This is a genomic window from Streptomyces sp. NPDC039423 (genome assembly GCF_055598725.1).
The window spans coordinates 90769-143298 of record NZ_JBVKAH010000006.1 but is presented as its reverse complement, the minus strand read 5'-3'; the positions used below and the strand labels follow the sequence as shown (position 1 = coordinate 143298).

The 52530-nt window shown below is 72.1% G+C and carries 36 protein-coding genes, 1 tRNA gene and 1 riboswitch; of the genes, 24 read left to right on the top strand and 13 right to left on the bottom strand.

Annotated elements, in window-relative coordinates; genetic code table 11:
• On the top strand, positions 1-1202 hold a 1202-nt coding region (locus ACZ7LK_RS20410; RefSeq protein WP_471142398.1), incomplete at its 5' end, for an SUKH-4 family immunity protein.
• Between the two features lie 78 nt (positions 1203-1280).
• Positions 1281-2144: a cellulose-binding protein gene (locus ACZ7LK_RS20405; RefSeq protein WP_471142396.1), complete on the top strand. Its 864-nt coding sequence runs from the start codon at positions 1281-1283 to the stop codon at positions 2142-2144.
• 85 nt (positions 2145-2229) lie between these two features.
• Here the strand turns inward: ACZ7LK_RS20405 and ACZ7LK_RS20400 are convergent, their stop codons facing one another.
• From ACZ7LK_RS20400 to ACZ7LK_RS20385, 4 genes are all read right to left on the bottom strand, one after another.
• Positions 2230-3780, bottom strand: a complete 1551-nt coding sequence (locus ACZ7LK_RS20400; RefSeq protein ID WP_469463425.1) for an MFS transporter — start codon at positions 3778-3780, stop codon at positions 2230-2232.
• 172 nt (positions 3781-3952) lie between these two features.
• Positions 3953-5398: a DUF2079 domain-containing protein gene (locus ACZ7LK_RS20395; RefSeq protein ID WP_392275202.1), complete on the bottom strand. Its 1446-nt coding sequence runs from the start codon at positions 5396-5398 to the stop codon at positions 3953-3955.
• Positions 5399-5422: 24 nt separating this feature from the next.
• A complete protein-coding gene (locus ACZ7LK_RS20390; RefSeq protein WP_471142393.1) occupies positions 5423-5833 on the bottom strand; it encodes a hypothetical protein in 411 nt (136 codons plus the stop codon).
• Positions 5817-6332 carry a SigE family RNA polymerase sigma factor gene (locus tag ACZ7LK_RS20385; protein ID WP_392275204.1) on the bottom strand — a complete coding sequence of 172 codons (516 nt, stop codon included), beginning with the start codon at positions 6330-6332 and terminating at the stop codon, positions 5817-5819. The genes ACZ7LK_RS20390 and ACZ7LK_RS20385 overlap by 17 nt, the downstream gene beginning before the upstream one ends.
• A 234-nt stretch (positions 6333-6566) precedes the next feature.
• Here ACZ7LK_RS20385 and mfd point away from each other — a divergent pair, with 234 nt between their 5' ends.
• Positions 6567-10118, top strand: a complete 3552-nt coding sequence (gene mfd, locus ACZ7LK_RS20380) for a transcription-repair coupling factor (protein WP_392275205.1) — start codon at positions 6567-6569, stop codon at positions 10116-10118.
• Positions 10119-10208: 90 nt separating this feature from the next.
• Here the strand turns inward: mfd and ACZ7LK_RS20375 are convergent, their stop codons facing one another.
• Positions 10209-10775, bottom strand: a complete 567-nt coding sequence (locus ACZ7LK_RS20375) for a TetR/AcrR family transcriptional regulator (RefSeq protein WP_471142388.1) — start codon at positions 10773-10775, stop codon at positions 10209-10211.
• Between the two features lie 88 nt (positions 10776-10863).
• Between ACZ7LK_RS20375 and ACZ7LK_RS20370 the strand changes: the two genes are divergently transcribed.
• A complete protein-coding gene (locus ACZ7LK_RS20370) occupies positions 10864-11724 on the top strand; it encodes an SCO6745 family protein (RefSeq protein WP_469463421.1) in 861 nt (286 codons plus the stop codon).
• Positions 11725-11840: 116 nt separating this feature from the next.
• Positions 11841-12641: an HNH endonuclease family protein gene (locus tag ACZ7LK_RS20365; protein ID WP_469463420.1), complete on the top strand. Its 801-nt coding sequence runs from the start codon at positions 11841-11843 to the stop codon at positions 12639-12641.
• Positions 12642-12804: 163 nt separating this feature from the next.
• Here the strand turns inward: ACZ7LK_RS20365 and ACZ7LK_RS20360 are convergent, their stop codons facing one another.
• Both ACZ7LK_RS20360 and ACZ7LK_RS20355 read right to left on the bottom strand, forming a co-directional pair.
• Positions 12805-13566: a hypothetical protein gene (locus ACZ7LK_RS20360; RefSeq protein ID WP_471142383.1), complete on the bottom strand. Its 762-nt coding sequence runs from the start codon at positions 13564-13566 to the stop codon at positions 12805-12807.
• A gap of 59 nt (positions 13567-13625) precedes the next feature.
• Complete coding sequence (locus ACZ7LK_RS20355) at positions 13626-14483, bottom strand: DUF4352 domain-containing protein (RefSeq protein WP_469463418.1); 858 nt, start codon at positions 14481-14483, stop codon at positions 13626-13628.
• Between the two features lie 200 nt (positions 14484-14683).
• Between ACZ7LK_RS20355 and ACZ7LK_RS20350 the strand changes: the two genes are divergently transcribed.
• The 3 genes from ACZ7LK_RS20350 (at position 14684) to ACZ7LK_RS20340 (ending at position 19061) form a co-directional block, all read left to right on the top strand.
• Positions 14684-16726, top strand: a complete 2043-nt coding sequence (locus tag ACZ7LK_RS20350; protein ID WP_392275211.1) for an N-6 DNA methylase — start codon at positions 14684-14686, stop codon at positions 16724-16726.
• Positions 16727-16836: 110 nt separating this feature from the next.
• Positions 16837-17538: a hypothetical protein gene (locus tag ACZ7LK_RS20345; protein ID WP_469463417.1), complete on the top strand. Its 702-nt coding sequence runs from the start codon at positions 16837-16839 to the stop codon at positions 17536-17538.
• Complete coding sequence (locus ACZ7LK_RS20340; protein WP_392275213.1) at positions 17535-19061, top strand: protein kinase domain-containing protein; 1527 nt, start codon at positions 17535-17537, stop codon at positions 19059-19061. Before ACZ7LK_RS20345 ends, ACZ7LK_RS20340 begins: the two co-directional genes overlap by 4 nt.
• Positions 19062-19077: 16 nt before the next feature.
• Here ACZ7LK_RS20340 and ACZ7LK_RS20335 read toward each other — a convergent pair whose 3' ends face one another.
• Together ACZ7LK_RS20335 and ACZ7LK_RS20330 are read right to left on the bottom strand one after the other, a co-directional pair.
• On the bottom strand, positions 19078-19884 hold the full coding sequence (locus ACZ7LK_RS20335) for a class I SAM-dependent methyltransferase (RefSeq protein ID WP_392275214.1): 807 nt from the start codon (positions 19882-19884) through the stop codon (positions 19078-19080).
• A gap of 159 nt (positions 19885-20043) precedes the next feature.
• A complete protein-coding gene (locus ACZ7LK_RS20330; protein ID WP_471142378.1) occupies positions 20044-21912 on the bottom strand; it encodes a tachylectin-related carbohydrate-binding protein in 1869 nt (622 codons plus the stop codon).
• 413 nt (positions 21913-22325) lie between these two features.
• On the opposite strand from ACZ7LK_RS20330, the gene ACZ7LK_RS20325 reads away from it, so the two are divergent.
• The 13 genes from ACZ7LK_RS20325 to ACZ7LK_RS20265 all read left to right on the top strand — a co-directional run bounded on the left by ACZ7LK_RS20325 (position 22326) and on the right by ACZ7LK_RS20265 (position 45462).
• Positions 22326-31904 (top strand): polymorphic toxin-type HINT domain-containing protein, encoded by a 9579-nt coding sequence (locus ACZ7LK_RS20325; RefSeq protein WP_471142376.1) that lies wholly within the window; start codon positions 22326-22328, stop codon positions 31902-31904.
• Positions 31905-31914: 10 nt separating this feature from the next.
• The gene (locus ACZ7LK_RS20320) at positions 31915-32664 is read left to right on the top strand and encodes a DUF6193 family natural product biosynthesis protein (RefSeq protein WP_471142374.1); all 750 of its coding nucleotides are present in this window, start codon (positions 31915-31917) and stop codon (positions 32662-32664) included.
• Between the two features lie 594 nt (positions 32665-33258).
• Positions 33259-33894: a SurA N-terminal domain-containing protein gene (locus ACZ7LK_RS20315; RefSeq protein ID WP_392275316.1), complete on the top strand. Its 636-nt coding sequence runs from the start codon at positions 33259-33261 to the stop codon at positions 33892-33894.
• Positions 33895-33903: 9 nt separating this feature from the next.
• A complete protein-coding gene (locus ACZ7LK_RS20310) occupies positions 33904-34896 on the top strand; it encodes a nucleoside triphosphate pyrophosphohydrolase (protein ID WP_471142372.1) in 993 nt (330 codons plus the stop codon).
• Between the two features lie 18 nt (positions 34897-34914).
• On the top strand, positions 34915-36168 hold the full coding sequence (locus ACZ7LK_RS20305; RefSeq protein WP_469463413.1) for a cytochrome P450 family protein: 1254 nt from the start codon (positions 34915-34917) through the stop codon (positions 36166-36168).
• 180 nt (positions 36169-36348) lie between these two features.
• On the top strand, positions 36349-37263 hold the full coding sequence (locus ACZ7LK_RS20300; RefSeq protein WP_392275217.1) for a transglycosylase family protein: 915 nt from the start codon (positions 36349-36351) through the stop codon (positions 37261-37263).
• A 260-nt stretch (positions 37264-37523) separates the two neighbouring features.
• A riboswitch (cyclic di-AMP (ydaO/yuaA leader) is annotated at positions 37524-37698 on the top strand.
• Between the two features lie 3 nt (positions 37699-37701).
• Positions 37702-38406 carry a transglycosylase family protein gene (locus ACZ7LK_RS20295; RefSeq protein WP_392275218.1) on the top strand — a complete coding sequence of 235 codons (705 nt, stop codon included), beginning with the start codon at positions 37702-37704 and terminating at the stop codon, positions 38404-38406.
• Positions 38407-38714: 308 nt separating this feature from the next.
• A complete protein-coding gene (eno, locus tag ACZ7LK_RS20290; protein ID WP_392275219.1) occupies positions 38715-40001 on the top strand; it encodes a phosphopyruvate hydratase in 1287 nt (428 codons plus the stop codon).
• 106 nt (positions 40002-40107) lie between these two features.
• The gene (locus ACZ7LK_RS20285; protein ID WP_392275220.1) at positions 40108-40578 is read left to right on the top strand and encodes an FtsB family cell division protein; all 471 of its coding nucleotides are present in this window, start codon (positions 40108-40110) and stop codon (positions 40576-40578) included.
• Between the two features lie 14 nt (positions 40579-40592).
• Positions 40593-41129, top strand: a complete 537-nt coding sequence (locus ACZ7LK_RS20280) for a DUF501 domain-containing protein (RefSeq protein WP_392275221.1) — start codon at positions 40593-40595, stop codon at positions 41127-41129.
• Positions 41126-42118: a Ppx/GppA phosphatase family protein gene (locus tag ACZ7LK_RS20275; protein WP_471142366.1), complete on the top strand. Its 993-nt coding sequence runs from the start codon at positions 41126-41128 to the stop codon at positions 42116-42118. Before ACZ7LK_RS20280 ends, ACZ7LK_RS20275 begins: the two co-directional genes overlap by 4 nt.
• Before the next feature lie 370 nt (positions 42119-42488).
• A complete protein-coding gene (locus tag ACZ7LK_RS20270; protein ID WP_392275223.1) occupies positions 42489-43871 on the top strand; it encodes an NAD(P)/FAD-dependent oxidoreductase in 1383 nt (460 codons plus the stop codon).
• A 286-nt stretch (positions 43872-44157) separates the two neighbouring features.
• Positions 44158-45462 (top strand): class I SAM-dependent methyltransferase, encoded by a 1305-nt coding sequence (locus ACZ7LK_RS20265; protein ID WP_471142362.1) that lies wholly within the window; start codon positions 44158-44160, stop codon positions 45460-45462.
• A 57-nt stretch (positions 45463-45519) separates the two neighbouring features.
• Here the strand turns inward: ACZ7LK_RS20265 and ACZ7LK_RS20260 are convergent, their stop codons facing one another.
• Both ACZ7LK_RS20260 and ACZ7LK_RS20255 read right to left on the bottom strand, forming a co-directional pair.
• Positions 45520-48048, bottom strand: coding sequence for an ABC transporter permease (locus ACZ7LK_RS20260; RefSeq protein ID WP_471142359.1), 2529 nt, complete (start codon positions 48046-48048; stop codon positions 45520-45522).
• A 125-nt stretch (positions 48049-48173) separates the two neighbouring features.
• Positions 48174-48941 carry an ABC transporter ATP-binding protein gene (locus ACZ7LK_RS20255; protein ID WP_392275226.1) on the bottom strand — a complete coding sequence of 256 codons (768 nt, stop codon included), beginning with the start codon at positions 48939-48941 and terminating at the stop codon, positions 48174-48176.
• 382 nt (positions 48942-49323) lie between these two features.
• On the opposite strand from ACZ7LK_RS20255, the gene ACZ7LK_RS20250 reads away from it, so the two are divergent.
• Both ACZ7LK_RS20250 and ACZ7LK_RS20245 read left to right on the top strand, forming a co-directional pair.
• A tRNA-Leu gene (locus ACZ7LK_RS20250) sits at positions 49324-49405 on the top strand.
• 171 nt (positions 49406-49576) lie between these two features.
• Positions 49577-50455, top strand: coding sequence for a Bax inhibitor-1/YccA family protein (locus ACZ7LK_RS20245; protein ID WP_392275227.1), 879 nt, complete (start codon positions 49577-49579; stop codon positions 50453-50455).
• Positions 50456-50529: 74 nt separating this feature from the next.
• On the opposite strand, the gene ACZ7LK_RS20240 is transcribed toward ACZ7LK_RS20245, so the two are convergent.
• A complete protein-coding gene (locus ACZ7LK_RS20240; protein ID WP_392275228.1) occupies positions 50530-50760 on the bottom strand; it encodes a DUF4287 domain-containing protein in 231 nt (76 codons plus the stop codon).
• Positions 50761-50859: 99 nt separating this feature from the next.
• On the opposite strand from ACZ7LK_RS20240, the gene ACZ7LK_RS20235 reads away from it, so the two are divergent.
• Complete coding sequence (locus ACZ7LK_RS20235; RefSeq protein ID WP_469463410.1) at positions 50860-51192, top strand: hypothetical protein; 333 nt, start codon at positions 50860-50862, stop codon at positions 51190-51192.
• Here ACZ7LK_RS20235 and ACZ7LK_RS20230 read toward each other — a convergent pair.
• On the bottom strand, positions 51176-52075 hold the full coding sequence (locus tag ACZ7LK_RS20230) for a hypothetical protein (protein WP_392275317.1): 900 nt from the start codon (positions 52073-52075) through the stop codon (positions 51176-51178). The two genes, ACZ7LK_RS20235 and ACZ7LK_RS20230, sit on opposite strands and share 17 nt — an antisense overlap.
• Positions 52076-52530: the final 455 nt, after the last annotated feature.

The following is a 52530-nucleotide window of genomic DNA, read 5'->3' as shown; positions in this document are numbered from 1 at the left end:
CCGGTACGCCGGCGCCGCCCGGTCCGCCCGGCGCTCCGGGTGCTCCCGGCACGCACGGAGGCCCCGGCACGCCTCCGCCCCCCGCGCCTCCGGGGCAGCCCGGCGGCGGGGTGCACCACGCGGCGACGATGCTGGCCCAGCCCGGTCCGGGCGGTGCGCCCGGTCCGGTGCCGCCCCCGGCTCCGGCGCCGCCCGCGTACGGCTACCCGCAAGCGCCGCCCACCGGTCTGCCGACCGTCGGCCCCGGCTACCAGGCGGTGCTGCGCTACCGCGCGCCCGACGGCTCCGAGGCCCAGCTCATCCGCCGCTCGGCGCCGGGCACGCCGCACCCCGAGTGGCAGATCCTGCACGAGCTGCGCGCCATGAACGTGCCGCCGCAGCAGGTGCTGGAGCTGCACACCGAGCTGGAGTCGTGCGAGCTGCCGGGCGGGTACTGCGCCCGGATGATCCGGGAGACCTGGCCGCAGGCGCGGATCACGTCGATCGCCCCGTACGGGCGGGACCACGCGAGCCGCCAGCAGGGCATGGGACAACTGATCGCCCACCAGGGCGAGTTGCACCAGGTCGCCGACGGACCGGCGCGTCCGGCGCCGCTGCGGGTGCCGCTGCCGCCCGTGCAGCCGGCGCCGCCGGTCCCGCCGGAGGGCATCGCGCAGGAGCTGGTGGGGGCGTTCGGACCGCAGGGCATCTGCCGGTTCGACCAGCGGGCCGTGTCACGGCAGGGCGTGCCGGAGCTGGTGGCGCGCACCCTGGTGTGGGCCGGTCTGCCGGCGGACTTCGGACCGTTCTTCTGGGCGCAGCCGGCCCAGCCGGTGGTGCCGACGCTGGCCGAACTGGCCGCGCAGCGGCAGGTGCAGCCGGCGTCCGACGCGGGTTCGTACCTGGTGATCGGGTCGGACTTCGGGCGGGCCGTCTGCGTCCAGTACGGCACGGCGCACATCGTGGCCGTGCCGGTGGAGGCGGGACCGGACGGGCGCCCGGCGGCACCGCAGTTCGTCAACAGCGGGCTGCCGGAGTTCACCCGGTGCCTGGCGCTGCTGGGCCGGATGTGGCGGCTGCGGTTCGGGCTGACGCCGGAGCAGGCGGGCCGCTGGACGGTCGATTTCCAGGCGCAGTTGGCGATGCTGGACCCGGCGGCCCTGTCGTCGCCGGAGAGCTGGTGGTCGGTCCTCCTCGAACAGATGTGGGACGGCCTGCTTTAAGCCGCGGCTTGGCGCACGGACGCCCCTTTCCACCGGTACGGGTTGTTGCATCCTGGACCGGGGAAAGGGGCGTCAGTCATGAGCGGTTTCGCTGTCGTATGGGGGCGTGGCTACCGGACCGAGCAGGTGGACCGGGCCGTCGCCGCACTGGAGTCGGACCGGGACGCCGCGCGGCGGCGGGCGGACCAACTGGAGGTACGGGCCGGGGAGGTGGCCGCCGAGGCGGCGCGGCTGCGGGCGTTCGTCGCGGAGTTGCCGCCCCAGCGGTACGAGACCCTGAGCCACCGGGCGCAGCGGATCCTGGCGCTCGCCGAGGAGGAGGCCGAGGCGCTGCGGGCGGACGCACTGGAGGAGGCGCGGCGCCTGGCGGACGAGGCGGAGGAGGCGGCCCGGTCGGTGCGGGACGCGGCGCGGGAGGCGGCCCGGGAGGTACGGGGCCGGGCCGAGGCGCTGGCGGAGGAGACCCTGGCGGCCGCCCGGCACACGGCCGGGGAGCTGCGGGCGGACGCCCTCGCCGAGGCGGAGGAGCGGCGCGGTGAGGGGCTGGCCGCGCTGCGGGAGGCCCGGGAGCGCGCGGAGCGGCTGGTGGCCGCGCAGGACGCCCGGCACGCCGAGCGGTGGGAGGCGGCGGAGCGTGCGGCGGCCGAGCGGGAGGCGGAGCTGACGGCGCGGCACGACGGGCTGACCGGGGCGGCCCGGGCGCGGCTCGCGGAGGCGGAGCGGGCGCTGGCGGCGGTGGCCGAACAGGCGCGGCACGACCAGGAGGAGGCGGACGCGCGGGCGGCGGCGCTCCTCGCGGAGGCGCGGCTGCGGGCCGAGCGGGTGGAGCGCGAGACCGGGCGGATCCTCCGGGAACACGACACGGCCCGCGACGAGGTGCGCGCCCACATGGCGCATGTCCGCAGCAGCCTGGCGGCCCTGACGGGCCGGGTGGCGGAGTAGCCCCGCGCCCGCCCCCGCGCCCCGCCGCCCCCGCGTCTCGCCCCGCCCCGCCGCGGACGCCGCCCCCGCGCCCCGCCGCCCGGGGTCACGCGGCGCGGTCGTCGTCCGGGAGGACCGGGAAGCGGCGCGGGGCCAGGGTCAGGAGCACCACGAGGGCCAGCGCGCCGGCGGCCGCCGCGCCCAGGTAGACGTACTCCACCGCGGCGTCCACCGCCGTGGGCGTGAGCGTGGCGGGGTCGTCGAGGTCGCCCCCGGCGAGCCGGCCGGCGAGGACGGCGTTGGCGACGGCGCCGAAGAGCGCCGCGCCCAGGCTCTGGCCGACCTGGCGGCAGAAGAGGACGGACGCGGTGGTGGTGCCGCGCTCCGACCAGGGGACGGTGGACTGGACGCCCACGATGAGGGGGAGCTGGAACAGGCCCAGGGCGGCGCCCAGCAGCAGCATGACGAGGGCGGGCTGCCACGGCTCGCCCGGGTAGGGCAGCAACGGGAAGGACAGCAGCACCAGGACGGCGAGCGTCATGCCGGTGACGGCGGTGAGCCGGAAGCCGATCCGGGTGTAGACGCGGTTGGAGAACGCCGCGCTGATCGGCCAGGACAGGGTCATCGCGGACAGGACGAAACCGGCGGCGACGGGGCCGAGGCCCAGCACGGACTGGGCGTAGGTGGGCAGGAAGACCGTCGGGGCGACCATCAGCAGGCCCAGGGCGCCCAGTGACAGGTTGACCGCCGCTATGGTGCGGCGGCGCCAGACCCAGCCCGGGATGATCGGCTCGGCGGCGCGGCGCTCGACGAGGACGGTGACGGCCGCGAGGACCGCCGCGCCCGCGAACAGCGCCAGGGAAGGCGCGGAGAGCCAGGGCCAGGCGACGCCGCCCTGGACGAGGGCCGTCAGCAGCAACGTACCGGTGCCGAAGACCGCCAGCGCGCCCGGCCAGTCGACCCGGGCCCCCGCCCGCGCGCGGTCACGGGCGGGTTCGGCGAGGTGGCGGACGACGAGCCAGAGGGCGGCGGCCCCGACGGGCAGGTTGACCAGGAAGATCCAGCGCCAGTCGGCGTACCCCGCGAGCAGCCCGCCCAGGGCCGGTCCGGCCACGGAGGACGTCGCCCACACCGTGGAGAGCCGGGCCTGGATCCTGGGGCGCTCCTTGAGCGGGTACAGGTCGGCGGCCAGGGTCTGCACGGTGCCCTGGAGCGCCCCGCCGCCGAGCCCCTGGACGACCCGGAAGGCGATCAGGGACGCCATGCTCCAGGCGACGGCGCACAGCAGGGAGCCCAGGAGGAACAGGACTATGCCGGCGATCAGGACCGGTTTGCGGCCGAAGGTGTCGGAGAGCTTCCCGTACACCGGCAGGGTGACGGTCACGGCGAGCAGGTAGCCGGAGAACAGCCAGGAGAAGACGGAGAGCCCGCCGAGGTCGCCGACGATCTGCGGCACGGCTGTGGAGACGACCGTGCCGTCGAGCGCGGCCAGGGCCATGCCCATCATCAGCGCGGCGACGACCGGGCCGCGCCCGCGGGCCGGGGCCGCGGGGCCCGGACGCTCCGGCTGCCCGGGGGTGGCACCGTCCTCGGTGCGGTCTGCTCGGCCGGCGGCGCCGCTCACGTTCCCCCCAGGACTTCGGACATCCGGATGCATGTATGGAGCAGCATTCCATGCGGGGGTGCGGCCGTCACGGGGTTGCGGGGCCCCGGAGGCCCCCGGTCGCGGTGGCCCCCGCCCCGGGTCGCGATGGCCCCCGGCCCCGGCGGCCCCGCCCCCGGTCGCGGTGGCCCCCGGCCCCGGAGGCCCCCCGGTCCCGGCGGCCTCTTCAGGCGCGGCGCTCCAGCAGCAGGTAGCCGCCGGCCTCCCCCACCAGGCGGTAGCGGGCGTCCGGGTGGAGCTGCCGGGCGTAGGCGTGCGGGTCGCGCAGCCAGCCGGAGGTGTTGTCGAGCGCGATCCAGCCGGGCGTCACCTCCCGGGTGTCGCCGACCCACAGCACCCGGCACCGGCCGGCGAGGCGGCTGACCGGCCCCACGTTGGCCTCGACCGTCGCGCCGTCCGGGATCCGGGCGAGGAGGTCCTCGGCGGCGGTGACCCGCGGGGCCTTGCGGTAGGGGGCGGACTCGGTGAGCGTCGCGAGCGGCAGCGACGTGGTGAGGGCGAGCGCGGCCGCGGCGGCGCAGGCGGGCAGCCGGTCGGCGTACGCCCGCAGCCAGGGGCGCGGGCTGCGGCGGGAGACGTCGACGGCGTCGGTGAGGGCGAGGAACAGCACGGGCATCAGGACGGCGCTGTAGTGCCAGTCGGTGGACCAGTAGTGGTCGTCCCCGGACAGGAACCGCCAGCCCAGGGTGGGTGCGCCCACCAGCAGCAGGGGGGAGCGGAGGGCGAGCAGGCCGGTCGTGGGAACCAGCAGCCACGCGAGGGTGCGCAGCTTGGTGTCGGCGCCGGAGAAGGGGGAGGGACCGCCCTCGACCTTGGTCCAGTAGTCGTAGCCGCCGGTGGTGCTGAAGGCCGGGATGACGGTGGTGAGGGTGAGGAGGGTGGCGGCCGCGCCGAGGACGGCGACGCCGATCGCGTACAGGGCGGTCCGGGGCGCCTGCCGGTGCGCCCGCCAGGCCACCACCAGGGCCGTCGCGGTGAGCGTGAGGCCCAGGTCCTCCTTGACCAGCACGAGGGGCGCCGCCAGCAGGAGTGCGGCGCGCCACCGGCGGGCGAGAACGGCTTCGAGGGAGAAGGCGATCAGCGGGACGGCGAAGCAGATCTCGTGGAAGTCGAAGTCGACCGCCTGCTGGATGCCCCACGACAGCCCGTACGCGATGCCGGTGGCCGTCCCGCCGCCCCGGCCCAGGAGCCGGGTCGCGGCGCGCGTGACCGGCACGGCGGCGAGGGCGAAGAGGGCGGCCTGGGCGACGAGGAGGGTGACGGGCGTGGGGAAGAGCCGGTAGGCGGGGGCGAGGAGGGCGGTGACGGGGCTGAAGTGGTCGCCCAGGACGTTGGCGCCCGGCCCCTTGAGGTCGGCGACGGGGGCCTGGAGGTGGGCGTAGCCGCGGATGGCCTGCTCGAAGATGCCCAGGTCCCAGGAGCGTGTCCCCAGGCGGCGGTACCGGAGGACGGAGAGGGTCGCGTACGCGGTGAACAGCGCCAGCGCCAGGAGGTACGGGGCGCGGTCCGCCCGGGGCCGCGGCCGGGTTCCGGGCGGCGAGGGGCGGCGCGCGCCGGGTATTCGGAACGGCCGGGTGCCGCCGGCGGGCGGGGCGAGGAGGGCTCCGCGCATGGGTGGGGGACTCCTTGGGGTCGCTTACGGGGTACGGGACCCGGTCGGGGTCGGGGTCGGGGAGGACGAGGGGAAGGCCGTACCGGTGGGCGTGACGGACGGGGACGGGGGGACGGCGGACGGGGAGACGGCGGACGGGGAAGGGGACGGGGCCGACGGCGGGGAAGGCGGGTCCGGGCGGAGCCCGAGCACCGCGAGCGCGCCCGTCGTGGCCAGGACGCAGACGGCGGTGGCGGCCGCGGCCGCCACGGTACGTCGCCGCCGGCGCCGCCCGCGTGCCGCCACCCGTGGGGCCGGCTCCGGCACCATCGCCCGGGCACCGGCCGAGGCGGCCGCCTTGAGGGCGGCGGCCAGAGCCCGGTCGACGCCCGGTGAGACAGGGCCGCCCGCCGGGTCGCCGGGGCGGGCGGGGGGTTCGTCACATGGCTCGGTCACCGTGCTGCTCCTCGGCTTCCTCGGTGGCGGAGAGGTGGGGTGCGAGGGCGGTCCTGGCCCGCGACAGGTGCGTCTTGACCGTGCCCGCCGAGATGCCGGTCTCGGCGGCCACCTGCTCCACGCTCAGGTCGCAGACGTAGTGCAGGACGGCCACCCGCCGCTGCCGGTCGGGCAGCCGGCGCAGCGCCGTGACCAGGGCGACCGTCCCCGGGCCCGGGGCGGGCACCGTGCCGGTGGCCCCGTGGCCGTGCCGGCGCCACGCCTCGGCGGCCCGCCGGCCGCGGCGCCACCGGCTGACGGCGAGCCGCCAGGCGACGGTTCGGATCCAGGCCTCCGGCCCGGCGTCCCGGGACAGCCGGGAGCGGCGCCCCCAGGCGCGGACGAACGCCTCCTGGACCACGTCCTGGGCCTCGTGGAGGTCGCCCGTCATCAGGTAGAGCTGGCCGACGAGCCGCGTGGTGGAGTGCGCGTACAGCTCCTGGAACTCCTCGTCGGTCAATGCGGCTCCCAGCGGATCGGACAGGTCTCATGGCGTATACGTCCGGGGGGACCGGTCCGGTTGACACGCCGCCGCACGAATTTCCGGCCGGTCCCCTCCCGGTCCGGGCGTGCCCGGTGGGGCGGGGGAGGTTTCGGGGGCGGGTGTCGTACCGACGTCGTACGCTGGGAAACCCCCGGCCCGTGCGACGTGTCGGGCCCTTCGCGTTGCCCTCACCCCCGGATGGAAGCCTTCATGAGCTTGCACGGTCTGCTCGACGCCGTCGTCAAGGACCCGGCCCTCACCGAAGCGGTGAAGGCCGCCGCCGACGGCCACCGGCCCCACGTCGACCTGGTCGGCCCGCCCGCCGCCCGCCCCTTCGCGCTCGCCGCGCTGGCCCGGGACGCCGGCCGGCCGGTCCTGGCAGTGACGGCGACCGGCCGGGAGGCGGAGGACCTGGCGGCGGCGCTGCGCACCCTGCTGGACCCGGACACCGTCGTGGAGTACCCGTCCTGGGAGACGCTGCCGCACGAGCGGCTCTCGCCCCGCTCCGACACCGTGGGCCGCCGCCTGGCCGTGCTGCGCCGGCTGGCCCACCCGGCGCCGGACGACCCGGCGACCGGGCCCGTCTCGGTGGTCGTCGCACCGGTGCGTTCCGTGCTCCAGCCGCAGGTCAAGGGGCTGGGCGACCTGGAGCCGGTGGCGCTGCGCACGGGGCAGCGGGCGGACCTGGACGAGGTGGTGGAGGGCCTCGCCGCCGCCGCGTACGCGCGCGTGGAGCTGGTCGAGAAGCGCGGCGAGTTCGCGGTGCGCGGCGGGATCCTGGACGTGTTCCCGCCGACCGAGGAGCACCCGCTGCGCGTCGAGTTCTGGGGCGACGACGTCGAGGAGATCCGGTACTTCAAGGTGGCCGACCAGCGGTCCCTGGAGGTCGCCGAGCACGGTCTGTGGGCGCCGCCGTGCCGGGAGCTGCTGCTGACGGACTCCGTGAGGCGACGGGCGGCGGCCCTGGCCGAGCAGCACCCGGAGCTGGCCGAACTGCTGGGGAAGATCGCCGAGGGCATCGCCGTCGAGGGCATGGAGTCCCTGGCGCCGGTGCTGGTCGACGACATGGAGCTGCTGCTGGATGTGCTGCCGAAGGGCTCCATGGCGGTGGTGTGCGACCCCGAGCGGGTGCGCACCCGGGCGGCCGACCTGGTGGCCACCTCCCAGGAGTTCCTCCAGGCTTCGTGGGCGGCGACCGCCGGTGGCGGCGAGGCGCCGATCGACGTGGGCGCGGCGTCGCTGTGGGGCATCGCGGACGTCCGGGACCGGGCCCGCGAGCTGGGCATGATGTGGTGGTCGGTGTCGCCGTTCGCGGCCGCGTTCACCTCGGCCGACGAGCCGGCGGGGTCGCTCGACGCGGACACCCTCAAGCTGGGCATGCGCGCCCCGGAGGCGTACCGCGGCGACACCGCCCGCGCGCTCGCCGACACCAAGGGCTGGCTGGCCGACGGCTGGCGGACGGTGTACGTCACCGAGGCCCACGGCCCGGCGGCCCGCACGGTCGAGGTGCTGGGCGGCGAAGGCATCGCGGCCCGCCTGGACGGCGACCTGACGGACATCTCGCCGTCCGTGGTGCACGTGGCGTGCGGGTCCATCGAGTACGGGTTCGTCGACCCGGCGCTCAAGCTCGCCGTCCTCACCGAGACCGACCTCACCGGCCAGAAGGCGGCCGGCAAGGACGGGCAGCGGATGCCGACGCGGCGCCGCAAGACGATCGACCCGCTGACCCTGGAGGCCGGCGACTACATCGTGCACGAGCAGCACGGCGTGGGCCGCTACATCGAGATGGTGCAGCGCACGGTCCAGGGCGCCACCCGCGAGTACCTGCTGGTCGAGTACGCCCCGGCCAAGCGCGGCCAGCCCGGCGACCGGCTGTACATCCCGACCGACCAACTGGAGCAGGTCACCAAGTACGTCGGCGGCGAGGCGCCCACCCTGCACCGGCTCGGCGGCGCCGACTGGACCAAGACCAAGGCGCGCGCCAAGAAGGCCGTCAAGGAGATCGCCGCCGACCTGATCAAGCTGTACAGCGCCCGGATGGCGGCCCCGGGCCACGCCTTCGGCCCCGACACGCCCTGGCAGCGGGAGCTGGAGGACGCCTTCCCGTACGCCGAGACCCCCGACCAGCTCTCCACCATCGCCGAGGTGAAGGAGGACATGGAGAAGACGGTCCCGATGGACCGGCTGATCTGCGGCGACGTCGGCTACGGCAAGACGGAGATCGCCGTGCGGGCGGCGTTCAAGGCGGTGCAGGACGGCAAGCAGGTGGCGGTCCTCGTCCCCACCACGCTCCTGGTGCAGCAGCACTTCGGCACGTTCTCCGAGCGGTACTCGCAGTTCCCGGTCGTCGTGCGCGCCCTGTCCCGCTTCCAGACCGACACCGAGGCGAAGGCCACCCTGGAGGGGCTGAAGGACGGCTCGGTCGACATCGTCATCGGTACGCACCGGCTGTTCTCGTCCGAGACGAAGTTCAAGGACCTGGGTCTGGTCGTCGTCGACGAGGAGCAGCGCTTCGGCGTCGAGCACAAGGAGCAGCTCAAGAAGCTGCGGGCCAACGTCGACGTGCTCACCATGTCCGCGACCCCGATCCCGCGCACCCTGGAGATGGCGGTGACCGGCATCCGCGAGATGTCGACCATCACCACGCCCCCGGAGGAGCGGCACCCGGTGCTGACCTTCGTCGGCCCGTACGAGGAGAAGCAGATCGGCGCGGCGATCCGCCGTGAGCTGCTGCGCGAGGGCCAGGTCTTCTACATCCACAACCGGGTGGAGTCGATCGACCGGGCGGCGGCCCGGCTGCGGGACATCGTCCCGGAGGCCCGCATCGCCACGGCGCACGGCCAGATGGGCGAGTCGGCGCTGGAGCAGGTGGTCGTCGACTTCTGGGAGAAGAAGTTCGACGTGCTGGTCTCCACCACCATCGTGGAGTCGGGCATCGACATCTCGAACGCCAACACCCTCATCGTGGAGCGGGGCGACAACTTCGGGCTGTCGCAGCTCCACCAGTTGCGCGGCCGGGTGGGCCGTGGCCGCGAGCGGGGGTACGCGTACTTCCTCTACCCGCCGGAGAAGCCGCTCACCGAGACCGCCCACGAGCGCCTCGCCACGATCGCCCAGCACACCGAGATGGGCGCCGGCATGTACGTGGCGATGAAGGACCTGGAGATCCGCGGCGCGGGCAACCTGCTGGGCGGTGAGCAGTCCGGTCACATCGCGGGCGTCGGCTTCGACCTGTACGTCCGCATGGTGGGCGAGGCGGTCGCCGACTACCGCGCCTCCCTGGAGGGCGGCGTGGAGGAGGAGCCGCCGCTGGAGGTCAAGATCGAGCTGCCGGTCGACGCGCACGTCCCGCACGACTACGCGCCGGGCGAGCGGCTGCGCCTCCAGGCGTACCGGGCGATCGCCTCCGCCAACTCGGAGGAGGACATCGCGGCGGTGCGGGAGGAGCTGACCGACCGTTACGGCAAGCTCCCCGAGCCGGTGGAGAACCTGCTGCTGGTGGCCGGGCTGCGGATGCTGGCCCGCGCGTGCGGTGTCGGCGAGATCGTCCTCCAGGGCCCGAACGTGCGCTTCGCCCCGGTGGAGCTGCGCGAGTCGCAGGAGCTGCGCCTGAAGCGGCTGCACCCGCGCACGGTGATCAAGCCGCAGGTCCAGCAGATCCTGGTGCCCCGCCCGACCACGGGCAAGATCGGCGGCAAGCCGGTGGTGGGCCGTGAACTGCTGGCCTGGACGGGCGAGTTCCTGACGACGATCCTCGGGTAGGGACGCCCTTCGCCGGCGCCCGGACGGTGTCCCGGCCGGTCGCCGGCGCCCGGCCGGCGGCCCGCCAGCGCGTCGGCGCCGGCCTCGGCGTCAGCGTCTGAAGAGCATCCCGGCCAGTGACCGGAAGACGTCCTCGGGCTCCCGGTCGCCCACCGGGCCGGTGAGGTTGTGCGTCAGCAGCAGGGTCGCGAAGCCATGGGCGAGGGACCAGGCCGCGACCCCGGCGAGCCGGGGGTCGTCCTGGCCGGCCACCTCGGACACGGCCTCCCGGAGGCGGTCGCCGGCCCGGGTCCGGGCCGCCAGCAGGTCCGGGTCCTCCGGGCGGTGGAGGCCCGGCTGGAACATGACCGCGAAGTGGGCCGGGTGGTCCCGCGCGAAGCGGACGTAACGCACGCCCGCGTCGGTGAGGTCGGCCGCGTCCGCCAGGGCCGCCGCCAGGAGGTCGAAGCCCTCGGCCGCGACGGCGGTCAGCAGGCCGGCGCGGTCCTTGAAGTGGTGGGCCGGGGCCGCGTGCGAGACCCCCGCGCGGCGGGCCAGGTCCCTCAGGCTCAGGGCGGCCGGGCCGTCGGACGCGATGACGTCCAGGGCGGCGGTCAGGACGGCCCGCCGCAGGTCGCCGTGGTGGTAGGCACGGCGGCCGCCGCTGCTCGTCGTCATGGCCCCAGCGTAATCCCTATCTAGGCATTGACAAGTTCGGATGCCGCGCGCACGCTGAATCTAGTCATCGCCTAGATGGGGGTCGGTCATGGAACTCGCCCGGGTACGTCAGCTCTGGCACCTGCTGGAACCGGTGCACGCCGTGCTCTACTACGCGCCGGAGGCGTCCGAGGAGGCCGCCGCCCTCGGCTACGGGACGGAGGAGCGCTGGCCGTCCTACTTCGCGTGGCGGGCGGCGCCGCTCGGCCCGGTGGGCGCCGGACAGGTCGCGTCCGCCTTCTACGGCTTCAGCCCCGCCATGGTGGAGCGGTACGTGCCGGCCGCCTGGGAGGTCGCCGCGCCGGCCGACGTCCTGGCCGCCCGGCTGCGGGCGGTGGACCGGTTCTACCGGCGCCTGCTGGGCGACGTGGTGGGCGGGGACGACCTCGCCGAGGCCGCCCGCCTCGCCCGGCGTGCCGCCGGGGCCGCGGTGACCGCCGGGCGGCCCCTCGCCGCCGCCAACGCTGCCCTGGAGTGGCCCGAGGAGCCGCACCTGGTGCTGTGGCAGGCCGCCACCGTGCTGCGCGAGCACCGCGGCGACGGCCATCTGGCCGCGCTGCTCACCGCCGGGCTCGACCCGGCCGAGTCCCTCGTCTCCTTCGCCGCGATCGGCGCTGCCTCCCCGGAGGTCTTCGCGAGCCGCGGCTGGAGCGGGGAGGCGTGGGCGGCCGCCGGGGAACGGCTCGTCGCGCGCGGGCTGCTGACCCCCGGCGGTACCGCGACGGCACGGGGCCGCGCCCTGCGCGAGGAGGTGGAGCGCCGCACCGACGAACTGGCGGCCGGCCCCTGGTCGGTGCTCGGCGAGCGGAAGACGGAGCGGCTCTCCGAGCTCCTCGGCGGGCTCTGGCTCGCCGTCATCGCCAGCGGCCTGCTGCCGGCCGAGAACACCCTGGGCATCGGCAAGGTCTAGGTCGTGTCCGCAAAGTCCCGCCCGGCCCGCGGTGTCCCGCACGCGCGCTCGCGGCGTTGTCGTCGGTCGCCGATACTTTGCGGACACTCCCTGGGCGCGGCGCCTACCATGCGGGAATGCCCATGACACGGAAGCCCCGGACGTCCCGGACGCCGCGGCCGTCGGTCCGTACCACCGCCGCCTTCACGCTCGCCGCGTCCCTGGTGGCGTCGCTCGTCACCGGGTGCGACGCGGCCGGCGTCGTGGGCGGCGACGGCTCGCCCGGCCCGGGGCCGGCCTCCGGGCGGCAGGCCGCCCCGCTGGACAACCCCGACGGTACGAAGCCGGGCCTGGCGCCCCTCGCCTCGGACGCCGACCGGGCCGAGGCGCGGCGGCTGATCCAGGGCCTGGCCGTGAAGGGCCGTGGGCCCCGCACCGGTTACGACCGGGACGAGTTCGGCCATGCGTGGACGGACACGGCCGACGGCGTGCCGCTGGCCCGCAACGGCTGCGACACCCGCAACGACCTGCTGCGCCGCGACGGCCGGGACCTGCGGTTCCGGGACGGCTCGGACTGCGTGGTCGTGGCGATGACGCTGGACGACCCGTACACCGGCGAGACCGTCCAGTGGCGCAAACAGCGGGCCGCCGAGGTGCAGATAGACCATGTCGTGCCGCTGTCGTACGGCTGGCAGATGGGCGCCTCCCGCTGGCCGGAGGACAAGCGCGAACGGCTGGCGAACGATCCGCTGAACCTGCTGCCGGTGGACGGCCCGACGAACGGCCGCAAGGGCGACTCCGGTCCGGCGTCCTGGCTGCCGCCCCACAAGGCCGTCCGCTGCGCCTACGCGGTGCGGTTCGCCCAGGTGGCGAAGAAGTACGCGCTGCCGGTCACCACCGCCGACAAGGACATGATGCTGGGCCAGTGCGGCGGTTGAGGCCGCACCGGCCGGGCGGCGCGCGACGGGGGGCCGGACCGGGGGGCGGGACGGGAGAGCGGGACGGGGGAGCCGGACGGGCCGCCCCCTCCGACGGTCCGTCCGGCTTCCCCCGTGTTCTTCGTGGTACCCCCGTGTCCCCTGTTGTCCCCTCCGAATTCGCTTACTGCTCGCCGAGTTCGTCGAGGTCGAGGATCTCCTTGGCGGCGGGCTTCTTCGCCGGGACCGGCTTGCCGTAGTCGGTGAAGGTCATCGTCCCGGGCTCCTCGCCGCCCTTCTGGTCGAGCTTCAGCAGGTACGGCTCGCCCTCCGTGGCGACGTAGATCCGGTACGTCGTGTCGCCGTCCTTCTCGGTGAGCACGAGCGCCTTCTTGCCGTTGACGGTGGTCTCCTCGCCGCGCTCGGCGGAGTTGGCGCCCGTCTCGAACTCGGAGAGCATCGTGTTCAGTTCGCACATCTCCAGGCTGTCCTTGGCCTCCGGGTCCGTGACGTCGGTCTTCAGCCAGCGGCCCTTGAGCATCTTCAGGACCGCCTCCGTCTCCTCCTTCGACCCGTCCTTGTTCTGGTCGCGCAGGAAGGCCTCGTCGAAGCGCAGGTAGGCGACCTTCCCGGACCGGATGACCTCCGCGGTGCCGGTGCCCATGGATATGGTCCCCGCGCACTGCCCCTTGGTGTCCAGGGCCATGAAGGCCTTCATCTGCCCGTCCGCCGTCTTGACGTTCATGTCGAGGGTCAGCGAGTCGGCCTGCTTGGTGGCCTTGATGGCCTTGTTGGCGATCTGCGGGCCGGACAGCCCGGCGAACGGGCCGGTCTCCTCGGCCGCGGAGGTGCCGGACGGGCCGCAGGCGGACAGGCCGAGGGCGGCGGCCGCGCAGAGGACGGCCAGGGCGGGGCGCTTGACGGTGCGGAGGGCGGTGGCAGGCATGGGGGTGTTCTCTCCGGATGGGTGGGAGCGGGGGAGGGTGGTGCGGGTGGGGGAGCGGGTCAGAGCTTGAGGTCCCACTGGGTGGCGTTGTAGTCGAAGCCGGGGGTGACCTCGACGGTCAGCGTCTTGGCGTCGGCGGGGGCGTCGAAGGCGTACGAGACGGTGGCCTTCTTGCCGGGCAGGACGGCGCCGGCGAAGCCCGCGCCGTAGGTGTCGCCGTCGAAGATCTCCTCTGCGGCCACCCCGTCCTCGCCCGCCCGGGCGCTCACGGTGAGGCTGTCGGTGGAGAACTTCGCCTTGCCGGCGTTCTCGACGGTGATCGTCACCTCGTAGGTCTTGTTGCCCTCGGTGTGGCCGATCGCGAACTCGCCCGGCTTGACGGGCTTGGTGGCGGAAACCGTCACCTGAAGGTCGTCGTCGTAGACGGAGGTGTCACCGGCGGCCAGGGCCTTGCCCTCGTCGGCCTTCCCCGCGCCGTCGGCGGCCGCCCCGGGGGAAGCGGCGCCCTTGGCCGGGGCGGGGTCCTTGGGGGCGGTGCTGCTCAGTGCCTTGTCGATCTCGTCCACCGCGTCGTCGACCGCCTTGAAGGTGATCACGGCGCCGACGACCGAGAGGACCAGGGCGACCAGGCCCAGCACCGCGCCCGACACCGTGACGCCTCTGTTCGCCGCCTCGCCCCGCCTGACCCGGCCGTTGCCCACCAGGCCCAGGACCAGGGCGAGCAGGCCCAGGACACCGGCCAGCCAGAACAGGAGCGGAATCATGCCGGACAGGGCGCCGATGATGCCGAGGACCAGGGCGGCGGTGCCGAGCCCGTTGCGGGCCGGCCGGTGCCCGGGGGCGGGGGCGCCGCCGTAACCGGGGCCCGGGTGGTGGTGCTCGGCGCCGTACTGGGGCTGCTGCGTGAAGTCGGACATGGGTGTCCTCCCGGACGGTGACAGGGTCTGTGTGCGGGGCCTTTGCGGCTGCCCCGTGTGGCGACGGGTCAATAAGACCAGAGGCTGTGAACCGAGTCAACACGGTTCACAGATTCCGGGTCCGGTCACACTGTGAAGCGGTCCCTCTTGTGCGCGCCTGTAGGATCGCGCCACAGCAGAAGACGGAAGGAGTCAGCCAAGTGCCGGACAACGCAGCAGAGGTGACCGCGGCCGGGATCGCCCGCCTCGCCGGGGTGGGGCGCGCCGCCGTCAGCAACTGGCGGCGCCGGCACGCCGACTTCCCCAAGCCCGTCGGGGGCACCGAGACCAGCCCCTCGTTCGCCCTGACCGACGTCGAGCACTGGCTGCGCGCCCAGGGCAAGCTGGCCGAGGTGCCGCTGCGCGAACGCGTCTGGCAGCAGATCGCCGCGCACCCCGCCGGAGCGGTCACCGCCCTCGTGCACGCGGGCTGCGCCCTCCTCCTCGTACGCGACCGGTCCAGCGGCTGGCTGGAGCTGTCGGCCGTTTCCGACGAGCGCATGACCGAACTGCTGCCCGCCGCCCTGGAGGAGGTCCTGACGCTGCGCCTCGGGGACCGGCGGGCCGTCCCCACCCCGAACCCCACCGAACTCGGCCCGTCCGTCCCGCTGTTGCGCGCCGCCACCGAACTGGCCGCCGAGACCGGCGCCCGCCAGGCCTTCGAATTCCTCCTCGGCCGCCACCTGGACGCCAACCCGCGCCAGTACACCCTCACGCCACCCGGCCCCGCCGCCCTCATGGCCGAGCTCGCCGGAGGGGCCCGGACCGTGCTCGACCCCGCCTGCGGCACCGGCGCCCTGCTGCGTGCCGTCACCGGGGCCACCGAGCTGTACGCCCAGGAGACCGACCCCGACCTGGCCGCGCTCACCGCCCTCCGCCTGGCCCTGCACTCCGGCGCCGCGGTCCGCGCCCGGCCCGGCGACTCCCTGCGCGCCGACGCCTTCCCCCGGCTCACCGCCGACGCGGTGCTGTGCCACCCGCCGTTCAACGAACGCAACTGGGGCCACGAGGAACTGGCCTACGACCCGCGCTGGGAGTACGGCTTCCCCGCCCGCACCGAGTCCGAACTGGCCTGGGTGCAGCACGCCCTGGCCCGGCTGCGCCCCGGCGGCACCGCCGTCCTGCTGATGCCCCCCGCCGCCGCCTCCCGCCGCTCCGGCCGCCGCATCCGCGCCGACCTGCTGCGCCGGGGCGCGCTGCGGGCGGTCGTCGCCCTCCCGGCCGGCGCCGCGCCCCCGTACGGCATCCCCCTCCACCTGTGGGTGCTGCGCAAGCCCGTCGCGGGCACCGCCGCCTCACCGGAACTGCTGGTCGTCGACACTGCCGAGCACACCGACACCGGCCGCGACAAGCTCGACTGGTCCGCCGTCCACACCGCCGTGCTCGACGCCTGGCTGCCCTTCGACAAGCACGGCACCGTCGACGCCGAGCCCGGCGCCCACCGCTCGGTGCCCGTCATCGAGCTCCTCGACGACGACGTCGACCTCGCACCCGCGCGCCACCTGCCGCCCCCGGCCGCCGCCGGCGGGGCCGAGGAACTGGCCGGGGTGCGCGACCGGTTGACCACCGTGCTGCGCCGCACCGCCGACCTCACCCCGCCCCCCGCCCGGCCCGCGCGCGACCCGCAGGCCGGGCCCGGCGCCCGCCCCCCCGGCGTCACCGTCGGCGAACTCGCCCGGACCGGCGCCCTGGAACTCCACGCGGGCGGCTCCGGCAACGCCACCGGCCCGGTGCCCGTCCTCACCGAACAGGACGTCCTGATCGGCCGGCCGCCCTCCGGGAACCTCCCCGAAGGCACCGGCGAGGACCCCGTGCTCGTACGCGCCGGTGACGTCGTCGTCCCGGTCCTCGGCGGCGGGTCCATCGCCCGGGTCGTCGACGAGGCCACCGCGGGCGCGGCCCTCGGGCGCAACCTCCAGCTCCTGCGCCCCGACCCGGCGGCGCTCGACCCCTGGTTCCTGGCCGGCTTCCTGCGCGGCACCGCCAACAACCGCCAGGCCAGCAGCTACGCCTCCACCGCGACCCGCCTCGACGTACGACGCCTCCAGCTCCCCCGCCTCCCGCTCGCCGACCAGCGGCGGTACGGCGAACGCTTCCGGGCGCTCGCCGAGTTCGAGGAGGCGCTGCGCCTCGCCGGCCGCCTCGGCGAGCGGCTGGTGCGCGGCATGTACGACGGGCTGACGGACGGCACGGTCGAGGCCTGACGCGGGGAGCGGTGATCGGTTCGACAACGGTTCCGTACACCCCGGGGCAGTTGTCGGTTTCCCTGTATACGCTCGACCCCGTACCGGCTCACCACCACTCAGGAGCAGCAATGCACGGCCCCGGCCACGCGCCGCCGCAGCCCCCCGGCGCGACCCCAGCGTCGGTGATCGCGCTGCGTGTGGTCTTCGCCATGCTCCCGCTGTGCAGTTGCGGACTGCTGGCGTGGGGGACGATGCTCCGGCTGGCCCTGGTGACCCGCCGGCGCGCGGACTGGGTGCTGTTCGGGATCGCGCTGGCCTGGAGCATGGTGGCGTTCGGCACGGTCATGACGGACCCGACCGAGGACCTCCGCATGCTCCGGTCGGACATCGCCATCGGCTCGCTGCTCCTCATGGCCGCGGCGGTCATGGGCTACTACCTGTTCGCGGAGATCCGGCACTTCTCCGCCGGCCAGGCACCGCCCGTGCCGTACTACCCGTCCCCGGCGGCCACCGCCTCGACGCACCCCGCGTACGGCTACCCGTCGCAGGCCGGTACCGCGCCGGTGTACCGGACGCCGCAGGCCGGCCCGCCGGCCGCGCCGCCGCACTCCTCGTACCCGCACACCGGCGCCCCCGCCCGGCCGCCCGTACCGCCGGCCCACCCGCACGCGGTCACCCCCTCCCCGCAGCCGCATCCGCAGCCTCAGCCCCAGCCCCAGCCGCAGGCCAAGCCGACGTCGCAGCGCATCGACCAGGTGCGCGCCGAGCTCGACGAGCTCAGCGACCTGCTCCGCCAGGACCCCCGGGGTCCCCGGGAAGAGGGCCGGTGAACGGGCGGGTCATCGCCGGCCGGTACGAGCTGTCCACGGTCATCGGGCAGGGCGGCATGGGCCAGGTCTGGACGGCCTACGACGGCCGGCTCGACCGCCGCGTCGCCGTGAAGCTGCTGCGCCCCGACCACATGGCCGCCGCCACCGCCGCCGGTGAGATGCGCCGCCGCTTCGTCCGTGAGTGCCGCGTCACCGCCCAGGTCTCCCACCCCGGACTGGTCACCGTGCACGACGCGGGCAACGACGGCGACGACCTGTTCCTCGTCATGCAGTACGTGGAGGGCGCCGACCTCGCCGACCACCTGGCCGAGCACGACCCCTACCCGTGGCAGTGGGCGGTGTCCGTCGCCGCGCAGCTCTGCGCCGTGCTCGCCGCGGTGCACGCCGTGCCGATCGTGCACCGCGACCTCAAGCCGCGGAACGTCATGGTGAAACCCGACGGCACGGTCACCGTCCTCGACCTGGGCGTGGCGTCCGTCATCGACACCGACACCACCCGCCTCACCCACACCGGCTCGCCCATCGGCAGCCCCGCCTACATGGCACCCGAGCAGGCCATGGGCGGCGCCGTCGGCCCGTACACCGACCTGTACGCGCTCGGCGCGCTCCTCCACGAACTCCTCAGCGGCAACGTGCCGTTCGCCGGCTCCACCGCCCTCGGCGTCCTGCACCGCCACCTCTACGAGCCGCCCCTGCCCGTCCGCCAACTGCGCCCGGAGGTCCCCGAGGCGCTCGAGGCGCTGGTGCTGCGGCTGCTCGCCAAGGACCCGCAGCACCGCCCGTCCGGAGCGCAGGAGGTGTACGAGGCGCTGGCCCCGCTGCTGCCCGCCCGCGGGATGCCGTCCGGCCCGCTGGATCCCACGCGCCCCTTCCTCCGCCCGCACGCCCCCTGGCCCGACCGGGCCACCACACCCGCCGCCGTGCCCCAGCCGCCCGTCCCGCCGCCCGCGGCCCGGCCCGACGTGGCGGCCGCCGTCGACGAGGTCAAGCGGCTGCTCGGCGAGGGCAGCATCACCCAGGCCGTCGACATCCTCGGCGGGATCCTCCCGGCCGCGGCCGCCGAGCACGGCGAGCACTCCCCGGTCGTCCGGATCCTGCGCAAGCAGTACGCCACGACCCTGATGGACGACGGCCAGTACCGGCGCGCCCTGCCCGAACTCCGGCGCCTGGCCGACGACCGGGAGGCCGAGGCGGGCCCGGCCGACCCGCAGACGCTCCAGTTCCGGTACGACGCGGCGCTGTGCCTGGAGCAACTGGGCGAGACGGCCGCCGCGCTGGCCGAGTACCGCGCGGTCCTGCCCCACTACGCGAACGGCAAGGCCGCCGGCGGGGACCCGTCCCGCGCCTTCGACATCCGGCACCGCATCGGACACCTGCTCCTGGCGATGGGCGACCACACGGCCGCCCACCAGCAGCTCCAGAACCTGCTCTACGACTCCGAGCGGGCGTACGGCCCCTACCACCCGCTCCCGGCGGAGCTGCGCCGCGCGCTGGAGCGCCAGCAGCGGATGCGCGGGATCTGAGCGCGCGCGGGGCCGGTCAGGCCGCCGTCCGGCAGTACACCGAGTCCGCGACCCGGCCGAGCCCGGTGAGCCCCGCCGGGCGCGGCCGGTCGCCGAGGACGAGGACCGCGCCGGGCGCCGCCAGGTCCCGCACGGCCGCCAGGTCGTGGTCGCCGTTCACCACGACCACCCCGTAGCGCCGGTCGGCGATCCGCTCCCGTACCTCCGCCTCGCCGAAGCCGCCGCGCACGAGCCGGGCCGCGTCCGCCGTGCCGGTGCCGCCGCCCAGCGTCAGGTTGCCGCGCACGACCTCCTCCCGGGTGGGCGGGCCGTCCAGCGGGTCGACGACCGTCAGCCGGGCCTCGACACCGCCGCGCCGCAGCATCCGGCGCAGCGCGGCCGCGAACAGCCCGTGCCGGGCGCCGATCTCCAGCACCTCGCCGTTCGGCGGGGCGAGCAGCGGGACGGTCGCGAGCCGCCCGCACACGTCGGAGACCGAGCCGGCCAGGTCCCCGGCCCCGAGGGCCTCCAGCGCCACCAGGTGGCGGTAGGCGACCGTGATGTCGTGCCGCGCCCGTTCGCCGTCGTCGCCGGTGACGGCGCGCACCTCGCGTACGAGGGTGTCGATCTGCGTGGCGGTGGGCATCCGGTGCCCGTCCCGTCCCGCCCGGTCGAGCAGCAGCCCGAGGCCGTAGCTCTGGCGCCGCAGGTCGGCGACCGCGTGGTGCAGGGCGTCGAGGTCGGACTGGAACGCGGTGGTCGCGCGCTCCATGCGCTGCTCGACCAGGGCGAACGCGGGCCGCAGGACCCGCTTCGCCAGCCGGTTGCTCAGAAGAGGGGACATGCGGCGCAAGCTACGCCGCCCGGATCGCCGTACGGGTCACGGAACGGTGCTGCCGGGGTGAAGTCTTGGTGGCGCGCGGACGACGTTCGCCGACTCCCGCCCCCCGGCGCCCCCGACACCGGGATGCCCCTGCCCTCACCTCCTTCTCTCCATGACCGATCACTGAGCCCGGTAGACCCGGACCTGATTGGCCGGCGTGCGGAACGTGTAGGCCCAGGTCAAGCCGGTCCCGTGCGTAAAGGTGAACGCGGTGGGTTCGGTGGCGGTGCTTTCGGCGCCCACCTTCTGCCAGGGGCGCCACACTCCACTGCCCTGGGCGGTCTCACCGGTGTTGTAGACGGATCCGTCGGTTCCGCGGACGACGATCTCGACCGTCTGGGCCGAGAGCACCGCGCTGGGGGAGCCGCTGACCACCAAGGGATCGACAGGGGTCCCGTTGTCCTGCGCCGCATCACCGACGTCGGTCCAAGCCCCGTAGGCGCCGCCCTCGGCCGGCTGAGCCGTGGTACGGATCTTGCCCTGGGGGTCGGTGACGAATATCCGCATCCGGTAGCCGGGGTAGACGATGACGGACGGGCTGCCGGTGACCGGTTGCGTGCCGACCTGGGTCCAGGCCGAGAGGGTGCCGTCCTGCTTGAACAGGGCGGTGCTGAGCGCGCCGGAGGCGGTCGTGCCGAACAGTTGGATGCCGTCCCGGACCTGGGCCGTGACCAGAGGGCCGGTGAAACCGGAGCCGGCCAGCGGCATCCAGCCCATCGTTTCCGCGTTGGAGGCGACTTGCAGGCGGTACCAGGGTCTGCCCTGGGCGTCCAGGGCGAACTGGACCAGCAGCCCGCCGGGCGTCCTGGCCGTGACGGCGTGCTGGGCCATGGCACCGCCGAGATCGGCCCAGCCGGCCCAGTCGACGCCGTTCGCTGTCGTCTGCTGCCGCTGCCAGACGTTGCCCGACACGTTGTGCGCGGTCACGATGACGCGTCCGTCCGCGTGCTGCGACAGCGACGGCTGTCCGCTGAAGGCGTCGTTCGCCGAGATGGGCGTCCACTGGACGTTGTCCAGCTCCGCCGGATCGGTCCGCCCGTGCATCAGACGTCCGAAGTTGTCGGTGTAGGCGAACTCGATCTTTCCCGACGCTCCCTGCATGACCGCTGTGCGCGAGAAGCTCTCCGACTGCTGGGGCTGTGCTGCCGGAGTGTGGTTGGTGGTCAGCCGGCAGTTGTCGGGCGCCGAGGTGACATTGGTGAAGTTCTGCCAGCCGCCCGCCGCCACTTCCTTGGCGGTGACCGGCCATGTGCCGGTCGCCTCGTCCCGGCGGTAGTAGAGCGCCTCCCCTGCCGTGTTGACCGTCACCAGCGTGTCACCGCCTCCACCGGTGATGGCCCCGAAATTCCCCCAGGCCGTCGATCCGACCAGAACGTGGCGTTCGAGCCAGCGCTGACTCGAGTGGTCGTAACGCGACCGGTACAACTTGCCATCGGAAGCGCGGCCGAAAATGACACCCGAGTCGCCCGCGGTGATGAGGTTGTAGCGGTCCCAGCCTTTGTCGAGCCTGCCCGCGGACCGGAGTCCGCCCGTCGTCCCGATGGTGGCGTCATAGCGGTACGCGTACAGCTGACCGAGATTATCGGACACCCACAACCAGCCATCGCGATCCACTGTGGCTTGATTTCGGTCGGCAGAATTGGCCAGCCATCCCAGATAGGTGCTGATTCTCTTCGGGCTGACGTCCCAGGTGCCCGTGGAGGTGCGGTGCGCGTAATAGGTGCCGTCCGACTTGAATGCATAGAACTGGCCACTGGGGCCGGCCAGTACCTTGCCGTAGCTGCCCCAGCCCGCTCCGACTTTGGCGTACGCGGAGAAGGTCGAGCCGGTGAGCGGTGTCGACATCGTGTACTGGAGCAGGTCACCGGCCGAGTTCGTGACGAAGGTGTGGCCGTTGGCGGTGCAGCTGGCAGTCTCCGCCGCCTGTGCGGTGTTCGGTACGGCAATGGCCAGGCAGATGGCCGATACTGCGGCCGTCGCCGTCGTCACCCGCCGGCGCATCCCCGCTTGTCTTGAGAATGTCACTGTCCCCCCTGAGACTGATCAGTTCCAGCAATGAACAGTACGTTGATGCATCGTTGCTTTGGTCACGAAACGATCACATTCGAATGGGTGTCACTCGCAAGTAATCGACAGAAGCCCCACAGTTGCGTGAGGATCGCTGTTTCTGACTTTCGTCCTGTGGGGGGACCGTGCCGGCGTACCGGAAAACTGTCCGAGACTTATACGTGCGCCGTCTGATAAGGAGCCGGTGGGGCGCGGCCATCGCATTGGCCGTCGCCGTGGTCATCGGCCTCGGATCGCTCGCCGTGGCCGGCGTGGGAGTGCCTCTGTTCCCGGAGGCACCCGCTGCCGCCCAGGGGCCCGGACAGCGCTGGGCGAGCGCCGAAGGCCTACCGCATATGGTCGGCGGGCGGGGCAACCGGGAGGTGCCGAAGACGCTGCGGGCCAAGTACCCCACCACACCGGCGCCGACGACGCGTCCCGCCGCCGCCCGCAACACCGTCTCGGTCGAGCGCCCCCCGAGCCGACGGCTCAAGGGATTCGACCGCGGGACGAGCAAGGAACTGGTCGGCGAGCGCGACGGTCGCAGCCGGACGTACGCGAACGCCGACGGCACGCAGACCACGGAGCTGTCGACCGCGCCGCTGAACTTCCGTGATGCGAAGGGCGACTGGCGCCCCATCGTCGCCGGCCTCGTCGAGCGGCCCGGGGGCTGGACCAACATCGATGACGCCGTCGACGTCCGTATCGCCGAACGGGCCGACGCCTCCGACCTGGCGTCCGTGACCCTGCCTTCGGGCGAGATCTTCGCCTACGGTCTCGACGGGGCCGCATCCAGCCGGGGCACCGCCGCCGGCAACAAGGTCACGTTCGCACATGTGCTGCCGCACACCGACGTCTGGCTGGAGTCGCAGGCGGGAGGCGTCAAGGAGACCTTGGTCCTCCAGTCCGCCGAAGCGTCCGCCGAGTACCTCTTCCCCCTGCGGCTGTCCGGCCTCACCGCCCGTACCCAGGACGGTGCCATCGCCCTGGTCGACGCCCGGGGTCGCACCAAGGCCGTCATCCCCGCCGGTTACATGGAGGACGCCAAGGGCGTTCTGTCGCACGCCGTACGCTACGACCTCGTCGAGCGCGACGGGACGCAAGCGCTTCGGCTGACCGTCGACCGGAGTTGGCTCACCGACTCCGCCCGGGCTTTCCCGGTGCGGGTCGACCCGTCCGTGGACACGACGGCCGCCACCACCTCCATGTACGTCAAGAGCGGTGGCTCCGTCGTCGGCTCCAACGAGCTCCAGGTGGGCAAGGGCCCCGAGGGTGCGACCGCCTCGTACCTCGGCTTCCCCGGCCTCGACGAGAAGCTCAAGCACCACAACATCTTCGGTGCCCAGCTCCAGGTCGTGAACTACGACTCCGCCTCCTGCCGCCCCCGTTCCGTCTCCGTACACCCGGTCACCCAGGCGTGGACCGCCGGTACGGGCACCGCCTACCCGGGGCCCTCGGTCGGTTCCGCGCTGGCGTCGAAGTCCTTCGCGTACGGCCACGTGGGGTTCGGCCAGTCACAGTCCGCCTGTCCGACCGCCGCCGAGCTCTTCGACCTCGGCAAGGCGGGCCGGGACCTCGTGCAGCGCTGGGCGGACGGCACCCAGGCCAACCACGGCCTGTCGCTCCGGGCCTCGGCCACCGATGCCCTGGCCTGGAAGCGCTTCACCGGTCACGCCACCGCCAACCCGCCGAAGCTGTACGTCACCCACAGCCCCTACAACGCCACGTACGCCTTCACCAAGCCCGTTCCCGACCCGCCGGTCATGCAGAACCAGAACGGCAAGGTCAAGATCGCCGTCACCAACAAGGGCGCCGAGACGTGGACGCCGAGCACGTACTACCTCGCCTACCGCGTCTACAACAGCAAGGGCAAACTGATCAGCCAGCAGCGGGCAGGCAACCTCGCCACCAACGTCGCGCACGGCGCCAAGGTGACGCTGGACGCCACCATCAAGGCGATGCGGCCCGGGGTGTACCTGCTCGACTTCACCATGGTGAGAACCGGCGGCAAGGTCTTCACCGACGAACAGGTCCCGCCGGGCCGGCTGACCATCCAGGTCTTCGACATCGCCCCGGTCGTCAAGGAGCAGTTCCCGCCCAACGGCTACCAGGCGCAGACCCTGACCCCGCAGCTGTGGGCGGCCGGCGTCGACATCGACGCGCCGGCGGGGTCCGCGCTCCAGTACAAGTTCGAGATCTGTGAGGCGGACAAGGACGGCAAGCCCACCGGATGCACCACATCGGCCTACCAGACGGCGTCCGCCCACCCCGTGCCGTCCGGACGCCTCAAGTGGGGCAAGACCTACTTGTGGCGCGGCTTCGTCAAGGACGCCACCAACGAAGTGCCGACCGCGCAGATCGCCTTGCTCGCCATGGTTCCCCAGCCGGAGATCACCTCGCGGCTCTCCCAGGGGCAGGGCAGGGAATTCGACCCGAACGTGGGCAATTACACCTCGACGGCCGTCGATGCCTCCTTCGCCGGGATCGGCCCCGACCTCACCCTCGTCCGGACGTACAACAGCCTCGACCCGCGGCGTGACCTCGCCTTCGGCGCGGGCTGGACGACTCGGTACGACGTCCGGCTGACCCCCGACGACGACGGCACCGGCAATGTCGTCATCCGCTATCCGGAGGGCCAGGACGTACGGTTCGGCAGGAACGCCGACGGCACCTTCGCCCCGCCACCCGGCCGCTTCGCCAAGCTCACCCAGGACGCCACGACCAGCACGTACAAGCTCCAGGACAAGTCCGGTACGACCTACGAGTTCAGCGCCTCCGGTCTGCTGACGAAGGTCACGGACGCCTACTCGACGTCCATCGGCTACACGTACTCGGCCGGACGGCTCGCCACCGCGGTCAACAGCCGTTCCGGACGCTCGCTGACCTTCACCTGGACCGGCGCCCACGTCACCAAGGTGTCGACGAACGCGGTCAACGGCGCGGCACTGAGCTGGAACTACACGTACACGGGTGACCTGCTGAACAAGGTGTGCGACCCGCAGGACGCCTGCACCCAGTACACCTACGGGTCCGGCAGCCACTACCGCACCACCGTCCTCGACTCGCGCCCCGAGTCCTACTGGCGTCTCGGCGAGGAAGAGGGCACCGCGGCGGAGAGCGCCAATGTGGGCAACCTCGGCAAGGACCGGGGTACGTACACCAACGTCACGCTCAAGGCGGCCGGCGCCATCACCGGCGACCCCGGGACCGCGGCGGGCTTCAACGGCAGCAACTCCCGGGTGGGCCTGCCCGCCGGCACGGTGAAGAAGAGCCGCGACGCCGCCGTCGAGGTCTGGTTCCGGACCGTGGCGACGGGGGTCGGCGGGCCGCTCGTGGGATACCAGAACAAGGCCTGGGGCACGGCTCCGACCACTGGTGTGCCGCTGTTGTACGTCGGTACGGACGGCAAGCTGCGCGGACAGTTCTGGACCGGCGCCGTCCAGCCGATCACCGACATCACGAAGAACGTGAATGACGGGCGCTGGCACCATGCCGTTCTGTCCGTTTCCGGATCGGCCCAGAGCCTTTACCTGGACGGCAAGCTCTCCGGCACCATCACCGGCAAGCAGCTCGTTCAGAACGACCTCACCCACAACCAGATCGGGGCCGCCCACGCCTCCACCCCTGCCTCCTGGCCGGGCTGGGGCTCCGCGGGGGCCAAGTCCTTCGACGGCGCCATCGACGACGTCGCCGTCTACCACCACCCCCTGGGCGCGTCGACCGTCGCCGGCCACTACCGCGAGGGCGGCCGGCCGGCCGACCTGATGACCGGCACGACGCTGCCGAGCGGGCGCATGGCGTCGGAGGTCGGCTACGACACCTCCCGCGACCGCGTCACCGAGTACACCGACCGCAACGGCGGCACCTGGCGGATCGGCGCACCGGCGGTCTACGGCGACGACAAGGACCTCCGGCGCACCGTCGAGGTCCGTGACCCCATGAACGCCCCGTACTTCTACGAGTACGACGGGCTCTCCGCCAACCTGCTCCGCTCCGGCGAGCCGACCGCCCTCGGTGCCCGCGAGCCGGTCACCGCGACCCCGTCCCCGTCCCCCACCGGGCCGACCGAGGTCTGTACCACCCCGGACCCGGGCGACCCGATGTTCTGCACCACGCCGCCCAGCGGCAGCGGCAGTGAGCCGGACTTCGTCCGCTACCCCGTCGACGGTGTGGCGATCCGGTCCTTCAGCTACGACGACAAGGGCTTCCAGACCGGCATCACCAGCGAGAACGGTGACACGGTCAAGCTGGGTTACGACGACCGTGGCAACGTCACCAGCCGCACGACGTGCCGGGCAGCCGGGGACTGCCAGACGAACTACACCACGTACCCGGCACCGCAGAGCGATCTGGACCCGAGGGCGGACCAGCCGACGGAGACCCGTGACGGCCGCTCTTCCGGGCCGGCGGACAACCGGTACGTCACCAAGTACACGTACAACACCAAGGCCGGTCTGCTGACCCAGACCTCGCCCGACGGCGGCTCGGTGGTGCACACGTACACCACGGGAGGTGAGCCGGCGGTCGACGGCGGCGGCCCCACCCCCTCCGGCCTCCCGATGACGGTGAGGGATCCCCGAGGCAAGATCACCCGCTTCCAGTACTTCAAGAACGGGGACCTCGCCAGGGTGACCGAGCCGTCCGGCAAGGTCTCCACCTTCACCTATGACGCCCTCGGCCGGAAGATCACCGAGACCGCCGTCACGACGGCCCAGCCGGCCGGTGTGACGCGGACGTACACCTACGACGAGCTGTCGCGGCTCACCTCGACGACGGACGCGGCGGCGACCAACGTCGTCACGCTGGGCAAACACCAGCAGAAGACGGTCACCGGGTACGACGCCGACGGCAACGTCGTCCGCACCGAGGTCAGCGACCTCCTGGGCGGTGACACCTCCCGTGTGATGACCTTCGACCTGGACGACCGCGGTCGCCCCGAGAGGATCACCGACGCCGAGGGCAACGAGACCTCGTACACGTACGACGTGTTCGGCAACAAGACCTCGATGGTCGACGCCAACGGCAACCGGTACGAGCACCTCTACACCGCGCGGAACAAGCTCGCCGAGACACGGTTGCACGACTGGGAGGACGACGGGGGCGACGACCGCTACACCGTCCTCAAGTCGTACGCGTACGACATGGGCGGCCGCGTCGCCCGTGAGACGGACAGCATGGGCCGCACCATGGTCTATGAGTACTACGGCGACGACCTGGTCAAATCGGTCAAACTGGCGGGCTTCCACAACCCGGACGGCAGCAGGCGCGACATCGTCATCGAGTCCAATACCTATGACGGTGCCGGCAACGTCCTGACGGAAACCGCCGCCAACGGCAAGCTCGTCACCCAGTACACCTATGACGCCGTGGGCAGGGTCAAGTCGGAGGTCACCGACCCGACCGGTCTGGCCCGCAGGACGACGTTCACCTACGACCTCGCGGGCAACGTGGAGACCACGGTCTCCGGCGGCTTCGGGTCCAACGTGCCGTGGCCGCTCGCCGTGTCCGCGTCGACGGTCCGCTACACCTACGACGACCAGGGCAACCGGCGCTCCGAAACCGTCGAGAACGGCACCGACCCCCGCACCACGACGTACGACTACGACCAGCGCGGCCTGCTGACGGCCACCACGGACCCGGCCGGCAACAAGACCGAGTACGTGTACGACGAGCTCGGCCGCCAGGTCTCCACGAAGGCGCCCGCCGTCGAGACGGAGAGCGGCGGTTCGGCGCCGGTCACCTCCCGTCCGACCACGTACACGGGTTACGACACCTTCGGTGCCGTCACCGAGTCGGTCGATGCCCTCGGCAACACCAACAGGACCGTCTACGACCGGCTCGGGCGTCCGGTGACGGCCACCGCCCCGGCGTACACCCCGCCGGGCTCGGCCGACGTCCTGACGCCGACGGTCACCACCAAGTACGACCCGCTCGGCAACGCCGTCGAGACGACCGACGCCCTGGGGCGGACCACCAAGCTCACGTACGACCGCCAGAACCGCGTCACCATCAAGGATGTCCCGGTCGGTACGGGCGAGGACCGGGCCCAGTGGAAGTACACCTACACCCGCACCAACCAGGTGCTCACGGTCACGGACCCGAACGGGGCACGGGCCGAGACCACCTACGACGACCTGGACCGCCCGGTCACCCAGACGTCGATCGAGCGCAAGCCCGTTCCCGGAGCCTTCACCACACGCAACGAGTACGACGACGCGGGTAACGTGATCGGGCGGACCGCTCCCGGCGGTGGCGTCACCCGGTTCACGTACGACGCCCTGAGCCAGGTCACCAAGGTCGTCGAGCCGAGCGGCGTGAGCACACAGTTCGGCTACGACGCCCTCGGCCGTGAGGTACGCACCACCGACGGCGAGGGCCGCACCTCGGCGAAGCTGTACGACCAGCTCGGCCGACTGGTCGAGGACTCCGACATGGACCCGACCAACAGCCAGCTCCGCAAGATGACGTTCGGTTACGACAAGGCCGGCAACGTCACGTCGTCGACCAATCCCATGAACCGCACGACGACGTACGCGTACGACGCGCTGGGCAGGCTGACGAGCCAGACGGAACCGGTGGCCGCGGACAAATCCCTGACCACATCCTTCGGATACGACGCGCTGGGCAACCGCACGAGGTACACCGACGGGCGCGGGAACAGGACGTTCTACACGACCAACACGCTCGGCCTGCCCGAATCCGTGATCGAACCCGTCACCGAGCGCGACCCGGCCGCCGCCGACCGGACGTGGACGACCGCCTACAACGCCGGCGGCCAGCCGGTGAGGATCACCGCTCCGGGCAATGTGGTGCGGGAGCGCGTCTACGACAAGGCCGGTGAGCTGGTCGGCGAGACCGGGACGGGTGCCGAGGCAGCCACACCGGAGAAGAAGTTCGACTACGACCCGGCGGGCCGCCTGGTGAAGGCGTCGTCCCCCAAGGGCGACAACACCTACGAGTACAACGACCGCGGCAACATGCTCAAGGCCGACGGCCCCTCGGGCACCGCCACCTACGAGTACAACGCCGATGGCCAGCTCTCCACCCGTACCGACGCCTCCGGCACCGCGACCTTCACCTACACCAACCAGTTGCTGAGCACGGCCAAGGACCCGCTCACCGGAGTCCAGCAGGGGTACGGCTACGACCGATCCGGCAAGCTGAAGAAGGTCGACTACGGCTCCGGCCAGACCCGCACGCTCACCTATGACGACCTGGGCCGGCTCGACACCGACACGGTCAAGAGCAGCGGCGGCACGGCCGTGGCGTCCACCGACTACGGCTACGACGTCCAGGACCGCCTGACCTCGAAGACCACGGCCGGCACCGCCAAGGCGGGCGGCAACACCTACGAGTACGACAACGCCGACCGCATGACCTCCTGGACCGCGGACGGCAAGAAGGTCGAGTACGCCTGGGACGACAGCGGTAACCGCGTCAAGAACGGCGACAAGAGCGCCACGTACGACGAGCGCAACCGGATGCTCTCGGACGGGGACTACACCTACGACCACACCGCGCGCGGAACGCTGAAGTCCCGCACGAGCTCCGGACTGACGGAGGAGTTCACGTTCGACGCCTTCGACCGCATGACCAAGGCGGGCGAGTCCGGCACCGAGTACACCTATGACTCCCTCGACCGGGTCGCCACGCGCAACGGTGTCGACTTCGTCTACGCGGGCTTGTCCCCGGACCCGGTGAAGGACAACACCTCCACCTACGGCCGGGGCGTGGGCGACGAGCTGATGTCGGTCATGGAGGGCGGTGTCGCACGGCTGACCCTCTCGGACAGCCACGGTGACGTCGTGGGCAACATGTCACCCACCGACGGCGCGGCCACCCGGCTCGCGCAGTCGGCGGCGTACGACCCCTTCGGCGTGCCGCTCAGTGCCGAGGGCGCCACCGACATGGCCGGCAACGTCGGCTACCAGGGCGACTACACCGACCCCGACACCGCTCAGATCAACATGGGCGCCCGCTGGTACGACCCGGTCTCGGCCGCCTTCGGCGCACGGGACTCGTACCAGTACAACGCGGGAGCGTCGATCCTCGCCAACCGGTACACCTATGGCGCCGGTGCCCCGATGAAGTACGCGGACCCGGACGGTCACTGGCCGTCCTGCGGTTGGTGCGAGGACGTCGGGAACGCGATAGTCGACGGCGCCAAGGCCGTGGGCAGCGCCTTCGTCTCGGGCGCCAAGTCCATCGGCTACGGAATGGTCAGGAGCGCCCGGTCCATCGCCAATGCCGTGGCATTCGCCTGGAACAACCCCAGGGCGGCGTGGAACTCCTTCCGGAGCTGGGTCGGCCGGGGCGCCTCGTACCTCTACGAGAAGTCCGGCCTCAAGACGGCCGTCAACAAGGCCAGGCAAGCCTGGAACGTCACCAAGAGGGAGGTCGGGAAGTGGGCGCTGAGGAAGGCCGCCGAGGTTCGGCGCCAGGTGTACGAGGCGAAGGCCGCGATCACCCGCCAGGCCAAGGCGGCGGCCGCCTTCGTCGCCAAGCACAATCCGCTCCCCGCCATCAGGGCGGCGGTCAAGCCGCTGATGGCCGTGGGCGTGGCCATCGTGACCGGCGACCCCAACCTGCCGGCCCTGATCGTCGCGGCGGCACCCGACGTCATCGTGGACATGGCCCGTGCGGCCAATGACCTGCGCAAGACGGTGGTCGACGGACTCGGCGCCGTGGTCGAGACGGTCAAGGAGACGGTCGACCTCGGCGCGGTATGGGAGGGCGTCAAGTCGGTCGGCAACGTCGTCGCCGAGGTCACAGGCTTCAACGACATCAAGCGCTGCGTGACCCAGGGCGACATGGAATCGTGCGCCTGGGCGGTCGCCACGGTCGCGGGCGCCGCCCTGGGCGGCGTCGGCGCGGGCTTCGTCCGCGCGGCGAAGGCCGGCCGGATGGCGTCGAAGGCGGCGAAGTACTCGGACAAGATCGCATCGGTTTCGAAGGGCATCGAGAAGACCGAAGAGGCCGTCGACAAGGTCGAAGCCGCCGTCGAATGTGCGACCACGGCTGCGGACGTCGCCTCGCTCGCCAGCGGCAACAGTTTCCTGCCCGGCACGGAAGTGGTGATGGCCGACGGCAGCCGCAAGCCGATCGAGGAGGTCGAGGAGGGCGACGAGGTCCTGGCGACCGACCCGACGACCGGCAGGACGTCCAAGCAGAAGGTCACCGACACGATCGTCGGCCGGGGTGAGAAGCACCTGGTCCGCCTGACGATCGACACCGACGGCGCGAAGGGCGACGCGACCGACACCATCACCGCCACCAAGGGCCACCCCTTCTGGATCCCCGATCTCCGCAAGTGGCTCACCGCCGGCGAACTGAAGCCCGGCCAATGGCTGGAGACGGGCAGCGGCACCTGGGTCCAGGTCGACGCGGTCCGCGCGTGGACGCAGCAGGCCGCGGTCTACAACCTGACGGTCGATACGGCGCACACGTACTACGTGCTGGCGGGCAACGCGCCGGTCCTGGTTCACAACTGTGGTAGCCACACAGACCACATCGTCATTGGTGTCGGTAAGCACTCCGACGCGTTGGCGAGGAAGGTCGGGGGGCGTACTTTCAACAAGGGTTTCAACCGCGACAACGACTATTCCAGGCCTGACCCGAACGGCGATGGCCGGCCCGAGTGGATGGCTGGCGTAGGTAATGGCATCAGAGACGACAAGGGGACGCATCTGTCCGTATCGCTCGACGGTATCGAGGGTGCCGAAACCGGTGACCAGGCGCTGGCGTCACTCGTCGAGAGAGGAATACCCACATTCAGAGCTGGATGGGAAGCGGGAGTGAAGCCGGGCTATCAGACAGCCTGGGAGATCGGTAACCTTAGAATGGCTGTTATTACCGGACAGCGCACGTACGACAACGTGGATTGGTACTGGCGAGGGGAAAAATTTACCCCTACCCGCCCCAATTGGGCAGATTGATGGGACGTGTATGATGTTGCCTGCACAGCCCGACGAGCCGAGCGGTCAGACCTCTGATGCTGTCAACCGCAACCTTTACCCGGATGTTGCGGCCGTCGGCGGACTTGTGCCGGCCTTGCGGCGGGTCGCCTCTGAAATGGGGTTCGACATCGGGCCCCTGTCGCAGGGGGAGGGGTCAGGAGGGTCGGCCCGAGCCAAGGCCGTGACGAAGCGGGGCACCTTCCTCGTTGCGGCCGACTCTCCGAGCGCCCGCCTGTTCCACATGACCGTCTGGGCGCCGGGTGCGGATCTCGGTACAGGCCGTACGGCAGATCTTTCGGCCGTGGCCAGTGCCGTACGGGCCTGGAACCGGGGCATGCCGTTGGGTGAGATGCGTGCCGCATGGCCGTTCATTGAATTTGAGGCGCTTGCCGAAGCCCACTTGGAGGGACATGCGGTGGTTACTGCCTGGCGCCTCATGCTAGAGAAGCACCCCGAGGTCGACCTGGTCGATGACGAACTGACCGAGGCTACCTATGCCGAGCGAAGGCTTCGCCAGTTGTTTCCGGTTGTCAGCCACGGGTGGCTCCACTTCAGCAGGACCACTCGCAAGCCCTTTTCGAATGACCTGCCGATGATTGGGCCCTTGGAGCAAGGATGGCGTGTGTATGGCAAAGATGGTTCCACTCTGGGTGATGCGGCATCGGCGGCTGACGCGGCCGCATTGGTGGTGGAGAATCTTCCCCGTGATTGCGGTCCAGCTTTTGAGGGACAGGCGTAGCGGTAATGGTTTGCCCCTCTTTCACACATCCGAATTGTCCTCCTTCCCGGGCAGTGCCCGGCCAGCGTGACCGCCGGGTGAGTGCGGCGTCTATGACGGCCAAGAGGCGTTGCGCAGACGTTGATTCTTCGACTGGTGGCGTATGTGCGGTCAGCGGCAGGGGTCAGCGCTCCATCGGGATGAGCCGATGCTCTCGGGGAAGCGGTGCCGCTGCTGGAGTGCGAGTCTCCATGCGAGATGATCAATAACGCTACTGGCGTTGGGTTTGGGGAGGCCGCCGCTCGACGAGTCCCCTCAGCGCGGCAAGGTGACCCGGTTGTGAGAAAGGATGATCACAGCCAAGTGAACGGCGCGGTGGGTGCGGTTATGTCATCGACGACCGCCGCACGGCAGGTGGAGGATTTCCGAACCGGAATGAACAGCACCTGTGGTGTGGGACGCCTGGAAGTCCGCATCCAGTGCAGCCCCCGCCGCGTTGGTTGACAGGAACCACGTCGAAGTAGTGGCCTACGCCACTGCGACTGCCTACCATCGATCACCGCAAGGTCGTTCACACTGACGCACGACCCACGCCGGGAGGCTCCTTTGCACCGCCTGCATCGCCGCCGTCGCACCGCGCTCTCCGTCTCCGCCGCGCTCCTGGCAGCGGCTCCGCTGCTGGCGGGCTGCGGGAGTGACACGCATCCCGGGGCGGCCGCCGTCGTCGACGGGGACCGGATCGAGGTGGCCGCCCTCCAGGCCCAGGTCAGGGACGTGCGCAGCGCCCAGGAGGCGTCGCCGCAGGCGAAGCAGCTCATCGAGGCCACCGGGGACCTGAACCGGGAGAAGCTGAACGGCATGATCTTCGACCGGGTGGTGGACAAGGTCGCCGCCGACAACGGGATCACCGCCAGCCGCAAGGAGGTCCAGGAGACCCGGCGGGCCGCCGCGGCGCAGAGCGGGGGCGAGGAGCAGCTCGCCGCGATGCTGCTCCAGCAGCAGGGCGTCGCGCCCGACGAGATCGACGCGGTGGTGCGGCGCAATGTGCTCATGAACAAGATCGCCGCCAAGCTGGGCGCCGGGAACACCCCGGAGGGGCAGCAGAAGCTGACCGAGGTGTTCGCCACCGCCTCCAAGGCGCTCGACATCGACGTGAACCCGCGGTACGGGACGTGGGACAACGACAAGATCCAGCTCGGCGAGTACAGCGCCCCCTGGCTCCGTCAGCCGGGCGGTCAGCGGCAGATGTAGGTTCGAGGGGTGAACGCCGACACCCCCGACACCCCCGGTACCGCCGACGACCCCGGACGGATCGTCCTCCTCACCGCCAGCCACCGCGTCGCCCCCGGGCTGCTGTCCTGGCCCGCGTGGCGGACGCTGCGCGGCGCCGGCCGGGTGCTGTGCGCCGACGAGGCGCACCCGCAGCTGCCGTACCTGCGCGAGGCGGGCGTCACCGTGGAGATCGCCGCGCCCACCGCGCGGGAGCTGGTGGACGCCTGCGCGGGCGGGAACACGGTGGTGGTCCTGGCGGCCGGCGAGGGTGACGGCGCCCTGACGGACGGGCTGGCCCGGATGGCGGGCTCCGGTCGGGTCGCGATGCCCGACCTGGAGCTGCTGCCCGGCTCGTACGACCTGCCGGGCGCCCGGCTGCTGGACCTGGTCGAGGTGATGGACCGGATCCGCCGCGAGTGTCCCTGGTCGTCGCGGCAGACGCACGAGGGCCTGGCCAAGTACGGCATCGAGGAGGCGTACGAACTCGTCGAGGCCATCGAGGACGGCGACCGCGACGAGCTGCGGGAGGAGCTCGGGGACGTCCTGCTCCAGGTGGTCTTCCACGCGCGGATCGCCGAGGAGCACGAGGAGGAGCCGTTCTCCGTCGACGACGTGGCGGGCACGATCGTCGAGAAGCTCATCCACCGCCACCCCCATGTCTTCGGCGACGAGCGCGCCGAGACGCCGGAGGAGGTCAAGGAGCACTGGCTGCGGACGAAGGCGATCGAGAAGCGGCGCGCGTCGGTGACGGACGGCGTCCCGCTCGGCCAGCCGGGCCTCGCCCTGGCGGCCAAGCTCGCGAGCCGGGTCCGCAACGCCGGTCTGGACGTCGCCCTCCCGTCCGGTGACGGCATCGGCTACGAGCTGCTGGCCCTCGCCGTACGGGCGGAGGCCGAGGGCGTCGACCCGGAGGCGGCCCTGCGCGCCGCGGGCCGCGCCTACCGGGACGCCATCCGCGCGGCGGAGGGGCAGGGCTCCTGACGGGTTAACGTCGGGGGCGTGACCGACCCGAACACCCCGCCCGAACTCTTCACCTGGGAGTTCGCCACCGACCCGTACCCCGCGTACGCCTGGCTCCGGGAGCACGCGCCCGTCCACCGCACCAGGCTGCCCAGCGGGGTGGAGGCGTGGCTGGTGACGCGGTACGCGGACGCGCGGCAGGCGCTGGCCGACCAGCGGCTGAGCAAGAACCCCGCGCACCACGACGAGCCCGAGCACGCCAAGGGCAAGACCGGCATCCCGGGCGAGCGCAAGGCCGAGCTGATGACGCATCTGCTCAACATCGACCCGCCGGACCACACCCGGCTGCGCCGGCTGGTGTCGAAGGCCTTCACGCCCCGGCGCGTGGCGGAGTTCGCGCCGCGTGTGCAGGAGCTCACGGACCGGTTGATCGACAATTTCGCTACAAAGGGGAGCGCGGACCTCATCCATGAGTTCGCCTTCCCGCTCCCCATCTATGCCATTTGCGACATGCTGGGCGTGCCCCGCGAGGACCAGGACGACTTCCGCGACTGGGCCGGGATGATGATCCGGCACGGCGGCGGGCCGCGCGGCGGGGTCGCCCGGTCGGTGAAGAAGATGCGCGGGTACCTCGCGGAGCTGATCCACCGCAAGCGCGAGAACCCGGGGGACGACCTGATCTCGGGGCTCATCAAGGCCTCCGACCACGGCGAGCACCTCACCGAGAACGAGGCCGCCGCGATGGCGTTCATCCTCCTCTTCGCGGGCTTCGAGACCACCGTGAACCTCATCGGCAACGGGGTCCACTCGCTGCTCCGCAACCCCGTCCAGCGCGAGCGCCTCCAGGCGTCCCTCGCCGCAGGTGAGCGGGGGCTGCTGGAGACCGGCGTCGAGGAACTGCTGCGCCACGACGGGCCGGTGGAGCTGGCCACCTGGCGGTTCGCGACCGAGCCGCTGACCATCGGCGGGGAGCGGATCGGCGCGGGCGACCCGGTGCTCGTCGTCCTCGCCGCGGCGGACCGGGACCCGGAGCGGTTCGCCGAGCCGGACACGCTCGACCTGGCGCGGCGGGACAACCAGCACCTCGGGTACGGGCACGGCATCCACTACTGCCTCGGCGCGCCGCTCGCGCGGCTGGAGGGGCAGACCGCGCTGGCGACGCTGCTGACCCGGTTGCCCGACCTCCGGCTTGCGGTGGATCCGGCCGATTTGCGGTGGCGGGGCGGGCTCATCATGCGTGGACTGCGCACGCTTCCGGTGGAGTTCACCCCGTTCGTCCCGTCCCGCGGCTGACGGTCCGTCATTTCTGTGATCTTCGCGTAATCTCCGGTGCATCGACTTGTGACTGACGTTCGAATGCCGCTACGTTCACCGTCACCTCAGCAGTCACGCGAAAGGCAGCACCGCATGCGCTCCGGGAACGGCCGGCACCGACGACCCCGTCAAGCCCCCGCCATCGTCGTCGCGGCAGGGGTGACCGGATCCGCCATCGCGCTCCCGCTGCTCGGCGCGGGTTCCGCGTCGGCGGCCGACGCCGCCACCTGGGACCGGGTGGCCGAGTGCGAGTCCGGCGGCATGTGGAGCGCCGACCTCGGCAACGGTTTCTACGGCGGCCTCCAGATGTCGCAGGAGACCTGGGAGTCGTACGGCGGCCTCGCCCACGCCGCCCGCCCCGACCTCGCCAGCCGCAGCGAGCAGATCCTGGTCGCCGAAAAGGTCTACGCCGCGACCGGAGTGAGGGCGTGGGAGACCTGCGCCCCCATCGCGGGCCTGGGCGGCGCCGCCGAGGCGACCGCCACCGACCCCACGACGGCCGCCCCGGCGGCCCCCGGGACGACGGACGCGCCCGACCCGGCCGAGACGCTGGAGGATCCGGCCGCGCCCGCGAAGCCCACGCCGTCGAAGCCGGCCGGGACCCCGCTGCCCGCCGAGCCCGCCCCGTCGGCGCCCGGCGCGCCGGCGAGCCCGGCCCCGGGCACCGGCAAGCACCGGGGCGAGGCCGCCAAGGAGGAGACTCCGGTGACGGAGCCGGCCGCTCCGGCCGACCCCACCGCCCCGGCCGACCCCACCGCCCCGCCCGTCCCGGGTGCCACGGCGGGTGACGGCGGCCTGGAGGCCACCGGCCCCGACGGGACCGGCGATTCGGCCACGGGGCGCGAAACGGACGGGCATCCCTCGCGCGGTGACGGGGCGACACGCGACCCGGGCAGCGTCGCGCCCGGCGCGTACACCGTCCGCCCCGGGGACAACCTCTCCGACATCGCGGAGGAGCAGAAGGTCCCCGGCGGCTGGCCGGCCCTCTACGAGGCCAACCAGGACACCGTCGGTGCCGACCCGGACCTCATCGTCCCCGGTCAGAGCCTGGAGCTGACGGCCGATCAGCCGTAGGTATCCGCCCCTATGTCCGCTTCTGTGTAAGTGAGACATGAATCTCTTCACACCGATCGGCGTTCCGGGAGCGACGGAACCGCACAATCCGCCCTTCACCTGCGTAAACGCCCGTCAAGGGCCGTCGCATAAGGGCGGATTGACCCCGATGTCCGTCTTTGAACTTCGGGAAGGTCTGTGTCTACGGTCGTGACCGCTCGCCACCGCGGGCCCCATCGACCGGAACGCCGAATCCTGCCGCCGGCCGTTGGGAACAGTCGTCGCTTCACGCGCCGGAGGCAGGAGCGGGGGACCCAAGGTACGTGCCGGGCCCGGCCATGGAGACATGGCACGGGGACGGCTTGGGGTGAAGCCGCGCGCACCACGGTGCCGCGCGGCCGGGCAGCTCACGCCCGAACCCGACAGCTCACCTCGCAGGCGTCGGTGAGGAGATGTCCCATGCTGTTCTCCGGCAAGGCCAAGCACCGTCGCCCCTCCAAGGCCGCCCGATTCGCCGCGTTCGCCGGCATCACCGGCGTCGCCGTCGCCGCCCCGCTGCTGGGCGCCACCTCCGCCTCGGCGGCCACCTCCGCCGAGTGGGACAAGGTCGCCCAGTGCGAGTCCGGCGGCGACTGGTCCATCAACACCGGCAACGGCTACTACGGCGGCCTCCAGTTCTCGGCGTCCACCTGGGCCGCGTACGGCGGCACCGCCTACGCCTCGACCGCCGACCAGGCCTCGAAGTCCCAGCAGATCGAGATCGCCGAGAAGGTCCTCGCCAGCCAGGGCAAGGGTGCCTGGCCGAGCTGCGGCGTCGGTCTGTCCGGCGCCTCCTACGACGGCGGCGCCGAGCAGGCCCAGCCGCAGCAGGAGCGCGAGGCCGAGCAGCCCACCACGCGCAGCGAGAAGCGCACCGCGCCGAAGGCCGCGCCCAAGGCCGAGGCCGCGCCGAAGGCCGAGTCCAAGAAGACCGTCACCACCCCGACCGGCAAGAAGGTCGAGAAGGGTGACGGCGAGTACAAGGTGAAGGCCGGCGACACCCTCAGCACCATCGCCGCCGAGAAGAAGGTCTCCGGTGGCTGGGAGAAGCTCTTCGAGCTGAACAAGGACATCGTCGACGACGCCGACCTGATCTACCCGGGTCAGCAGCTCCACCTGAGCTGACCCCGCACACCACCCCGGTCCGGCGCGCCCCTTCCCCCGTGCGTGCCGGGCCGGGGTCTTCCCGTTCGCGCGCCTGAGCGGCTCCGCGCACACGTGCGGTCGCGCGCTTGAGCGACCCCCCGCACACGCGAACTACTCGTCGGTAAGTTTCGTGGCGTTATGTCCGTGAAGCGGCCTCGTGAGCCCTTTTTCGTCCCAGGAGGCGGGCGTCGGCTGGTCACGGCTCCCGGGCCGGTTAGGCTCTTGCCGCAAGGCCGAAGAGACCCTGCACCGCATGCGTCACATTTTGCGTCACATCCCAGAAGGAGATGCTCGTGCCGTCCATCGACGTCGTCGTAGCCCGGGAAATCCTGGACTCCCGAGGCAACCCCACGGTCGAGGTCGAGGTCGGCCTCGACGACGGCAGCACCGGCCGTGCTGCCGTCCCGTCCGGTGCCTCCACCGGAGCGTTCGAGGCCCTCGAGCTCCGCGACGGTGACAAGGACCGCTACCTCGGCAAGGGTGTCGAGAAGGCCGTCCTCGCCGTCATCGAGCAGATCGGCCCGGAGCTCGTCGGCTACGACGCCACCGAGCAGCGGCTGATCGACCAGGCGATGTTCGACCTGGACGCCACCCCGGACAAGTCCTCGCTCGGCGCCAACGCCATCCTCGGCGTCTCCCTCGCCGTGGCGCACGCCGCCTCCGAGGCGTCCGACCTCCCGCTGTTCCGCTACCTGGGCGGCCCGAACGCGCACCTGCTGCCCGTTCCGATGATGAACATCCTGAACGGCGGCTCGCACGCCGACTCCAACGTGGACATCCAGGAGTTCATGATCGCCCCCATCGGCGCGGAGTCCTTCTCCGAGGCCCTGCGCTGGGGCGCCGAGGTCTACCACACCCTGAAGAAGGTCCTGAAGGAGAAGGGCCTCTCCACGGGTCTGGGCGACGAGGGCGGCTTCGCCCCGAACCTCGACTCCAACCGCGCCGCCCTCGACCTCATCCTCGAGGCCATCAAGCAGGCCGGCTACGCCCCGGGCAAGGACATCGCCCTGGCGCTCGACGTCGCCGCCTCCGAGTTCTACAAGGACGGCTCGTACGAGTTCGAGGGCAAGTCCCGCTCGGCCGCCGAGATGACGGACTACTACGCCGAGCTCGTGGACGCGTACCCGCTGGTCTCCATCGAGGACCCGCTGTTCGAGGACGACTGGGAGGGCTGGAAGGTCATCACCGAGAAGCTCGGCGCCCGCGTCCAGCTCGTCGGTGACGACCTGTTCGTCACCAACCCCGAGCGCCTGGCGCGCGGCATCGAGGAGGGCGCCGCCAACGCCCTGCTGGTCAAGGTCAACCAGATCGGCTCGCTGACCGAGACCCTGGACGCCGTCGAGATGGCCCAGCGCAACGGCTTCAAGTGCATGATGTCGCACCGCTCCGGCGAGACCGAGGACGTCACCATCGCCGACCTGGCCGTCGCCACCAACTGCGGCCAGATCAAGACCGGCGCCCCGGCCCGCTCCGAGCGCGTCGCCAAGTACAACCAGCTCCTGCGCATCGAGGAGATCCTCGACGACGCCGCCGTGTACGCGGGCCGCAGCGCCTTCCCGCGCTTCAAGGGCTGAGCCCACGGGCCGGCCACCAGCTCGGCCTCCGTACGTCCCCGGCCACGGTCCCGTACCGTGTCCGGGGACGTACGTACGTAACGGGCAAGGGGAGGCGGGTAGACAGATGGCCCGGGACCGGTTCTCCACCGCGACCAGGCTGCGGCTGCTCGGCGAGCAGACCGCCGCCCGTGTCTACCGCTCCCAGACCCGGCGCCAGGCCCGCCGCTCCCGGCTCACCGGCCGCGCGGCCTTCCTGGCGCTGGTCGTCTGCTCCCTGGTGGTGGCGCTGGCCTACCCGATGCGCCAGTGGGTCTCGCAGCGCGCCGAGATCGCCGACCAGGAACGGCTGGCGGCCGAGGCGAGCGAGCGCGTCGAACGGCTCCGCGACGAGAAGGCGCGGCTCCAGGACGACGCGTACGTCAGGCGCCTCGCGCGCGAGCACCTGCACTACGTACTCCCGGGGGAGACCGGCTACACGGTCATCGACCCCGACGCGGTGCGCCAGCGCCGCGACGACCAGGGCGCGGCCGACCGCCCCTGGTACTCCAATCTCTGGGACGGCGTGGACACCGCCGACCGCACCGACCGCGAGTAGAACCCAAGGCAGGCATGGAAACGCCCCCTCCGCAGACCGAACGCACCGAGCCCACCGAGGCGGACGTCGCGGCGTTCGAGGAACAGCTCGGCCGCCCGCCGCGCGGCCTGCGCGCCATCGCGCACCGCTGCCCGTGCGGCAACCCCGACGTGGTGGAGACCGCGCCCCGGCTCCCCGACGGCACGCCGTTCCCGACGACGTACTACCTCACCTGCCCGCGCGCGGCCTCCGCGATCGGCACGCTGGAGGCGAACGGCGTCATGAAGGAGATGACCGAACGGCTCCAGTCCGACCCGGAGCTGGCCGCCGCCTACCGCGCCGCGCACGAGGACTACATCGCCCGCCGTGACGCCATCGAGGTCCTGGAGGGCTTCCCCAGCGCCGGCGGCATGCCGGACCGGGTGAAGTGCCTGCACGTGCTCGTCGGCCACTCGCTGGCCGCCGGACCGGGCGTGAACCCGCTGGGTGACGAGGCCCTGGCGATGCTGCCGGAGTGGTGGGCCAAGGGGCCGTGCGTGACGGGCCGCCAGGACGAGGAGGCCGGCGCATGACCCGCGTCGCCGCCATCGACTGCGGGACGAACTCCATCCGCCTCCTGGTGGCCGACGTGGACCCCGCGACCGGCGAGGTTACCGACCTGGACCGCCGGATGACGATCGTCCGGCTCGGCCAGGGCGTGGACCGGACGGGCCGGCTCGCGCCCGAGGCGCTGGAGCGGACCTTCGCCGCCTGCCGCGAGTACGCCGCCGTCATCAAGGAGTACGGGGCGGAGCGGCTGCGGTTCGTGGCGACCTCGGCCTCGCGCGACGCCGAGAACCGCGACGACTTCGTGCGGGGCGTGCTGGACGTCCTCGGGGTGGAGCCGGAGGTCATCACCGGTGACCAGGAGGCGGAGTTCTCCTTCACCGGGGCGACCAGGGAGCTGACCCGGGATACGGCGGGCACGGGCGCCGGTGCCGGCACGGGCTCCGGCTCGGGCACGGGCGCCGGCTCGGGCACGGGCTCCGGCTCGGGTGAGTACCTGGTCGTCGACATCGGCGGTGGCTCGACCGAGTTCGTGGTCGGCACCTCGCACGCCCGCGCGGCGCGCTCGGTCGACATCGGCTGCGTCCGCCTGACCGAGCGTCATGTGCAGGGCGATCCGGTCTCCGAGGCCGAGGTGGCGGCGATCCGGGCGGACGTCGAGGCGGCCCTGGACCTGGCCGAGGAGACCGTCCCGCTGCGGGAGGCGGACACGCTCGTCGGGCTGGCCGGTTCGGTCACGACGGTCGCGGCCGTCGCGCTGGGGCTGACCGCGTACGACTCGGCGGCGATCCACCGGTCGCGCATCTCCTACGAGCAGGTCGCCGAGGTCACGGCGCGGCTGCTGGCCGCGACGCACGACGAGCGGGCCGCGATCCCGGTGATCCACCCCGGCCGGGTGGACGTCATCGCCTCCGGGGCACTGGTCCTGCTGGCCGTCATGGAGCGCACCGGGGCGCGCGAGGTGGTCGTCTCCGAACACGACATCCTGGACGGAATCGCCCTCTCGCTCGTCTGATCCACGGGTGATCCGGGCGTCCCGGAAGGGGCCGCGGAGAAAGTTCGTGAAGTTCTTCACAAGGAAAAGGGCCCTGAGGGGGGTCGCGGAGCCGTTCACGGGCCGTCCGGACCCCGCTCGGGGCCCTTTCGCAGGTCCGTACCGCACCCTCAGCTATGTTTCGCAGGTGTGAACTCCGGTGGCGGTCCACGGTTAAAAGGTGCTCGCTGTCCCAGTTCAACGGGGGTGAACAACGACGTGCGATACACCCTGGTTCCCCTGTGGCGCCATGACCTCGGTCACGTGGGCGGCGCAGTGTAGCAGAGGTCTCCCAGGACCTTGTGAAGGGGCGCACGAGCGACCCCCCTCGACCGGGTGGATACTCGATGGCATGAGCACCACGGAGCGTCCCAGGATCCTCGTAGTAGGCGGTGGGTACGTAGGCCTGTACGCAGCTCGGCGCATCCTCAAGAAGATGCGCTACGGCGAGGCGACCGTCACGGTCGTCGACCCCCGGTCGTACATGACCTACCAGCCCTTCCTGCCCGAAGCCGCCGCCGGCAGCATCTCGCCGCGGCACGTCGTCGTCCCGCTGCGACGCGTGCTGCCCAAGGCCGAGGTACTCACCGGCCGGGTCACCACCATCGATCAGGACCGCAAGGTCGCCACGATCGCGCCGCTCGTCGGCGAGTCGTACGAGCTGCCCTTCGACTACCTGGTCATCGCGCTCGGCGCGGTCTCCCGCACCTTCCCGATCCCCGGCCTCGCCGAGCAGGGCATCGGCATGAAGGGCATCGAGGAGGCCATCGGCCTGCGCAACCACGTCCTCGAGCAGCTCGACAAGGCCGACTCGACGACCGATGAGGAGGTCCGCCGCAAGGCGCTGACCTTCGTCTTCGTGGGCGGCGGCTTCGCCGGCGCGGAGACCATCGGCGAGGTCGAGGACCTGGCCCGCGACGCCGCGAAGTACTACAAGAACGTGAAGCGCGAGGACATGCGCTTCATCCTGGTGGACGCCGCGGACAAGATCCTCCCCGAGGTCGGCCCCAAGCTCGGCAAGTACGGCAAGGAGCACCTGGAGGGCCGTGGGGTCGAGGTCTACCTCTCGACGTCCATGGACTCCTGCGTCGACGGCCACGTGGTGCTGAAGAACGGCCTGGAGGTCGACTCCAACACCATCGTGTGGACCGCCGGTGTGAAGCCCAACCCGGCGCTGGCCCGCTTCGGCCTGCCGCTGGGCCCGCGCGGCCACGTCGACTGCGCCCCCACGCTCCAGGTCAACGGCACCGACTACATCTGGGCCGCCGGCGACAACGCCCAGGTCCCGGACCTCGTCGGCCGCAAGGCCGGCAACGAGAACGCCTGGTGCCCGCCGAACGCCCAGCACGCGCTGCGCCAGGCCCGGGTCCTCGGCGACAACGTGATCTCCGGCATGCGGGGCTTCCCGCAGAAGGAATACAGCCACGCCAACAAGGGTGCGGTCGCCGGTCTCGGCCTGCACAAGGGCGTCGCGATGATCGTCATGGGCAAGGTGAAGATCAAGCTCAAGGGCCGTCTCGCCTGGTACATGCACCGCGGCTACCACGGCATGGCCATGCCGACCTGGAACCGCAAGATCCGCGTCTTCGCGGACTGGACGCTCGCGATGTTCCTCAAGCGCGAGGTCGTCTCCCTCGGCGCCATCGAGTCGCCGCGCGAGGAGTTTTACGAGGCCGCCAAGCCGGCCCCCGCCGCTCCCGCCGCGTCGAAGCAGGAGAAGGCCAAGGCCTCCTGACCGGTCGCCCCGGTCCACCGCGCCCCTGAGGGGCCGCCCGCCATCCGTGGTGCGGGCGGCCCCTCTTCGCGTACCCCGGGTCCCCGGGACCGCGTACGGGGTCCCGGGGCCGCGCGGGGCCCGGGAGGGCGCGGCGGCGGACTGAGGGGGCGTCACGGCGCACGAGCGGCGCGAACCGACCGTATTTTGCCGTCGCATTGCTTCGTTTCGGGACTGCGCCCGCGCGCCCCGGGTGTTTTCGTGGTGTTGAGCATTTCTGGGACTCCTCATCACGGAGGTGTGCACCATGGCCGACGCCGCGTCGCGGCTCACCACGCTCGCCGAGGACCTGTTGGGCGTTCCGCTCCCGGTCGGCATCCGCGCCTGGGACGGCAGTGAGGCGGGACCTCCCGGTGCGCCCGTCGTCGTCCTGCGGCACCGCCGGGCGCTGCGGCGGTTGCTGTGGCGGCCGGGCGAGCTGGGCCTCGCCCGGGCCTGGGTGGCCGGGGAGCTGGACGTGGAGGGCGATCTGTACGAGGCCCTCGACCGGCTCTCGGGTTTCATCTGGGAGCGGGGCGGCGCCACCGGGGGCGGCCCGCACCCGCTGCGGGACCCCGCCAAGAGGGCCGCCGCGCGCACCCTGCTGGAGCTGGCCGGTCCCTGGCCGCCGCCCGGCCCGCCGCCCGAGGAGGTCAGACGCCGCACCGGGCCCCTGCACACCAAGCGGCGCGACAAGGAGGCCATCAGCCACCACTACGACGTCGGCAACGACTTCTACGCGCTGGTCCTCGGCCCGTCCATGGTCTACTCGTGCGCCTACTGGTCCGAGGGCGGCACGCTGGAGGAGGCGCAGGCCGCCAAGCTCGACCTGGTCTGCCGCAAGCTCGCCCTCACCGAGGGGGACCGGCTGCTGGACGTGGGCTGCGGCTGGGGCTCGATGGCCATCCACGCCGCCCGCGAGTACGGCGCCCGTGTCGTCGGCGTCACCCTCTCCACCGAGCAGGCCGCCTACGCCCGCAAGCGCGTCGCCGACGAGGGCCTGACCGACCTGGTCGAGATCCGCGTCCAGGACTACCGGGACGTCAGGGACGGGCCGTACGACGCCATTTCGTCCATCGGGATGGCCGAGCACGTCGGCCGGGTCCGCTACCGCGAGTACGCCGGCGACCTGTACGCCCTGCTCAAGCCCGGCGGCCGGCTGCTCAACCACCAGATCTCCCGCCGCCCCGAACCGGACGAGGCGGCCTACCGCGTCGACGACTTCATCGACCGGTACGTCTTCCCCGACGGCGAACTCGCGCCCGTCGGCCGTACCACCACCGCCCTGGAGGAGGCCGGCTTCGAGGTCCGGGACCTGGAGGCCCTCCGCGAGCACTACGCCCTCACCCTGCGGCAGTGGGTGACCAACCTGGAGGAGCGCCTGCCCGAGGCCGAACGCCTCACCTCACCCGGCCGGGCCCGCGTCTGGCGCCTGTACATGGCGGCCTCCGCGGTCTCCTTCGAACGCAACCGCATCGGCGTCAACCAGATCCTCGCCGTCCGGACGCCCGACGGCGGCGCCTCGGGCCTGCCGCTGCGCCCGAGGGTGTGGAACGAGCGCGCGGACGGCTGACACGACGAAGGGCCGGGCCCCCGCGACGGGGAGCCCGGCCCTGCCCTCACGGGCGGGTCACTCGGCCTTGATGGCGTTCAGCATGTTGAGCCGGGCGGCGCTGCGCGCCGGCCACATCGCGGCCAGGACGCCCACCAGGGCGGCCAGGCCCAGGAAGAGGCCGATCCGGTCCCAGGGGATGACCAGCGCGTAGCCCGGCAGGCTCGACTTGATGGTCTGGCCGATCGCCCAGCCCAGGAACGAGCCGAGGCCGATGCCGACCACCGCGCCGAAGACCGAGATCACCACGGCCTCCAGCCGCACCATGCGCTTCACCCGGCGCCGGTCCAGGCCGATCGCCCGCAGCATGCCGATCTCCTGCTGCCGCTCGAACACCGACATGGCGAGCGTGTTGACGACACCGAGCACCGCGATGATCAGGGCCATCGCCAGCAGGCCGTACATGATGTTCAGCAGCATGTTGATCATGCCGCCGAACTCGTCGCGGATGTCCTGCTTGTCCATGACGTTGATCGCCGGGTTCTCACCCAGGGCGCTGACCAGCGCCTTCTCGTTCGCCGGGGTCTGACCGCCGTCCATCTTCACGAAGATCTGCGGGATGAACGGGCGCACCTCGTGCGGGGCGACGACCTTGGTGTCCACCAGGACCGGGGAGAGGAACTCGGTGTCCTTGTAGACGGCGCCGACCGTCAGCCGGCCCTTCTTCTTGTCGCCGAAGGTGACCGGCAGGGTGTCGCCGACCTTCCAGCCCTGCTTGGTGGCCGTCTTCTCGGCGACCGCCATCCGGCCCTGGCCGAGGGAGGCGAGGGAGCCGTCGACCAGCTCCACGTTGAGGACCCGCTCGACGTCGCCGGGCGTGATGGCCGACGCCGACACCCACTCGTCGCCGATGTCGAAGTACGCGGCCTGCTGCGGGGAGACCGCCGAGACACCCGGCGCCTTCTCCAGCGCGGCCAGCGCGGACCGGTCGAGGTCGCCGCCGCCGGCCATGACGACCATGTAGTCGGCCTTGATCTGGTCCGTGGTCATCTTGTCCAGCGCCGTGCCGACGGTCACGCCCAGCACCGACAGACCGGTCACCAGGGTCAGGCCGATCGCCAGCGCGGAGGCGGTGGCACCGGTACGGCGGGGGTTGCGGACGGCGTTCTGGCTCGCCAGCTTGCCGGACACCCCGAAGGCCTTGATCATCAGCGGTCGCACCAGGGCGATGACCGGCCGCGACAGCAGCGGGATCAGCACGATCACGCCCACCAGCGCCAGGAACGCGCCGCCGGCGATGGTCCACCGGCCGTCGGAGCCGGCCGCGGCGCCCAGCACGATCAGCGCGGCACCCGCGGCGGTGAGGAAGCCGCCGATGGAGTTCCGTACCACCAGCGACTTGGTCGTGGCGATCGCGTGGACGCTGCTCATCGCGGCGACCGGCGGGATCTTCGCGGCCCGGCGGCCGGGCAGCCAGGCGGCGAACATGGTGATCAGCACACCGACGGCCAGCGCGGAGAGCAGCGGCGTCGTACCGATGACCAGCGGCCCGTCGGGCACCTTCATGCCGAACGCGGCCATCCCGGACCGCAGCCCGGCCGCCAGGGCGATGCCCAGGCCGAAGCCGACCACGGAGGCGACCAGGCCGACCACACCGGCCTCGGCCAGCACCGAGCGGGTGATCTGCTTGCGGGAGGCGCCGACGGCGCGCATCAGCGCCAGTTCCTTGGTGCGCTGGGCGACCAGCATGGTGAAGGTGTTGGAGATCAGGAAGACGCCGACGAAGAGCGCGATGCCGGCGAAGCCCAGCAGCATCTGGTTGAGGCCGCTCAGCCCCTCCTCGATCGACTTCGCCTGCTCGTCGGCGAGCGCGGCGCCCGTCTGGGCCTCGGCGCTCTCCGGGACCAGCGGCTTCACCGCGGCCAGGATGCGGGCGTCGTCGGCGCCGGGAGCGGCGGTGACGGTCAGGTTGGTGTAGTAGCCGGGCTTGAGGTAGAGCGTCTGGGCGACGGAGGTGTCGAACAGCACCAGGCTGCCGCCCGCGTTGACGGCACCGTCGTCGGTGGTGAAGACACCGGCGAGGGTGTACTCCTTGACCGGGCCGTTGGTGGCGACGCGCACCCGGTCGCCGACCCGGTACTCGCCGGTGGCGGCGGTGTCCATGTCGAGCGCGATCTGGTCGTCCCGCACCGGGCCCGAGCCCTCGGTGAAGTCGTAGGCGGGGTCCTTGCCGTCCTTGCCGGGGGCGAAGTTGGAGCCCTTGTTGGACCAGCCGACGCCGATCAGCTTGCCCTCGGGGTCGGCGACCCCGGCGAAGCCGTCCACCCGTCCGGCGACGGCGGCGACCCCGTCGAGACCGGCGATCCGGTCGACGGTCTTCTGGGAGAGGCCGGGCTCCTGCTTGGCGTCGTCCCGGTCGGCGTAGGAGGTGACGGCCACCGCGACGTCGTCGTAGCTCTTGGCCGACTGGTTGCGGAAGGCGTTGGAGAGGGTGTCGGTGAAGACCAGGGTGCCGGAGACGAACGCGACGCCGAGCATGACGGCGAGCACGGTCATCAGCAGCCTGGCCTTGTGCGCGAGCACATTGCGCAAGGCGGTACGGAACATGAGGTGTGAGTCCTGGGGTGAAGAGGGATCGGCGGGGTCGCCCGGGGGGCCGGGACCGTCGGGCCCGGGGCGGCCGCCCCGGCGGTGCGTCAGCTCGTGCGGCAGCGTCGGCCGGAGCGGCTGCGTCAGCTCGTGCGGCCCTTGGCGTCGAACTCCTTCATGCGGTCGAGCACGCCGTCCGCCGTGGGCCGCAGCATCTCGTCGACGATCCGGCCGTCCGCGAGGAAGATGACGCGGTCGGCGTAGGAGGCGGCCACCGGGTCGTGGGTGACCATCACGACGGTCTGCCCCAGTTCGCGCACGGAGTTGCGCAGGAAGCCCAGCACTTCGGCGCCGGAGCGGGAGTCCAGGTTTCCGGTCGGCTCGTCACCGAAGATGATCTCGGGGCGGGAGGCCAGCGCGCGGGCCACGGCGACGCGCTGCTGCTGGCCGCCGGAGAGCTGCGCGGGCCGGTGGCTCAGCCGGTCGGACAGGCCCACCATGTCGATGACCTTGCGCACCCAGTCCTTGTCGGGCTTGCGGCCCGCGATGTCCATGGGGAGCGTGATGTTCTCCAGCGCGGTCAGCGTCGGCAGCAGGTTGAACGCCTGGAAGATGAAGCCGATCTTGTCCCGGCGGAGCTGGGTGAGCTGCTTGTCCTTCAGGGAGCCCAGCTCGGTGTCGCCGATGCGCACCGAACCGCCGCTGAAGGTGTCCAGCCCGGCCACGCAGTGCATCAGCGTCGACTTGCCGGAGCCGGAGGGACCCATGATCGCGGTGAACTCGCCCTGGTGGAAGTCCACCGTGACCTGGTCCAGCGCGACCACCTGGGTCTCGCCGTGTCCGTAGACCTTGGACAGATCCGTGGCGCGGGCGGCTACCGCGGTGGAGCGGTAAGCGGTGGTGGTGGTCACGAGGGGACTCCTGTCGGGGACTGTTCTTCGAGGACCCCTCCATCGTCGGCGCCGACCACCCCGCCGGGCGTCCGTCCGGGTGCCCGTATCGGGGGCAGCCTGGAGTCGGACCGGGGAGCGCACCCCTCCTCCTGAGGTATGACGGGATCCCTGAGACGCGGACCGGGTTCACCGACCGGGTGACACCGGGCGGCGACTTTCCGTCATTCCTTTGCGTACGTTTTTGCCTGCGGGAACCCCCGGAGTCTGCCGGGGACCGCCGTCCACCAGCACTGACGCACCCTCAGACGTCAATAAAATAAGACAACATCGGGCCACCGTTCCGCTGTTCGGGGGACGGGCCCCGATAGGCTCGTGCGCGAACGCGGAGCCGCGGGGTAACGCCCGGATGGTGGAATGCAGACACGGCGAGCTTAAACCTCGCTGGCCTTCGGGCCGTACCGGTTCGAGTCCGGTTCCGGGCACTCCCGATCCCCATCACGGGAGCGGTCCCACAAAAAACCGGACGACCGGCAGGATTCAGCCACGGACCAGTGTGACAGGAGGGAAAGATCCTCCCCGAGCACTAGGGTGTTTCTTTTGCTTGCCCATTACTCTTGTTCCAAGGCCGCGCACGGCGGCCATGGAGGAGTGAGATGAGGAGCAGCAACCCGGTCTTCTCGCGACGGGGGTTCAGCCGCGACAACGGCTATGCGGGCTTCAACGCGCAGCAGCCGCAGGCCGGGGGCCCCGCCGCTGGAACCAGCCCGTACGCGACGAACCCGTACGCGACCAACCCCTACGCGCAGGACGCCCAGCTCGGCGCCCCTGTCCAGGCCCCGGCCCGCCCGGGCGCGATGACCATCGACGACGTGGTGTCCCGCACCGCGATGACGCTCGGTACGGTCTTCGTCACCGCGGCGCTCGCCTGGTTCCTGCTGCCGGTCGACCCGGCGAAGATCAACACCTCGTACGGCATCGCCGTGGGCGCGGCCCTCGTGGCGTTCGTCTTCGCGATGATCCAGTCGTTCAAGCGCAAGGCCTCTCCGGCGCTGATCCTGCTGTACGCCGCGTTCGAGGGCGTCTTCCTGGGTGTGATCTCCAACGCCGTGTCGACGTACGTCTCGCCCGGCGTCGTCCCGCAGGCGGTGCTCGGCACCATGGCGGTCTTCGCCGGTGTGCTGATCGCGTACAAGATGCGCTGGATCCGCGTCACCCGCCGCTTCTACGGCTTCGTGATGGCGGCCGCCCTGGGCTTCGTCCTGCTGATGGCGGTGAACGCGCTGTTCGCCCTCTTCGGCGGCGGTGACGGCCTCGGCTTCCGCAGCGGCGGCCTCGGCATCCTGTTCGGCGTCATCGGCATCATCCTCGGCGCGTGCTTCCTGGCCCTCGACTTCAAGCAGGTCGAGGACGGCATCACGTACGGCGCTCCGCGCGAGGAGGCGTGGCTGGCGGCCTTCGGCCTCACCATGACGCTGGTGTGGATCTACCTGGAGTTCCTGCGGCTCCTGTCGATCCTCCAGGGCGACGACTGACCGCCCCGATCGCACGAAGGGCCCGTCCGGCATCCGCCGGGCGGGCCCTTCCGCGTCCGTCCCTCAGTGCCGCCTCACAGCAGCTTGCGGGCGGCCCGCCTCAGGTCGTACTCGTGGATGATCGCCTTGGCGTGTCCGTAACTGAGGTCGTGCTCGCCCCGGAGCCAGCTCACCTTCTCCTCGAATCGGACGAGGGAGGGGCCTTCCTCGACGGTGCGGAGCCAGTCGGACACTTGCCGGCCGGTGCAGTGGGGAATGCGGGAGAGCAGATTTCGATGGGTTTCTTCGGAGAAGACTTGGGACATCGGCGCCTCCGGACGCTTCGCGCGTGTGCTCCTTCCCGTCACCGTGCCTGAGGGTTCGCCCGTTGGCAACAGTCCCGTGGCGGCGCGTAGGGTCGCGGCGTGCTCGATACGACAGAACTGACCACCGCCGTCGACCGCTTCGCCGACCGGCTGCGCGCCGCGCCGCAGAGCCGGCTCCAGCGGGGAGCGGCGGCCGAGGGGCTCGCCCTGGCCAGGGAATTGGCGCTGCGGGCCCAGCGGCTGGAGGCCCCCGGCCGGCCGCCGAGGACCCTGCCGGACGCCGGGGTGTTCACCGTCGCCGACCAGCTCGTGGTGGCCTGCAACGATTTGGCGGAAATCCTGCGAACGGCCCCGCCCACGCCCCCGCTGCGGCGGGAGCTGGACGAGGCCGTGGCGGCGGTACGGCGGGCGGCGGCTACAGCGACGCTATGACGCGGTCCGCCAGCACGTAGACGTTCTCGGCGCCCGCGTCGCCGCCGCACGAGAACGTCAGGGCGTACGCGCCCGACACCCCCGAGCCGCCCAGCAGCACGGGCGTCCCACCGCCGCGCAGCGCGTCCGCGAGGCGCTCGGCGGTCTCCCGGTGGCCGGGCGTCATGCACAGGGTGGTGCCGTCCGCGAAGACGTACACGTCCAGGGTGCCGAGCGGGCCGGGCCGTACGTCGGTGAGCGCCGTACGGGTCGCGGCGAGCTCCTCCAGCCGGGCCACGGTGCGCTCGTGGTCGGTGACGACCGGCGTCTGGACCGGCACGAAGTCGGGGTGCGAGGGGTGGCGGCGGCGGGCCGCGGCCAGCTCGGGGGAGTCCTCGGGGAACGTGTTGTCGGTGATGCCGGGGACGTCGGGCAGCTCGGCGAGGGCGTCCAGGTCGTCCAGCCCGTCGCCGTACTCGGCGTACTCGGCGCCCAGGTCCATCGCGTCCATCGCCTCCAGGCCCGCGAAGTCCGCCTGGCGCGGTACGAAGAACGGCGCGTCCTCACCCGGCCCGGCGGCCGGGTGGCCGCCGCCCAGGGCGCCGAGCCCGCCCAGCAGCGTCCCGGAGCCGTCGCCCGCGTCGCGTGCCTCCTGGGCGGCCCAGAAGGCCCGCGCCTCGGCCAGCTCGCGCTCCCGCTCCTCGGCGAGGGCCTCGGCGACGGCCGCGCGTATGTCCTCGGTGGAACGGGCGTGGGGCACGGTCGGGGCGGGGCCGGTGGTGTGCGCGGCGGCGAGCTCCGTGCGCAGCGCGGTGACCTGCTTGCGCAGCCCGTGGGCGGCGTGCAGGGCAGCGGCGCCCACGGCCGTGGCGGTGGCCGTGGTCAGCAGCAGGGCGAGAGACATGGCGCTCACTGACTTACTCCCGGTTTCAATCGATCCCCCGCACTTCCTACATCAGCTTGTCCTGCCCTCGCGCCTCCTGTCAGTGCATTACGTCACGAAATGGACAGGTCTTTCGCCACACGGTCTCCCTGCATATGACGGCTGACCTGCACAAACGAATCTCCCCCGGGAGATAGGTCACATCCTGGGGGAGATTCGGTCACGGCTGGGACGCGGAGCGGTTGGGGGCGGCGGGAGGGGGCTCGGCCCGGAAGCGCCGGGCAGGTGCCGCCCTCGTGCCTCGGGCGACCCCTACCCTCCGCTACGGCTCAGCTCAGCCGCGCGGTCTCTCGCTCGCGCCGAGCCTCGCCACCGCTGCGGGCAGGTGCCGCCCTCGTGCCTCGGGCGACCCCTACCCTCCGCTACGGCTCAGCTCAGCCGCGCGGTCTCTCGCTCGCGCCGAGCCTCGCCACCGC

What these genes read in the sequence shown, in the direction of transcription:
- ACZ7LK_RS20405 (WP_471142396.1), top strand. Translation starts at nt 1,281, where the DNA reads ATGAGCGGTTTCGCTGTCGTATGGGGGCGTGGCTACCGGACCGAGCAG.
- ACZ7LK_RS20400 (WP_469463425.1), bottom strand. Translation starts at nt 3,780, where the DNA reads ATGCATCCGGATGTCCGAAGTCCTGGGGGGAACGTGAGCGGCGCCGCC.
- ACZ7LK_RS20395 (WP_392275202.1), bottom strand. Translation starts at nt 5,398, where the DNA reads ATGCGCGGAGCCCTCCTCGCCCCGCCCGCCGGCGGCACCCGGCCGTTC.
- mfd (WP_392275205.1), top strand. Translation starts at nt 6,567, where the DNA reads ATGAGCTTGCACGGTCTGCTCGACGCCGTCGTCAAGGACCCGGCCCTC.
- ACZ7LK_RS20375 (WP_471142388.1), bottom strand. Translation starts at nt 10,775, where the DNA reads ATGACGACGAGCAGCGGCGGCCGCCGTGCCTACCACCACGGCGACCTG.
- ACZ7LK_RS20370 (WP_469463421.1), top strand. Translation starts at nt 10,864, where the DNA reads ATGGAACTCGCCCGGGTACGTCAGCTCTGGCACCTGCTGGAACCGGTG.
- ACZ7LK_RS20365 (WP_469463420.1), top strand. Translation starts at nt 11,841, where the DNA reads ATGCCCATGACACGGAAGCCCCGGACGTCCCGGACGCCGCGGCCGTCG.
- ACZ7LK_RS20360 (WP_471142383.1), bottom strand. Translation starts at nt 13,566, where the DNA reads ATGCCTGCCACCGCCCTCCGCACCGTCAAGCGCCCCGCCCTGGCCGTC.
- ACZ7LK_RS20355 (WP_469463418.1), bottom strand. Translation starts at nt 14,483, where the DNA reads ATGTCCGACTTCACGCAGCAGCCCCAGTACGGCGCCGAGCACCACCAC.
- ACZ7LK_RS20345 (WP_469463417.1), top strand. Translation starts at nt 16,837, where the DNA reads ATGCACGGCCCCGGCCACGCGCCGCCGCAGCCCCCCGGCGCGACCCCA.
- ACZ7LK_RS20335 (WP_392275214.1), bottom strand. Translation starts at nt 19,884, where the DNA reads ATGTCCCCTCTTCTGAGCAACCGGCTGGCGAAGCGGGTCCTGCGGCCC.
- ACZ7LK_RS20325 (WP_471142376.1), top strand. Translation starts at nt 22,326, where the DNA reads ATGGTCGGCGGGCGGGGCAACCGGGAGGTGCCGAAGACGCTGCGGGCC.
- ACZ7LK_RS20320 (WP_471142374.1), top strand. Translation starts at nt 31,915, where the DNA reads ATGATGTTGCCTGCACAGCCCGACGAGCCGAGCGGTCAGACCTCTGAT.
- ACZ7LK_RS20295 (WP_392275218.1), top strand. Translation starts at nt 37,702, where the DNA reads ATGCTGTTCTCCGGCAAGGCCAAGCACCGTCGCCCCTCCAAGGCCGCC.
- eno (WP_392275219.1), top strand. Translation starts at nt 38,715, where the DNA reads ATGCTCGTGCCGTCCATCGACGTCGTCGTAGCCCGGGAAATCCTGGAC.
- ACZ7LK_RS20285 (WP_392275220.1), top strand. Translation starts at nt 40,108, where the DNA reads ATGGCCCGGGACCGGTTCTCCACCGCGACCAGGCTGCGGCTGCTCGGC.
- ACZ7LK_RS20280 (WP_392275221.1), top strand. Translation starts at nt 40,593, where the DNA reads ATGGAAACGCCCCCTCCGCAGACCGAACGCACCGAGCCCACCGAGGCG.
- ACZ7LK_RS20275 (WP_471142366.1), top strand. Translation starts at nt 41,126, where the DNA reads ATGACCCGCGTCGCCGCCATCGACTGCGGGACGAACTCCATCCGCCTC.
- ACZ7LK_RS20270 (WP_392275223.1), top strand. Translation starts at nt 42,489, where the DNA reads ATGAGCACCACGGAGCGTCCCAGGATCCTCGTAGTAGGCGGTGGGTAC.
- ACZ7LK_RS20265 (WP_471142362.1), top strand. Translation starts at nt 44,158, where the DNA reads ATGGCCGACGCCGCGTCGCGGCTCACCACGCTCGCCGAGGACCTGTTG.
- ACZ7LK_RS20260 (WP_471142359.1), bottom strand. Translation starts at nt 48,048, where the DNA reads ATGTTCCGTACCGCCTTGCGCAATGTGCTCGCGCACAAGGCCAGGCTG.
- ACZ7LK_RS20245 (WP_392275227.1), top strand. Translation starts at nt 49,577, where the DNA reads ATGAGGAGCAGCAACCCGGTCTTCTCGCGACGGGGGTTCAGCCGCGAC.
- ACZ7LK_RS20240 (WP_392275228.1), bottom strand. Translation starts at nt 50,760, where the DNA reads ATGTCCCAAGTCTTCTCCGAAGAAACCCATCGAAATCTGCTCTCCCGC.
- ACZ7LK_RS20230 (WP_392275317.1), bottom strand. Translation starts at nt 52,075, where the DNA reads ATGTCTCTCGCCCTGCTGCTGACCACGGCCACCGCCACGGCCGTGGGC.